Genomic DNA, 54,157 nt, shown 5'->3' with positions numbered 1-54,157 from the left:
CGCGGGGCCTTGCGCCCGCCCGCCCGTGGACGCAGGTCAGTGGCGCGATCCGGTGCGCGCCGCGGCACGGTGCCGCCGCACGCGGCGCACCACGAGCGCGAGCAGCAGCACGCCGAACGCGCTGTAGATGATCGCGTCGAGCACGCCCGCGTACTGGTCGACGAGCTCGTACTGCGTACCCAGGGCTGCGCCGAGGCCGATCAGCAGGCCGTTCCAGACGCCGGAGCCGAGGATCGTCAGTCCCGAGAACAGCAGCAGGTTCATCCGCTCGGCCCCCGCGGGGAGCGAGATGAGGCTGCGCACGCCCGGGATGAGGCGACCGAAGAGGACCGCCCAGGTGCCGTGCCGGCGGAACCAGCCGACCGCCTTCTCGAAGTCCTCGCGGTCGACCAGCGGGAGCTTGGAGAGCAGGCGGATCGAGCGCTCCGTGCCGATGCGGTGGCCGAGCGCGTAGAGGATCAGGCCGCCGAGGTAGGCGCCGAGGGTCGCCGTGATCACGACCAGCACCAGGTTCATCCGGCCCTGCTGGGCGAGGAAGCCGGCCAGCGGCAGCACGAGCTCGCTCGGGATCGGTGGGAACACCGTCTCGATCAGCGTCAGCAGGCCGACGCCCGCCTCTCCGAGCGCGGCGATCACCCGCGCGGCGACGCCGACGAGCCCGGAGAGCTCGTCGATGCTGTCGGAGGAGGAGGCGGTCGCCACGGAGGCGGGGGCGAGGGCGAGGGTCGCGATCGTCATGACTGAGAAGCTACTCAGTCCGCGGAGCGCGCACCTGGGAATCCGGCGGCCCGCTCAGGGGCGGCCGGTGAGCACGACGGTGTCCGATCCCTGCAGCCGCACCTCGACCGAGGCGATCTCGGAGAGCGGGAGCCCGGTGGCGAGGCTGGGCTCCATCGTCGTCCCTGGCGCGCTCGTCCACGATCCGACGGCCTCGGTGCCGCCCGAGGTGTCCGTGACGTAGAGGACGTAGCCGGCCGAGCCCGCGTACTGCTCGGCCGTGTCGGCCCAGCTGCAGTCCATGTCGATCCGCGTGCCCCACTGCTGCGGCACGAACCGCACGGAGGCCTCGACGGGGACGCCCGGAGCCGCGGCGAGCGAGACGGTCGAGCCGACGGTCTCGACGGGGGCGAGGGACGGGCCGATCGCGAGCGGCAGGGCGACGGCGGCGGCGGCCGAGACGCCCGCGGCGGCGAGCACCAGGCCCGCGATGCGCAGCCGCGTCCGGCGGCGGACGGAGTCGGTGGCCGCGGCGAGGCGGGTCAGCAGTGCCGCCGGAGCCGGATCGCCGGCCGCCTCCGGCTCCTCGACCAGGCGCATCGCCTCGTCCTGGGGCAGGTGGGCCAGCAGGCCCGGCAGCGGGACGAACTCGGCGAGGGACTCGCGGCAGCCGGGGCAGGCGCGCAGGTGCAGCTCGTACTCGCGGCGGTCGGCGGCGGTCATGGATCCGAGGAGGTACGCGGCGTCCCAGTCGCGGAAGGGGTCGTCGTGCCGGTCGTCGGAGGAGGGGTCGCGGTTCACAGCTCCGTCACCCCCCGCTCCTGCAGTGCGAGCTTGAGGGCCCGCATCCCGTAGTGCATCCGCGACTTGACGGTGCCCGGGGCGATCCCCAGCAGCGCGGCGATCTCGGTGACCGTGCGGCCGCCGTAGTAGGCGTGCACGATGACGGCGCGGTGGTCGTGGCTCAGTCCGCTGAGCGCGTCCGAGAGCAGCCAGGCGTCGAGCACCTGGTCGGTGCGGTCGGCGGTCGGGCGCTCGGGGACCTCGTCCGTGCCCAGCTCCCGGGCGTAGCGGGCGCTGCGGCGGTCGTCGATGACGAGGTTCCGGGCCACGGTGTAGAGCCAGGAGCGGGCGGCGGCCTCGCCCTGGGCGAGGATCTCGGGGTGCTTCCAGGCGCGCAGCAGCGCCTCCTGCACGACGTCCTCCGCCATCTGGCGGTCGCCGGTCAGGCGCAGCACGAACCGCCAGAGCGCGCTGGCGTGCTCGTCGTGCAGCGCACGCAGCATCTGGGCCTGATCCTCGGACATCTCCACCTCTTCCTGCACCAACGTAACGGGGGCCCGAACGGTTCAGCCGGTTCGCGCGAGCGGCCGCACTCTGGTACTCCGGAGTCGATGACCTTCCCCGATGCCGACGACGCCGCCCGCGTGCGCTCCTTCCTCCGCGACAACCGCTCGCGGATGCTCGACGACGTCCGGCACCTCGTGATGATCGAGAGCCCCAGCGACTCCCTCGAGGCGCTCGGCGAGCTGCACGCCTTCCTGGTGCACTGGGTGGGAGAGCGGCTCGGGCACGACGCCGACGTGCAGCACCGGCGTGCGCAGGACGCGCCGACCGCGACCAGCTGGACCGTCCCGGCGAGCGGCGGCGCGAGACCGCACCGGGGCACGCGTCCGTTCGTGGCGCTGCTCGGCCACTACGACACGGTGTGGCCCCTGGGCACGACCCGCTCCTGGCCCTTCGCCGTCGACGGCGACCGCCTGAGCGGACCGGGCAGCTACGACATGAAGGCCGGGCTGGTGCAGATGGTGTGGCTGGTGGCCGCGCTCCGCCACGCCGGCGTCCCGCATCCGGCCGTCCGCCTGGTGATGAGCGGGGACGAGGAGATCGGCAGCGCCGCCTCCCGCCCGTTCCTGGAGCGGCAGTGCGCGGGCGCCGACGCGGTCCTGGTGTTCGAGGGCGCGATCGGCGACGCGGTCAAGACGGCGCGCAAGGGCATCGGGCGCTTCGTGATCGACGTGGTCGGGGTCGAGGCGCACGCCGGGGTCGAGCCGGAGAAGGGGGCGAGCGCGATCCACGAGCTCGGCTCGCTGATCCCGCGGGTGCTGGCGATCGCGCGGGAGGAGGAGGGCACCTCGGTCAACATCGGAGTGGTCTCCGGCGGCTCGCGGGTCAACGTGACGACGGCCCGCGTGCGCCTGGAGCTGGAGGCGCGGATCCGCGGATCCGCCGAGGCCGCCCGCGTCGAGGCCGAGCTCGACGCGCTCGCCGCCGCCGACCCGCGCATCCGGCTGGAGGTGCGCGGCTCCTGGGAGCGGCCCGTCTTCGAGCGGACCGCCTCCGTCGCCGCGCTCTACCGCAGGGCCGAGCGGGTCGCGAAGCGGATCGACGTCCCCCTCCGCGAGATCGCGGTCGGCGGGGCGAGCGACGGCAACCTCGTCGCCGCGCTGGGCCTGCCGGTCCTCGACGGGCTCGGCGCCCCGGGCGAGGGTGCGCACGCGCGCAGCGAGGCGATCGGCATCGAGGGCATGCTGGAGCGGACGGCGCTCGCCGCGCTGCTGGTCGCCAGCTTCGGCGACGAGCACTGACCGGCTGCAGAGGAAGGACGAGCGGATGACCCTGTACGAATCGCGCCCCGTAGGCGTCGTGATCGAGGCTCCGGCCGCGGAGGTGTACGCCTTCGTCTCCGACCCGGCGAACCTCCCGCGGTGGGCCGCGGGCCTCGCCTCCTCCGCGCTCGAGCAGGTCGACGGACGCTGGTTCGCCGACTCGCCGATGGGCCGGGTCGAGGTGCGCTTCGCCCCGCAGAACCCGTTCGGCGTCGCGGACCACGAGGTCACGCTCCCCGACGGGACGGTGGTGGACAATCCGCTCCGGGTGCTCGTGAACGGGGACGGCGCCGAGGTGGCCTTCACCGTGCGGCGGCGCCCCGGGATGAGCCTCGACGACTGGGACGAGGACTGCGCGCGGGTCGCGGACGACCTCGAATCGCTCCGGCTGCTGTTCGAGCGCGGGGCGCTGTAGGTTCGTCACAGCTCCGGCGCAGGGCCGGCACCCGTGAGAACGAGGACGCGATGACCTCCCCCGATCGTCCGAGCACCCGCCCCGCAAGCGGCATCGAGCTCAACGGCCTCGACACGATCCAGGAGTCGGAGCGGCACGGCCGCCCTCGCGACCTGTTCTGGCCGTGGTTCGCCGCGAACGTGTCCGTGCTCGGGCTGAGCTACGGCTCCTTCCTCCTCGGCTTCGGCCTCTCCTTCGGGCAGGCGACGCTCGTCAGCGTGATCGGGATCGTCGTCTCGTTCCTCTTCTGCGGTCTGGTCGCCGTCGCCGGCAAGCGCGGCTCCGCCCCCACGATGGTGCTCAGCCGGGCGGCCTTCGGGGTCGACGGCAACCGCCTCATCTCGGTGATCTCCTGGCTGCTCACGGTGGGCTGGGAGACGGTGCTGGCCTCCCTCGCGGTGCTCGCGACGGCGACGGTGTTCGAGGAGTTCGGCTGGGACGGGGGCGTGCTCACCAAGGTGGTCGCGCTGATCGTGGTCGCCGCGCTCATCGTGATCGCCGGGATCGCGGGCTTCCGCCTGATCATGCGGCTCCAGCTCGCGATCACCGTCGCGACCGCCGTGCTGACCGTGGTCTACGTCGTGCTCGTCCTCGACCGGATCGACCTCGCCGCCGTCGGCGCCCTGCCCGCGGGCTCGGCCGCCGCGGTCATCGGCGGGCTCGTGTTCATGATGACCGGCTTCGGGCTGGGCTGGGTGAACGCCGCGGCCGACTACTCCCGCTACCTCCCCCGCGGTGCCCGCACGAGCGGAGTGATCGCGTGGACGACGATCGGCGGAGCGGTCGCGCCCGTCGTGCTGGTGGTCGTCGGCCTGCTGCTGGCCGGCTCCTCGCAGGAGCTCTCGGACGCGATCGCCGCGGACCCGATCGGAGCGCTCGCCGGGATCCTGCCGACCTGGTTCCTGCTCCCCTTCATCGTCGTCGCGCTGCTCGGCCTGATAGGCGGGGCCGTGATGGACATCTACTCCTCGGGCCTGGCGCTGCTCAGCACGGGGCTCAAGGTCTCGCGGCCGGTGGCCGCCGGGATCGACGGCGTGCTGATGGTCCTCGGAGCGGTCTACGTCGTGTTCGTCGCGGGCGACTTCCTCGGCCCGTTCCAGGGCTTCCTGATCACCCTCGGCGTGCCGATCGCGGCCTGGCTCGGCGTGTTCCTCGCCGACCTCCTCCTCCGCCGGCGCGACTACGACCAGGAAGCCCTGTACGACTCCCGCGGCCGCTACGGCAGCGTCTCGGCGGTCCCCGTGGCCCTCGTGCTGATCGGCGCCGTCGTCGGCTGGGGCCTGGTGGTCAACTACTCCCCCGGGTTCGAGTGGGAGGGCTACCTCCTCGGCCCGCTCGGCGGCCGCGACGGCGACTGGGCCGGCGCCAACCTCGGCGTCCTCGTGGCGCTCGTGATCGGCTTCGCGGGAACGCTCGCCCTCTCGCGCGGGGCCGTCCGCCGCCAGGAGGCCTCGGCGTGAGCCTGCTCGTCGCGATCGACCTGCAGCACGTCTTCGCCGACGCCGAGTCGCCGTGGGGATCCGGCGGGTTCGAGCGCGCGGCCGACGGGACCCGCCGGCTCCTCCCGGCGTTCGGCGAGCGGGTCGTGACCACCCGCTTCGTCGCCCCGGAGCGGCCCGCCGGCGCGTGGATCCCCTACTACCGCGAGTGGCCGTTCGCGCTCGTCCCCGAGAGCGACCGGCTCTACGAGCTCGTGGCCGGGTTCGAGGGCCACCGCACGATCACCGCGACGACCTTCGGCAAGTGGGGGCCCGAGCTCGAGGCCGAGCTCGACGACTCCCGCGAGCTCGTGCTCACCGGCGTCTCGACCGACTGCTGCGTGCTCTCGACGGCGCTGGCGGCCGCGGACGCCGGAGTGCGGGTCAGGGTCGCCGCGGACGCCTGCGCGGGCGCCTCCGAGGCCGACCATCAGCGCGCGCTCGACGCCATGTCCCTGTACGCGCCGCTGATCGAGATCACGAGCGTGGACGCGGTGCTGGCGGACCTGCGCGACCGGGGCTGAGACCGCGGTCGGGACGCGAGCCGCTTGCGCCGGTCGGCCCCGCGCGTCGCGGGGCGACCCCGTCACCCGGCATGATGTCGGCATGTCCTCCACCGACGAGCGCGTCAGCCCGGCTTCCCGCACCCTGGTCATCGGCGAGGCGCTGATCGACATCGTCGAGCGCGACGGCAGCGCCACGGAGCACGTCGGCGGCTCCCCGGCCAACGTCGCCCTCACGCTCGCCCGACTCGGGCGGCCCGCGACCCTCGTCACCGACATCGCCGACGACGAGCGCGGCCGCCGCATCAGCGCCCACCTCGAGGCCTCCGGCGTGGAGGTCCGGCACGGCGACTCGGAGCGCACCAGCACCGCTCGGGCGGTCCTCGCCGCGGACGGGTCGGCCCGCTACGTCTTCGACCTCTCCTGGAACCCGCCGGCGGCGGACCCGGAGGGCGCCTCCCACGTCCACACCGGTTCCATCGCGATCTTCCTCGAGCCGGGCGGATCCGCCGTGCTCGAGCTCCTCGAGGCACTGCCCGCCGGAGTGACGGCGAGCGTCGACGCGAACATCCGCCCGGCTCTGGTCGGCGCGCACGCCGAGGCGCTCGCGCGCTTCGAGCGGATCGCCGCCGCGTGCGAGGTCGTGAAGCTCAGCGACGAGGACGCGGAGTGGCTCTACCCGACGATGCAGCTCGACGAGGTCCTCAGCCGGCTGCTCTCCCTCGGGTCGCAGCTCGCGGTCGTCACCCGCGGCGCGGAGGGACTGCTGCTGGCCTCGGCCATGACGCGGGTGACCGTGCCCGCCGCCCGGATCGTGGTGGCGGACACGATCGGCGCCGGCGACTCCGCGATGGGCGCGATCCTCGACGAGGCGTTCCGCCAGGGCCTCGGCGCCGCGAACGGGATGCTCCTCGACGGCCCCGCCCTGCACGCGATCGGCCGCCACGCCGCGCACGTCGCCGGCATCACGACCTCCCGCTCCGGCGCGAACCCGCCCACCCGCGACGAGCTCTGAGGACCGGGGGCGGACCTTCTGCAGGACGCCCCTGGTGCTCGCGTCGGGACGCGGAGATACTGGGCGCACCTCGACGGAAAGGTGTGCCGTGCCCACTTCACTGAGCCCCTACATCGGCTTCGACGGCTCCGCGCAGGAGGCGATGGAGTTCTACCGGGACGTCCTCGGCGGCGAGCTCAGCTCCAGCCGCTTCGGCGACTTCGGGATGAGCGCGGATCCGGCCGACCAGGACCGGATCATGCACGCCCAGCTCGTCACGCCGAGCGGGATGATCCTGATGGGCTCCGACTCCCCCTCCTCGAGCCCGGCCGAGAGCGGCGCCCGCATCACGATCGCGCTCTTCGGCGACGACGACGCCGAGCTGAGCGGCTACTGGGACGGCCTGGCCGAGGGCGGCACGGTCGTCGAGCCGCTGGTCGCCTCACCCTGGGGCGACCGCTTCGGGATGCTGGTCGACCGCTACGGCGTCGGCTGGATGGTGAACATCGCCGGTCCGCCGGCCTGAGGCTCCTCCCCAGCACGGGATCGGGGCACGCCTCCCCCGGGTGCGTCCACCCGTCCCGCCGGACGCCGCGGCGGGCGCAGAATGGAGGGGCCGCTCCCGCTCCGGGGGCCGTCCCACCTCTCACGAAGGCTGCAGATGACGATCACGCTCGGGTACAAGGCATCGGCGGAGCAGTTCGGCGCCCGGGAGCTCGTCGAGCTCGCGGTCGGCGCCGAGCGGCACGGCTTCGAGACCGCGGTCGTCTCGGACCACTTCCAGCCGTGGCGGCACACGGGCGGGCACGCGCCGTTCTCCCTCGCCTGGCTCGCCGCGGCCGGTGAGCGCACCTCCACCATCACCCTCGGCACCTCCGTGATGACCCCGCACTACCGCTACAACCCCGCCGTCATCGCCCAGGCGTTCGGCACGCTCGGCGTGCTCTACCCCGAGCGGATCATGCTCGGCGTCGGCACCGGCGAGGCGCTGAACGAGGTCGCCACCGGCTACCAGGGCGCGGGCGAGCAGACCTGGCCCGAATTCAAGGAGCGCTTCGCCCGCCTGCGCGAGGCCGTGCGGCTCATGCGCGCGCTCTGGGCGGGCGACCGCGTCACCTTCGACGGCGAGTACTACTCCACGCACGAGGCGTCGATCTACGACAAGCCCGAGAGCGGCGTGCCGGTCTACATCGCGGCGGGCGGCCCCGTCGTCGCGAAGTACGCCGGCCGCGCGGGCGACGGCTTCATCTGCACGTCGGGCAAGGGCATGGAGCTCTACACCGAGAAGCTGCTCCCCGCCGTCGAGGAGGGCGCCGCGGCGGCCGATCGCGACTCCTCGACCATCGACCGCATGATCGAGATCAAGCTCTCCTACGATCCCGATCCGGCGCTCGCGCTCGAGAACACGCGCTTCTGGGCGCCGCTCTCGCTGTCGCCGGAGCAGAAGCACTCGCTGACCGATCCGGTCGACATGGAGCGCGCCGCCGACGAGCTGCCGATCGAGCAGGTCGCGAAGCGCTGGATCGTCGGCTCCGACCCCGAGGAGACGGTCGCGCAGATCAAGCCCTACGTCGACGCGGGCTTCACCCACCTGGTCTTCCACGCCCCGGGCGACGACCAGCAGCGCTTCTTCGACGCCTTCGAGCGCGACCTCGCGCCGCGGCTGCGCGCGCTCTGACCTCCGCCTCCGCCACGACCCCCTTCGGAAGGGCCGCTCCCGCATGACCACGGCCACCCTGCTCGCCCGGCTCGACCGCGGCGAGGCGCTGACGCGCGAGACCGCCGAGGAGCTCCTCGGCGCGCGCGGCGACGACCTCGACCTGCTGCTGGAGGCCGCCGGCCGCCTGCGCGACGACGGACTCGCCCGCCGCGGACGGCCCGGCGTCGTCACCTACTCGCGGAAGGTCTTCGTCCCGCTGACCAAGCTCTGCCGCGACCGGTGCCACTACTGCGTCTTCGTGGAGACACCGGGCGGGCTCGCGGCCAAGCGCGAGTCGACCTTCATGGAGCCGGAGGAGATCCTCGAGGTCGCCCGCGCCGGTGCCGCGCTCGGCTGCAAGGAGGCCCTGTTCACGCTCGGCGACCGCCCGGAGGACCGGTGGCCGGTCGCCCGCGCCTGGCTCGCCGAGCACGGCTACGCCTCGACGCTCGAGTACGTGCGCGCGATGGCCGTCCTGGTCATGAGCGAGACGGGCATGGTCACGCACCTGAACCCCGGCGTGATGTCGTGGGCCGAGCTGCAGCGGCTCCGCCCGGTCGCGCCCTCGATGGGCATGATGCTCGAGACGACCGCCGAGCGCCTCTGGTCCGAGAAGGGCGGCGTGCACTACGGCTCCCCGGACAAGGACCCGGCGCTGCGCCTGCGCGTGCTCGAGGACGCGGGCCGCAGCCGCATCCCCTTCACCACCGGCGTGCTGCTGGGCATCGGCGAGAACGCGGCGGAGCGGGCGGACGCCCTCTTCGCGATCCGCGAGTCCCACGAGCGGTGGGGCCACGTGCAGGAGTGCATCGTCCAGAACTTCCGCGCGAAGCCGCGGACGGCCATGCAGAACGAGGTCGACCTCGAGCTGCAGGAGTACGTGGCCAACGTCGCGGTCGCGCGCCTCGTGCTGGGCGCCGAGGCGACGATCCAAGCGCCGCCGAACCTCACCGACGAGCAGGAGCTCGGGCTGCTGCTGCGCGCCGGGGTCGACGACTGGGGCGGTGTCAGCCCGCTCACGGCGGATCACGTGAATCCGGAGCGCCCCTGGCCGAACATCGACGACCTCGCGCGGCTCACCGCGGCGGCCGGCTACCGGCTGCACGAGCGGCTGACCGCCCACCCGCAGTACCTCCGCGACTCGGCCACCTGGATCGATCCGCGCGTCGCTCCCTACGTCGAGGCGCTCGCCGACCGCGGGACCTGGCTCGCCGACGAGGCGGCAGCGGTCCTCCCCCGGCCCTACCGCGACTCGCTCGACGCCCTGCCCCGACCGGTCGCGCCCGCCCTCGGCGCCGTGCTCGCCCGGGCGGAGACGGACCCCGCCGGTCTCGAGGACGCCGACTACCTCGCCCTGCTCGCAGCCGACGGCGACGACCTCGACGCCCTCTCCGCTCTGGCGGACGACCTGCGGCACGACGCCGCCGGCGACGAGGTCTCGGTCGTCGTCAACCGCAACATCGACACCTCCCTCTGGGGAGACGGCGGGCTGACCGTCGAGCGGCTGGAGGAGCTCGCCGACGAGGCGGTCGCGCTCGGCGCCACCGAGCTCTGCCTCCAGGGCGCGATCGGACCGGAGCACCCGGGCGACGATCTGCTGCTGATCGTCCGCACGCTGAAGCAGCGGCAGGCCTCGCTGCACCTGCACGCCTACCGGCCCGGCGAGATCCTCGAGGTCGCCCGGCGCACGGGCCGAACCCTGCCCGCGATGCTCGACGCTCTGCGCGAGGCCGGCGTGGACTCCGTCCCGGGGACCGCCGCCCGCATACTCGACGACGACGTCCGCGCCGTCCTGAGCGAGGGGACGGACCCGACCGTGGCCGAGTGGCGGGAGGCGATCACGGCCGCGCACCGCAGCGGCCTCCGCTCCACCTCGACCATGGTCTACGGACACGTCGAGACCCCCGAGCAGCAGCTCGCACACCTGCGCACGCTCGCGGCGATCCAGGACGAGACCGGCGGCTTCACCGAGTTCATCGCGATGCCCTTCGTCCCGGCGGAGGCGCCTCCGGCCGTGGTGCGCGCGAGCCGGGGCGGGCCGACCCTCCGCGAGACCCGCGCCGTGCACGCCGTCGCACGGCTCGTCCTCCACGGCCGGATCGCCCACGTGCAGACCGCCTGGACCAAGCTCGGACTGCACGCGGCGCAGGTCCTCCTGCGCGGCGGGGCGGACGACCTCGGCGGCCTGCTGCTCGACGGCGCCCTGCGGCCCGAGGCCGGAGCGGAGGCCTACCGCTCGCTCGACATCGCGACCGTCGCCCGGCTGAGCGGCGAGATCGGCCGCGGCTGGCGCCAGCGCACCACGACGTACGGCGTGGTCGCGCCGGAGAGGGCGCTGCGGGCGGAGCCCGTCGCAGCGGCGGGTCCTCAGCGGATGCGCCTCCCGGTCCGCGGGACCCGCCGGGCGTCATGACCCGCTCCGAGTACCTGCGGCGCCAGGCCGAGCTGGTCCGGGAGGAGCGGATCGAGTCGGACAGCGCCACCGTGCGGCTGCTGACCGCGGGCGCCGGGAGCCCGCGCGCGGTCCTGATGCTGACCGGCGTCGGCCGGGGCGCGCGGAGCGACACCGGGCTGCTGCTGCCGATGCTGGCGCGGCGCCACCGCGTCGCCGCGCTCGAGCTCGCCGATCTCGGCGACCCCTGGCTCGACGGACCCGCCGCGGTCCGCGCCTCCCTGGACGCGCTCGGCGCCGACGAGGCCGTCCTGATCGGCCACTCGCTCGGAGCCGCCGTGGCCCTCGCCGCGGGCGATCGGCGGGTGCGCGCCCTCGCCCTCGTGGCCGGATGGCTGCGGCCGACGGAGCGCCTCCTCCGCGCGGCGCGCCTCTGGCCGATGCTCCCGCCCGACGCGCAGGAGGAGGCCGCTCGGCTCCTCGCCGTCCGCTCGGCCACCGCCTCCTCCCCGTGGGGCGCCGACGTCGCCAGGATGCTCGCCGCCTCCGCCCGGGCCGACGTCGCTGCGGCCGCCTCGGACTGCCGGGTTCCCGCCCTCGTGGTCGGCTGCTCCGCCGACGCCGTCGCCGGCGTCGAGGGCGCCGAGGCCCTGCTCGGCGCCATCGACGACGCCCGCTACGCCGTCCTCGACTCCGGTCACGCCGTGCTCGCCGAGCGGCCCGCCGAGCTCCTCGCCGTCCTCGAGCACTTCCTCGCCGATCCGCACCGCGACCCGGCGGGCAGCGTCCTGGCGAGGACGACGGTCTGATGGACGTCGACGTCGTCGTGATCGGCGCCGGGTTCGCCGGGCTCGGAGCCGCGGTCCGCCTGGAGCGCCGCGGCGGGACCTCGTTCGTCGTGCTGGAGCGCGCCGAGCGGATCGGCGGGACCTGGCGGGACAACGTCTACCCCGGAGTCTCCTGCGACATCCCCTCGCACCTCTACTCCTACTCCTTCGCCCCCGAGGCCGACTGGTCGGCGTTCTACGCCCCCGGGGCCGAGATCCAGTCCTACCTCGAGCGCGTCGTCGAGAAGGAGGGCCTGGCGCCCCGGCTCCGGCTGGGGACCGAGGTGCTCGAGGCGGTCTTCGACGAGGAGGCGCACCGCTGGCGGGTGCGCACCTCCCGGGGCGACTACTCCGCCGCGGTCCTCCTCGTCTGCGCGGGGCGCCTCTCCGAGCCCCGCCTCCCGGCCGTCCCGGGCCTGGATTCGTTCGCGGGTCCCGCCTTCCATTCCGCCCGCTGGAGGGACGACGTCGACCTCAACGGGAAGCGCGTCGGCATCGTCGGCTCGGGAGCCTCCGCCGTGCAGATCGTGCCGCACCTCGCCGAGCGCGCCGCCGAGGTGGTGCTCTTCCAGCGCTCGGCCCCGTACGTCGTCCCCCGCCGGAACCGCCCGTACCCGCCGGAGGAGCGCCGAACCCTCTCCCGCGCGCCCGGGGCCCTCGCGAGGCTCCGCGAGGAGCTGTTCTGGCGCGCCGAGCTCGGCTTCGCCGGCCGCGTCGCCGTGCCCGAGGCCATCGATCGGCTGCGGGCGGAGGCGCTCGGCCACCTCGAGGCGCAGATCATCGATCCCGCGCTCCGCGCCGTGCTGACTCCGGACTACGAGATCGGCTGCAAGCGCGTGCTCCTCTCGGACGACTACTACCCCGCTCTCGCGCAGCCGCACGTCCGCGTCGTCCCCGGTCCGCTCCGGCGCATCGAGGAGGGCGCCGCGCTCGGCGACGACGGCGTCCCGCACAGGGTCGACGTGCTCGTCTTCGCGACCGGCTTCCACTCCACGCGGCCGCCCTTCGCCCGGCGCATCCGCGGCCGCGGCGGCGTCCTCCTCGCCGACCGCTGGGCCGACGGCATGGTCGCCTACGAGTCGACCGCGGTCCACGGGTTCCCGAGCCTCTTCGTCGTCAACGGCCCCAACGCGAGCCTCGGCCACAACTCCGCGGTGCACATGATCGAGACGCAGATCGCCTACGTGCTCGCCGCGCTCGACCACCTCGCGGTCTCCGGCGCCGACCGGCTCGAGGTCACCGCCGAGGCCGAGGCCGCCTCCGTCGCCCGCCTCGACGCCCTCAGCGCCGACACCGTCTGGACCAACGGCGGCTGCGAGAGCTGGTACCTGGACGACAACCGGCGACTCACGCTGCTCTGGCCCGACTTCGCCTTCGCCTTCCGCGAGGAGCTCGGCCGGTTCGACCCCTCGGCCTACACGACCTGACCGCGGCTCGCTATCGTGACCGCATGACCGACCGCGTGCTCGCTCCCGAACCGCCCGCCGACGGTGCGAAGCCGAAGGGACCGGCCTCGTACTTCCCGAGCATCGAGAAGACCTACGGCCGTCCCGTCCAGGACTGGCTCGACCTCGCCGACGAGCGTCTGCGCTCCGAGCCGCACATGCAGGTCGTCACCTGGCTGAAGACCGAGCACGGCCTGGGCCACGGCCACGCCAACGCGATCGTCGCCTACGTCCGGGCCGCCCGCGCCTGACCGGCCCGCCCGTCGTCCGCACAGGCTAGGCCCGCCGGCCTCCCCGGACCACCCGTCGTCGGCGCCCGCGCCGTGCGGGGATAATCGGGGCATGCGCGAAGACGACGATGTCGATCTGGTGATCGACGCGTGGGCCGGGGCCCTGCCCGACCTCGATTTCGCGCCTCTGGACGTCGTCTCCCGCCTCCGCCGGCTCAGCCCGCGCGTGCAGGAGGTGCGGCGGCAGTCCTTCGCCGTCAGCGATCTCGCCCCGTGGGAGTTCGAGCTCCTCTCGCTGCTGCGGCAGCGCGGGGAGGGCGGGATGACGCCCTCGGCCCTGGCCACGCACCTCGCGCTGTCCAGCGGCAACCTCGCCAGCCGCGTCGACCGCCTCGGGGCCCGCGGGCTCGTGGTCCGCGAGCAGAACGCCGCCGACTCCCGCAGCAAGATCGTCTCGCTCACCCCGCGGGGCACGAAGCGGGTCGACGAGGCGATGCGCAATCTCGTCGCTGCCGAGGGCGAGGTGCTCGCCGACCTGGACGCCGCGCAGATGTCGGTCCTCATCGAGTGCCTGCGGCGGATCAGCGACACCCTCGACCGACTGCAGTGACGCGCTACGCCCGACGAGCCTGAGAGGTCAAGCCCGTTCGGAGAGACGGGCACCGGACGTAGCGTGAAGCGTGCACGGTCGAGGCGTCAGCCACCCGTGCGGATGATCGCGAAAGCGGAGAGCACCATGACACAGATTTCTTCTATCCAACCCGCGCGATGGAGCCGGAACGGAGTCAGGATCGTCGTCGTTCCCGGGGCGGAGCTGCCCCGGTTCCGACTCGAGATCGACGCCCGACTGACCACCGCGCCCTCCCTCGTCCCCACCGGACCCTTCTCGACCGTCGAGGAGGCCGAGCGGGCCGCCGAGGTCGCCGCCGGCCTGCTGGGGGCCAAGATCCCGGCCTGAGCGAACACCGGTCGAGACGGCCGGATCAGCCCGCGAGCTCCGCGAGCGATCCGGTCGGGACCGCGATCCACCCCTCGGCCTCCGCCGCCTCCTGCAGCTCAGGAGGAACAGGCAGGGTCGCGCCCAGAGCGTGGGCACGGGCGTTGAGAGCGGCGACGATGGCGTCGAACGCGTCGTCGGAGCGGCTCATCAGCGCGAGCGCGGGCGCCGGCACATCGAGCCAGGGTGCGGCCCGTCGCAGCGACTCCGCGGCGAGCGCCACGGCCTCCGGTCGCGACTTGTACCCCGTGGTGTCCACTCCCCAGAGCCGCAGCGCCGCCGCCGGGTACGCCTCGACGAGCCGTCCGCGCCCGGAGCGGTCGACGTCCTCCCCGCTCGCGGCGAAGGCGTCGAGCAGCTCCGCGCAGCGCATCGCGGTCATCCCGAGCCGGTCGGTCGAGACGCTGAGCGGCCAGCGGCCGGTGACCTCGCGCGCCACCCGGTCCGTCTCGCGGTACGCGAGGCGGCGGCGCCAGTCGCGTCCCGCGAGCGTCCGCGGCGAGACCTCCCGTCGCGTGTGCGCGGAGACGAACGCCGCGAACTCCACCGGCCAGCCGAACGCGCAGTCGATCCCGATGACCGCCGCGTCCCGTGACGCATCGACGATCGTCGCGTCCTCGGCGCCGAGGGCGAGCGAGCGGACGACGGCCCGGCCGCCGGAGAACTCGAGGGCGGCGAGAGCGGTGCGCACCGGCTCCGCAGCGAGGTCGACACCGATCGTGAGCACGGGGACAGGGTAGGCGCTCCGGCGCTACGCTCGAGCGATGACGCCGCCCGCTCCCTCCTCCCGGGCGGAGTCGGCCCGCGTGCCGGTCGCGCTCCTCCGCCTCCTCGTGGCCGCCGCCGTTCTGGTGGCCGTGATCGCGACGGCCGTCGACACCGCCTCTCGGACGCCGCTGAACCCGTTCAACTTCTTCGGCTTCTTCACCATCCAGAGCAACATCGTGCTGGCCGTCGTGCTCGGAGCCACCGCCGTGCTCGCGCTCCGCCGCCGTCCCGCGCCCAGCGGGCTCCTACTGGTGCGGGGTGCCTTCACCGGGTACATCATCGTCGTCGGCCTCGTGTACAACACCCTCCTCACCGATGTGGCGGGCGGAGTGGCGCTGCCGTGGGCCAACACCGTCATGCACGTGCTGTTCCCCGTCTACGGACTGCTCGACTGGCTGCTGCTCGCGGATCGCCCTCCGCTGCCGTGGCGCAGGATATGGCTGGTCGTGGTCTACCCGATCGTCTGGCTCGTCGTGGTGCTGATCCGCGGAGCGACGGACGGCTGGGTGCCCTATCCGTTCCTGGATCCCGCGACCGGGTACGGGCAGGTGTCGGTGTTCGTCGTCGGGATCGCGGTCGCGTTCCTCGCGTCGGGGGCGCTGGTCTGGGCGATGAGCCGGCTGCGGATCGTGCCGGTGGCAGGCGGCTGAGAGGACGCTCGCCTTCCAGACGGTTCCGCCCGCCGGACGACCGGATCCGCTGCCGTCGCGCACATCCGGCCCGTTCTGGGGTCACCCGTTCGGGGTCATCCGGGGCGCCGCTCCCCTAGCGTCAGCACCGACGGCTCCCCCACCGTCCTCCCCCTCGAGAACGGTCCCCCATGAGCCTCTCCCTCTCCCGCCCGCCGACCCCGAGCCGCCGCGTCCGCGCCCTCGCCGTCGGAGCCGCGCTCGCCCTCGCCGCCGCGCTGCTCCCGGCGCAGGCCGCCGCCGCCGCCACTCCCGCCACCCTCTCGGTGCTGAGCCTCGGCGACTCCATCACCCAGGCCTACGGGACCTGCGGCTCCTTCGCGGACTGCCCCCGCAACAACTGGTCCACCGGCACCAGCTCCTCCGTGAACTCCTTCGCCTCCCGCTTGCGGACCGCGCTCCCCGGCACCACCGTCACGACCGCGAACTTCGCCACCACCGGCGACGTCGTCGCGCAGGTCCCCTCGCGGATCGACGCCGCGGTCGCCGCCGGCGTGCGGCCGGACGTCGTCACCCTGCTCATCGGCGGCAACGACCTCTGCTCGCCCGACAACCGCGTCGCCTCCGACGGCTACACGATGACCCCGGCGAGCACGTTCCGCACCGGAGCCTCCGCCGCGATCACGAAGATCCGCACCACGTGGCCCTCCGCCCGCATCGATGCCGAACGTGGCCTCCGAGTGGTCGGTCGTCAAGACCGGAGTCGGCGCGCTCGTCTGGGCGGGCGGCGACCTCTGCCGGACCACGCGCGGCGTCAGCTCCACCGGCCGCAGGCTCAGCAGCACCGCCGCGGCCGCCTCCGCCGCTGCCGCGAAGACGCGGACGACGCAGTACAACACCGCGCTGCAGACGGCGTGCAGCGCCGCCGGTCAGCTCTGCGACTGGGACGGAGGAGCGCTCACCGCGACCCCCGTCACCAAGGGCCTGATCGGGACCACCGACTACTTCCACCCGAGCGTCGCGGGTCAGGCGAAGATCGCCTCGATCCAGTGGACGGCGTCGAACTTCTCGAAGTAGCGGCCTCCGGAGCGGCCGCTCACGCGTCGAGCGGCCGCTCCCCCTCGCGGCGGCGACGCTGCTCCTCCGCGAGCCGCGCGTAGTGCGCCTCCTCGCGCTCGAGTTCGGCGAGCTGCTCCTCGGTGCTCTTCGGAGCGGGCCGCACCACCATCGGCGGCGGCGCCTGCTTCCGGCGGCGGGGCACTCGGCCGCCCGGCACGAAGGATCCGCCGTCGCCGCGCTTCCAGTCGTGCCCGAGCAGGAACCACAGCGAGACGCCGATGAGCGGGAGGAAGAAGATCAGCAGGATCCACACGATCTTGGGCAGGTTCTTGATGACGTTGTCCGGCTGCCGTACGACGTCGACCAGCGCGAGCACGGTCAGGACGATGATCACCAGCGAGAAGACGAACCCCATGCAGTCGAGGGTACGACGCCGAGGGCTCCCCGTCGCCGCTGTGCCGGCCGACGTCCGTGGCGCCTGCGGTCGAGGAGCGGCTCCGACGCATCCGCCCCGTGCCTCCGCGCTGTTCGGCGCCGATCCCGGGCACACGCCTGCTCCCCACGAACGCGTGCCACCATCGGACGATGACCGAGACGCCGCCCGCCCCCGCCTCGACGCCGGCGAGGAAGCGCCTGACCGCCGCGCGTCTCGCCCTGCTCGCCGGCCTAGTCCTCGCCGTCGCCGGACTCGCGGCCCTCGCGCTCGTGCCGCTGCAGTACGCGAACATCGACCGTCAGGGCTTCGACGACGTCTGCAGCGTCAGCCTGGGCGGCGTCCCGCCCGAGGCCGGCGAGCTGGTCCGCGGCTTCTGGTCGTGGTGGCCGCTGGGCGCGGCGTGCGAATGGACGCTGCTCGACGGCAGGACGGTGGTCGACCTCCCCGACTGGTCTACGACCGCCGTCGCGATCGTGGGGGCCGTGCTGCTCGTCGTCGGCGCGGCGATCGCGATCGCGTCGCCGCTCCTCCGCCGGCGCGGTCCGGTCCCGTCCGTCTAGCGGTCGAAGAGGTTCCCGAGGTCGCCGAGCCCCGGCAGCTGGAAGTCGGAGCCGAACTCCGACACCTGCTCCCCCAGCCCGGACACGTGCTCACCCGCACCGGAGACGAACTCTCCCGCGCCGCCCGTGATGTCGCCGAAGTCGCCCAGGTCGCCGAACCCGCCGGCGAGGTTCTCGAAGTCCACGCCGAGGCCGGACGCCTGCGCGAGCAGCGGACCGGCGACGCTGCTGATCACGGCGCCGCCCGCGACCGCCGCGAGCAGTCCGCCCGCCGCGCCGAGCCCGACGCCCGCCGCCGCTCCGACGCCAGCACCCGCGAGGGCACCGCGGGTGCCCGGCTTCGAGAACATCTTCTTGAGGAACCCCGGGGCGTTCGCCTCGCCACGCGTCGCCGCTCGCGCGAGGTCGTCCGGGGCGGAGGACCGCGGCTGCTCGTTCGCGGGCAGCTCGTCGCGGAGCCGCGCCTCGACCTGGGCTCGCTGAGCCGGCGACAGCTTCGTGAACGCGTCGCGGTGCACCTGCTCGAGCTGCTCCGGGTCGGCGGTCCGGAGGAGGTAGTCGTAGCGCGCGATCGCCGCGCGGTCCTCCTGCGTGACCACCGGCTGCTGCCCGGGCCGGGCGTCCTGCGGTCGCGCGGAGGGTCGCTGCGGCGAGCCGTACTGCTGAGGCGGCTGGACCTGCCCGCTCCGCGAGTCGCCCGTCACCTTGTCGGCGGCGGTGCGCACGAGATCGCGCCAATCGGTCGTCCCGCTCGAGGACGACCCCGGGCCGCTCTTCGAATCGAGCGCCTTCGACGCCATGCCGAGAACGCGCTTGAACATGCTCACAGAGAACCTTCCGTCGAGTACCAGCCTCGATCATGGCGGCGCCGCCTGAGCGAAGGCCCGCGAGACGCCCTCAGAAGGCCGTGAGCGCTGGGCCGAAGGCCGTCCGGAGTCTTTCCCGGAGGGCGTCGTCGCAGACGTACACGTACGTGCCGAGCATCCCGCGGGTCAGGAGCACCGCGTAGATGTTGACGATGTACTGCAGGAGCTCGTCGTCGGTGTAGTCGCGGCCCATCCGTCCCGGGTTGTTCTCCTTGCCCTTCTTGTCGTGGTAATCCGAGCGGGAGACCCTCAGCCGGCCCTTCTCGCTGTCCCACCTCAGGTCCGGGCCGATGACAACTCCCGCGTAGTTCAGGTCGTACCCCTGCACGGTGTGGATCGAGCCCATCTCGTCGGCGGAGCCGGGCGACGCGATCCAGTCGACCTGCGTGCTGTTCCAGCGGAGCCGCTCTCCCTGGATCTCGATGTCGGCGGCTGACGGATCCTTCCGCGACGTCCAGCTCCACGCGTAGCCGGCGACCAGCCGCGCCAGACCGCTCTCCTCCTCCCGCTGCCGCAGGTCGCGCCGCAGGGCTCCGAAGTCGTCGTAGAAGCGGAGGTCGTACTCCCCGAGGTCCGGTCGCCGGGGGAGGTCTGCTGCCGTCGGATCGAGGACGGCGCGCACCCAGCCGACGTAGTCCGTTCCGGCGCGCACCCGCATCTGCGAGGTCAGACGGTGCAGGCGGCCGTCCTCCTGAGCGGATCGGATCAACGCGTCGATCGCGGGCCGCGGAAGGTCTGCCGGTCGGACCGACTGCGCCGCGTCGAGAAGGAGGATCTGGTGATCGCTCTTCGCGCGGATCCAGTCGAGCTGAGTCCGGGCGTGATCGTCGGAGCCGAACAGCGCAGTGGTGATGTCCGTGAACTTCTTGTTGAGGGAGCCCGACGGCTGGTTGGCCCGCTGATTGAGGCGGTGCGACTCGTCGACGACGAGGAGGTCCCAGCGTCCCGGGTCCTCACCGACCTGGAAGGGAGTGAGCACCATCTTCTCGTCGAGCCCTGTGGTCTTGGCGAAGACCTTCTTGATCGAGGAGCGCAGAGACTGCTGCGGCACGACGATCCCAATGCGCAGCCCGCGCAGCAGTTCGCGGGTGTCGGCGAAGAAGAAGTCCGAGAAGACGGAGTCGCCCTCGACGAGGTCGTCCAGCCGGTCCTCGCCGGGAGCCTCCTCGGCTCTGTCGATCCTCTCCGCGAACAGCCGGACGTCCGCGAGGAGCTTGAGGAGGTAGACGGCGACGATCGTCTTGCCCGTCCCCGGCTCCCCCTGAACGATCGACGTGGACCGCGTCTGCTTCCCGAGGTCCTCGACGAGCGCGTCAACGATTCCGACGACCGCCGCCGCCTGCTCGGAGGTGAGCGTCTTGAAGGGTGAAAGTTTGAACAGGTCGCTGTTCTCGATCTCGGCGATGCTCCGAGTGAACAGGCCTTCCAGGCGCAGCTGCTCGAAGATCTCGGCGAAACGGTCCTGGTAGGCCGCCCGGTCGTAGTAGTCGGAGTCGACGATTCCCTCATTGCGATTGAGGACGGCGAATCGACCTTCCGCGAAGAGCAGCTTGATCAGGAAGGACTCGAGATCGAGGCAGACCGACTTGTTGAACCTCGGATCGACGATCACGCGCGCCGTCTGGAGGTCGACCTTGTCGATCGAGCCCAGGTGCTGCCGCAGCCGGCTCGCCGCGCTCCTCGTCTCTCCGACGTAAACCCGCGGAAGACGCCTCGCGCGGCGCTTGCTCTCGTCCAGGACGTAGACGACCGGCCAGTTCGAGCGGCGGTCGTCCGTCATCGCCCAGACCTTGACGGACGGCCCGTCGAAGACGATCCGCTCGATGTCAGAGGGCGTCATACCGGGCGCTGCTTCCCCGAGCCTTGTCCACCGGGTACTTCTCGCGCGTCCGCACGAGCTTCGACCGCACCAGGTCCTCGGGGTCGGCGCCGATCCTGTCCGCGAGCAGCAGGCAATAGGTGAGGACGTCCGCCAGCTCGGATCGGACGGCATCCCGGTCGGCGTCGGGGCCCCACTGGAAGCATTCGAGTAGTTCCCCCGCCTCGATGGCGATGCTCTTCGCCAGGTTCTCCTCCGAGTGGAACTGCGCCCACTCCCGCTCGGCGACGAACGCGGCGAGTTCGTCGCGCAACTCACGTGTGGTCATGGAGCGACGCTAGCGCAGGCCCTGCTTCCCGACACGGGCGGCAGCAAGGGCCAGCGGCCCGGGGCACCGAAGCTGCCGCGCGCAGGACCAGCCACTATCAGGGCCGTTCGCCCGGCGTGCGTCGACCGCGGAGTGTGCCAGCGCTTACGGCGGGGCACCCGACCACGTGAAGAAGCTCGTCAATCAGGTCTTCCTGGCGCGTGTTCTCGTTCACGCGAACGAGACCATCACCGTCGAGTTGAACGAACCCTTCGCCACGACCGTCTCAACCGCCGTTCAGCTCGCAGCACACGAAAAGAGCACCACTCGAAAGAGTGGTGCTCGGAGCCTCAGCAGCTCGTTCCGGTGCGTCAGGTCGTGCTGACCGATCGTCAGCTGGAGGATGCGGCGTCGCTGAAGACGCGGGGTTGGTCATTGAATCAGCTCGGCGCGCTGTACGGCGTCGATCCGAAGACGATGAAGAAGCGGCTGCAGCAAGTCGATGGGCATGAGAAGAGCCCGCTACCGCCGACAAGTGACACATCGGCAGCATAGGGCTGGCGGGTCTTCTCATCCCGGGCTACGGGCTCATGGGAACGTTCACGACAGAGCGTGATCCGAGCGACCTCGCCTCCATGCAGTCGTCGAGGTGACGGTTGATCGCTTTGAACAGCAGCTTCTCCGGCGAGGACTGCACCCTCCTGACCATGGCCAGGAGCTGGAACTGCCGGTAGTGGTGCACTTCCATCTGGAAGGAGAGCTCAGCCACCATCATCTGGCTGAATCCCTTACCCACACCCCGAGGCGCCTCACCACCGAGCGTCTTGTCGTCCCACTCGGCGTAGTCCAGCGAGTTGAGCGCAGTCAGCGCATCGCGGTTGACAGGAAGTTCCTCCTTGAGGTACTTCGTGTACGCATCCCGGACGACGCGACCTTCACCTTCCCGCAGAAACTGCGAGACCTCGGCGAGCCGATCTGACGTCGTGGTCCACACTTGCAGATCGATCGTGATCAATGTTGACACTGTGCTTCACCTTCATTCGTTCTCAACAGGCGTACCTGTCCTGCTCACCAGGAACGGTGCAGGAGACTGGGCTCGAGAGAGCACAAACTTCCACACCGGAAAACGCGCGGCCACTAAACATTGTTATACCCGGCGATAAGCTCTATTGCAAGCATAAGTGGCTAAACGCACATATACATGCATTTACTCAAGCAGCCTTCGATGATTCGCCTTTTGTATCCTTACGCATTTGGGACGGCTCAAGAATCGGAGTAGAGACAACGGCCGCCTTGCTGTTGTCCCGCACGTAGTCCGGATTCTCCATCTGCCAGCGCACAAGGGCGAGAATCGCGCGGACGAGCTTCTTCTTGTCGATGCGCTGCGCGATAGGCACGATCGTCACGTTGCTCGACGCTCCCCCGCCGCGCTTCGAGTCGTGCTGCTTCGCTTCCGAGACGGAGGCGTAGGCCGGCGGCGGGCTTCGGTGTCGGCGAACGATCTCCTCGCGTTGCTCGTCCGTGACGCCGTGGGCGCGGGAGGCTGTGATGAAGGCACCCTCGATCAGCTTGAAGCTCTTACCTACTTCGTTTCGCATCGAGGGATGCTTCACGTCGAGTTCCTTGCGATGCTCGAGGAACTCCTGCTCGCCGTAGTCACGGTCCGTGGCGTAGTACTCATGGATATCGAACTGCTTCGTGAGGTCGAGCAGGGCGAAGAAGATCTGCAGGCTTTGGTCTTGGAAGACCAGACGGAGGAACTGGTGGCGGCGGAAGTGCTCAGCTGAATCAACTCGCGGCACCTACTTGAACTCGGCCAGCGCGGTGGCAGCGTCTTTCAACAGTTGAGGCAAGTCTGCCAAATCTGCATCAAGAACTGCATTGCGATAAGCATAAAGATCCTTTTTTGAGCGTGAAACCACATCTCCGCCATTTGCGGTGAGCTCAGTGACAAACGAAGGCCAAGCAGCGAGCTCACCCTCCAGATCATCGTGCCAGAAAATGTACTTATCCGAGACAGTTGTTTGAGCACCAAATACGTGAGGGGTCGCTCCCGCTCGGGCAGTAGCGCTAGGCAACCAAGCGACTATGTCTTCCGTAGATTTCTTGTGAGATGCGTGCGCGCCTGCCTCCTTCACAGCATCGGTCGAGTGTTTGCGCGCTGCACCCTCGAAGTCTCCGTCAGCTACTACAAATACCGGGATGCCCAAAGCCGTCAGAATCTCCCGAGGAATCCGGATTGCTTCCTTACTTGAGACTTCCAGGACAGAGAGACCTCGAGCATCTAGATCTAAGCCGAGACGTGCACAAATCGCTTCAAGAACCGCGCGGTCCGTTTCACCTTCCACCAAAGCAACGGCATCTGCAAAAAAACCCTCTGAGAATTCAGTAGGCACTCGCTTTTCAACAACCTTACTAATCTTTGAAGACGCAATGCCTGTCGCCGTGGCAATTGCTACTGCGCTCGTACTTGCAACCGCGCTAATCCCCGCAGACATCGTGAAGCGCCGGAGTGATTCAAAGTAGTCAGGGCGCACGAAGTACGGACTGTGAGTTGCGACAATTACTTGAACGTTGGCCTGCTTGCTTAGCTCAGTTAAGGTGCGGGCGAACGCCCGTGCGCGAATTGGGTGTTGGTAGATCTCAGGCTCTTCTATGCAGACGACCAAAACCGGCAAGTTCGCGAGTTCCTTTAATAAGCGTTCAGCAGTAGCCGCTTCGTCCTCTCCCTCAAGTGGCTCATGATTCTTCCGAGTTAACGCGTCATCTGGAACAAGCGCTTGGAACATCGAGATCATTACGGCTCTCTGTACGCCATGACCTTGTCGTCCGATATCGTTGGTCACGCCATCAATAGTTACGTCTGTACTAACAACCGCCTCCGACTTTGGCGTCCAGTCTGGCACCCTTGGAGTCAGATCGATCTTCGCATTAGGTATAAGAGCATTTAGACGCTCGTTGACCCGTTCCGCCTGGGTTCGGGTTGAACCTTCAACGCTGGAGGTAATTTTTTGCTTCAGCTCTTCAATGGCAACCTCATTCTCCACAAACCATTCTGCTTGCGCGCGTGCTCCAGCCTCAGCCATCAAGGCACCAATCAACTCATTCAGCGTTGATCCCTTGCCGGCTGAGCCCACGTCGGACGAGATATTGGTCGCAGCGGGAACAAGTACGAGACGAACGCATTCACGCATCACATTTGCGCCATTGATTCCAAACATATGATTTGCGTCGTCATCAGCCACCGCTTCAAGCTGATTACTGTTTCCGGGATCTGATTCCCAGCGCGCAAGCTCCTCAGTAATCTGCACTTTTGTCGGAGAAGAGCCAAGATCCGCTAGTTCATCCAAGCTCTCACGCAACTTTGCATAAGCAGGGCGCAGCTCCGTCACCTTCGTCATTCCACGAACTTCTGCAAACCCAGGCCCCTGCATCGCGTTACCTACAATTTTCTCTTTTTCCCCAGCTCGCCAAGTTCGCCTGAAGGTGGCCGACTCTCCCCGACCGTATTCCTTTAAGCGCTTGCGATCGGCATCCGTTAGACCGGTAAATGTAACCGATACTTCAACGAAGCACTCCTCCGGTGATGTCTGTCCGTCGATATACCCGCAAACGTCCGACGCCGAGATGCCCCCGCCATTAAAGAACCAATCAAGCGCGTACAGCACGGAGGACTTGCCTGACCCGTTTGCACCAACAAGCGCAATATAATCATCGAAGTCGATTGAGACATCTTTGAGGCTACGATAATTCTTGATTTGCACCTTGCTGATTTGCATGTAACTCATCTCCCGCTTAATGCATTGATTATGCCATAATATGAGCGATATTTATGACACCGGTACACCTGTGGATAACTTAACAGAGGTCACTGATTCGTGATGTACGCAAAGTATTTGTACCGGAACGCACCCTGGGCCGCACAATTCATCATGGCTGACAGGGGTGGAATTGGTCGCGTGTTAAGTGTGCAGTTTTACCTATGTACCGACCGCAACAAAAGGCCGCTCGCTGGTGCGAACGGCCTCTGTTACGATATGCATGCTAATGATAACCATAATCGTTATGGTGCCCCTGGAGGGACTCGAACCCCCAACCTGCTCCTTAGGACGGAGTCGCTCTTCCATTGAGCTACAGAGGCTGGCCGAGCCAGTGTACCCGCCGTGCCCGGCCCCCCGCGAAGCGACGACAGGGCCCCACCACAACGCCAGCGAAGCACGCCACGGCCCTCGTCGCGGCGACTGCGCGGCACACCCCTCTTGACACGAAGGCCTCCCGCCTCCATGGTTAGTTACAACACCAACTAACCACTTAACCCAGCACCGAAGGAGCCCGCGTGGACGACTCCCGCCCGCTCTTCCTGCAGATCGCCGAGCAGATCGAGAACGACATCATCGACGGCGCCCTGCCGGAGGAGTCGCAGGTCCCGTCGACCAACGAGTTCGCCGCGTTCCACCGCATCAATCCGGCCACCGCCGGCAAGGGCGTGAACCTGCTCGTCGACGACGGGGTGCTCTACAAGAAGAGGGGGATCGGCATGTTCGTCGCCGAGGGGGCGCGCGACCGACTGGTCGAGAAGCGCCGCACGCAGTTCCGCGACCAGTTCGTCACTCCGCTGCTCGCCGAGGCCGCCAAGCTCGGCCTCAGCACCGAGCAGCTCGCCGACATGATCACAGAAGGGGGATCGCGATGAGCGCGGTCATCGAGGTCCACGACCTCACCAAGCACTACGGACGCATGCGCGCCGTCGACGGCATCGGCTTCGCGCTGGAGGAGAACCGCATCCACGGCCTCCTCGGCCGCAACGGCGCGGGCAAGACGACGCTGATGTCGCTGCTCACCGGCCAGGAGTTCGCCAGCTCGGGCGAGATCCGCGTCTTCGGGCAGTCACCTGTGGAGAACGCCGCCGTCCTCTCCCGCACCTGCTTCATCAAGGAGAGCCAGAAGTACCCCGACGACTTCAAGGTGAAGCACGTCCTGCGCAGCGCCCCCTGGTTCTTCGACGGCTGGGACGAGGCGTTCGCCCGCGAGCTCGTCGAGGACTTCCGCCTCCCGGTCGACCGCAAGATCAAGAAGCTCTCCCGCGGACAGCTCTCGGCGATCGGAGTGATCGTCGGTCTCGCCTCCCGCGCCCCGCTCACGTTTTTCGACGAGCCGTACCTGGGGCTGGACGCCGTCGCCCGGCAGCTGTTCTACGACCGCCTCCTCCAGGACTTCGCCGAGCACCCGCGCACGGTCGTCCTCTCCACCCACCTCATCGACGAGGTCAGCAGCCTGCTCGAGCACGTCCTCGTCATCGATCAGGGCCGCCTCGTCGTCGACAGTGACGCGGAGGAGCTGCGGGGTGCTGCGGCAACGGTCATCGGACCCCGGCAGGCCGTCGAGTCGTTCACCGCCGGACGCGAGGTCATCGCCCGCTCCGCTCTCGGCAGCCGCGCCTCGGCCACGCTCCCCCGGCTCGACGACGCCGGCCGCGCCTCCGCCGCCCGCCACGGGCTCGAGCTCGAGTCCGTCCCCCTCCAGCAGCTCGTCGTCCAGCTCACCACCGGGAAGGCCTCGGAATGACCGCCCTCACCGGCGCCCCCGCGCGCCACGACACCGCCGCCGGCCGCCTCGGCAGCATCGTCCGCCTGCACTTCGCGAACCCCGCCACCATCCTTTACACGCCGCTGATCATCACGGCCGTCATCCTGTCGGGCAACCTGGTCGTCTGGTGGCTGATCCTCCGCGGGCTCGACTCCGGCGAGCGCCTCGAGGCGCAGGAGGGGATGACCTACTCCGGTGCGTCCTTCTTCCTCTTCGTCTACATGATGGTCGTGGCCGTCCAGTCGGTGAACGTCACCTTCGGCCTCGCCCTCGGCTACGGCGCCACCCGCCGCGACTTCTCCCTCGGCACGGCCCTCACCTTCGTCGCCCTCTCGGTCTTCTACACCGGCGTCTTCGTGGTCCTCGGGATCGTGGAGCGGGCGACCGACGGCTGGGGCTTCGGCGGCAGCTTCTTCCGCTCGATCTACTTCGGCGGGGACTCCGTGGGCGAGCAGGCCGTCGCGGTGCTCTGCGCCCTGCTCTTCTTCTTCTTCATCGGAGCGGCGACGGCGGCGGTCTACGTGCGCTGGCGCCAGCGCGGGATGCTGCTCTTCTTCGGGATCCTCGGCGCCCTCCTGCTGGCCGTGATCACCCTCCTCACGCTCACCGAGAACTGGCCCGCCGTCGGCTCCTTCTTCGGAAGCGTCGGATACGCGGGCGGCTACTCCCTCTCGCTCATCCCGACCGCGATCGCCGGAGTCGCGGGCTGGGCGATCCTCCGCCGCGCCACCCCGCGCAGCAGCTGACACCACCGCCCCCGATCCGGAAGGACCGACCATGACCGCCGCCGCCCGCCGCTTTGCCTCCCCGCGGAGGATCCTCTCCGTTCTGAGGCTCCACCTCGCCCACCCCGGGACGGTCCTCGGCTGGCCGCTGCTCGTCCTGCTCGCCGTCCTCGCCGGCAACCTCGTGATCTGGTGGCTCGTCCTCCGCGGGATCGGGGCCGAGCGGGGCGGCGGCGACTCGGGCATCCTCCTCGTGGGGCCGGGGATGCTGATCGTCGTCTTCCTCTTCATCGGCTCCATCCAGGCCACGACCGCCACCTTCGGGCTGGCGCTGAGCTACGGAGCGACCCGACGCGACCACGTCCTCGGCAGCGCCCTCGCCTTCGCGGCACTGTCCGTGCTCTGGTCCGCGATCGTCGTGGCCCTCGGGGCGATCGAGGAGGCGACCGGGGGCTGGTGGCTGGGCGGCGCGCTCTTCCTAGCCTCTCCCCTCGACGGCCCGTGGCTCGAGCGCTTCGTCGTCCTGCTCTGCTCGCTCCTCACCGCCTTCGCCCTCGGCGGAGCAGCGGGCGCGGTCTTCCTCCGCTGGCGGGAGCGCGGAGTGACGGCCTTCCTCCTCGTCCTCGGAGCGGCGGCACTCGCGGTGGTCGTCGTCGTCACTCTCGCCGGCGGTCGGCCGGTCGTCACGGACGTCCTCGAGAGCGCGGGCACCGCCGCAGCCGCCGCTCTGCTCCTCGTCCCCGCCGCCCTGCTGACGGCGGTCGGCTCGCTGGTCCTCCGCCGGGCGACGCCGCGCGGCTGACCCCCTCCGGAGCCGGGCCTGCAAGGCCCTTCCGCCCCGGGCGTCCGGATGCCAGCGTGGGCACATGGCCGACTCCCCCGCTCCGTCCCTCCTGCCCGTCCCCGAGCACAGCTGGATCGCGCGACCCGCCGACGCCGAGCTGACCCAGGACACTCTCGACACGGTCGACGCCTGGTGGCGCGCCGCGAACTACCTCGCGGTCGGACAGATCTACCTGCTCGCGAACCCGCTCCTGAAGACCCCGTTGAGCCGCGAGGACATCAAGCCCCGCCTGCTCGGCCACTGGGGCACCACCCCCGGCCTCAACCTGATCTACGCGCACCTGAACCGCGCGATCCGCGAGCGCCGCCAGCCGACCCTCTACATCACCGGTCCCGGCCACGGCGGACCGGGCATGGTCGCCAACGCCTACCTCGACGGCACCTACAGCGAGATCTACTCCCACATCGACGAGTCGGAGGAGGGGCTGCGCCGCCTCTTCCGCCAGTTCAGCTTCCCCGGGGGCATCCCCAGCCACGCCGCCCCCGAGACTCCGGGCAGCATCCACGAGGGCGGAGAGCTCGGGTACGCGCTGAGCCACGCGTACGGAGCGGCGTTCGACAACCCGGACCTCCTGGTCGCGGCGGTCGTCGGCGACGGCGAGGCCGAGACCGGCCCGCTCGCCACCAGCTGGCACTCCAACAAGTTCGTGAACCCGCTCACCGACGGCGTCGTCCTGCCGATCCTGCACCTCAACGGCTGGAAGATCGCGAACCCGACCGTCCTCGCCCGCATCCCGCAGGAGGAGCTCGACAGCCTCCTCCGCGGGTACGGCCACGAGCCGTTCCTCGTCGAGGGCGGCTTCGACGGCGAGGACCCGATGCGCGTGCACGAGCGGTTCGCCGACGTCCTGGACACGGTGCTCGACCGCATCGCGGCGATCAAGGAGCGCGCCGCCGCCGGCGACCTCTCACGCCCGGCCTGGCCGATGATCGTGCTGAAGACCCCGAAGGGCTGGACCTGTCCGACCGAGATCGACGGCGTCCAGGTGGAGGGCACCTACCGCTCGCACCAGGTCCCGCTGCCCAACGCGCGCGACACGGAGGCGCACACCCGGCTCCTCGAGGACTGGCTCCGCTCCTACCGGCCCGAGGAGCTCTTCACCGAGGAGGGCGGCGTGGTCGACCGCGTCCGCTCGCTGGCCCCCGAGGGCGAGCTGCGGATGAGCGCGACCCCGCACGCGAACGGCGGGCTGCTGCGGCAGACCCTCGACCTGCCCGACTTCCGCCGCTACGAGGTCGTCGTGGAGCAGCCGGGTGGCACCGTCGCGGAGGCGACGAAGGTGCTCGGCGAATGGCTCGCCGACGTCATCCGCGCCAACCCGACCAACTTCCGCCTCTTCGGGCCGGACGAGGTCGCGAGCAACCGGCTGCAGTCCGTCTACGCCGCCACCGACAAGCAGTGGGACGCCGAGCTCAGCCCCCTCGACGACCACCTGGCTCGCGCCGGGCGGGTCATGGAGGTGCTCTCGGAGCACCAGTGCCAGGGCTGGCTGGAGGGCTACCTGCTCACCGGCCGCCACGGGCTCTTCACCTGCTATGAGGCGTTCATCCACATCATCGACTCGATGTTCAACCAGCACGCGAAGTGGCTGGACGGCACCCGCGACATCGAGTGGCGCCGCCCGATCGCGAGCCTCAACTACCTGCTCTCGAGCCACGTCTGGCGCCAGGACCACAACGGCTTCAGCCACCAGGACCCGGGCTTCATCGACCACGTCGTCAACAAGAAGCCCGAGGTCGTGCGCGTCTACCTGCCCTTCGACGCGAACACGCTCCTCTCGACCTACGACCACTGCCTCCGGAGCGTGGACTACGTCAACGTGGTCGTCGCCGGGAAGCAGCCCTCGCCCCAGTGGCTCACGATGGCGGAGGCGGTCGCCCACTGCACGCGCGGACTCGGCATCCTGGAGTGGGCGAGCAGCGAGCGGCAGGGCGAGTCCCCGGACGTCGTGCTCGCCTGCGCGGGCGACGTGCCGACCCTCGAGACCCTCGCGGCGGTGAGCATCCTCCGCGAGAAGCTGCCGGACCTCGCGATCCGCACGGTCAACGTGGTCGATCTGATGCGTCTGATGTCGGAGTCGGAGCACCCGCACGGCCTCTCCGACCGCGAGTTCGATGCGGTCTTCACCCCCGACCGCCCGATCGTGTTCGCGTACCACGGCTATCCGTGGCTCATCCACCGCCTGACCTACAAGCGGACCGGCCACGGCAACCTGCACGTGCGCGGGTACAAGGAGAACGGCACCACCACCACTCCGTTCGACATGGTGATGCTCAACGACCTCGACCGCTACTCGCTGGTGATCGACGTAATCGACCGGACCCCCGGCCTCGGCGCCCGCGCCGCCGGTCTCCGCCAGGAGATGCAGGACGCCCGCATCCGCGCCCGCGCCTACACCCGCGAGCACGGCGAGGACATCCCCGAGGTCGCGAACTGGACCTGGGCCGGCGAGCGCTCCGGCAACGCCAGCGCCAACACCGGCAACGACAACGAATGACGCGGCGTGAGGGACGACCTCAGCGGCGTTGTCGTCAGGCGCGATACCGCCGGTATCGCTTCCTCCTCCGCCTTGCCGAGCCCGCCCCTCGCACCGCGTCCACTCGAACGGCGGAACGTCGTCATCGGATATCCGCGGGGGCGATGCCGACTCCGCAGCGTCAGGCTGCGGGAGCCAGGTAGTCGTCCCAGTCGGGCTGCGTCCGCTCCGCGCCGCGCACGAGCCAGGAGCCGGCGCGCGGCATCCGGGGGACGGTGCGCAGACGCCATCCCATCTCGTGCGGGGTTCGGTCGCTCTTGACGTTGTTGCAGCGCTGGCAGCAGGCGACGAGGTTCTCCCACGTGTCCCGGCCCCCGCGCGACTTGGGCTGGATGTGGTCGATCGTCGCCGCGTGCTGACCGCAGTATCCGCAGCGGTGGTTGTCCCGGCGGAGCACGCCCCGGCGCGATACCGGCACACTCCGGCCGCTCGGGATGCGCACGTACCGGGTCAGCACGATCACCGAGGGCCGCACGTGGTCGCCGTGCGCGCTGTGCACCGGATTGCCCTCGTCCGCGGCGATCACGGTCGCCTTCTCCGTCATCAGCAGGACCAGGGCCCGCTTGAACGACACCACCGCGAGCGGCTCGTAGCCGGCGTTGAGAACCAGAGTGCGCATCAGTGACCTCCGTGCTGTCGCACGCCGTCACGCGAAGGCGCCGCGACCACGAGCAAGGGCGCCGTCGTGATGACGGCGCCCTGCGAGGCCGCGGCGGAGTGCCGCGCGATGACGTGGAGTCGTATCCGCGTGTCGGAGGAGTGCACCGCCGCGGTGAGGACCCGCGCGCGTATCGAATCGGCCGGCCGCACGCACGAGCGCAGCCCCACGCTGTGGCGCCCGCTCCGCTCGGCCATCCCGGCACTCCGTCCCTCGACGAATCGATCCGCTCGCCACGCGAGCGGACTGGGGTTCAGGTTAACCCTTCACGCCCGGAACACCAGGGGTCGGTCCGGATTCGTCACGCGGCGTTCACACGGCGGGACGACGAGAGCCCGCCCCCTCCAGGAGGGGACGGGCTCTCGAGCGGATCGACCGGATCAGCCGTTGATGCGCACGATCCGGTAGTCGGAGGTCCACAGCGGCTGCACGCGGACGCTCGCGCCCTCGTAGGGTGCGTGCAGGATGTTGCCGTTGCCGGCGTAGAAGCCGTCGTGGCCGTCCATGATGACGAGGTCGCCGGGCTGCGCGTCGGCGAGCGAGACGGGGGTGCCCATGGCGCCCTGGCCCGCGGCCGAGTGCGGCATCGAGATGCCGTACTGCGCGAAGACGTACATCACGAAGCCGGAGCAGTCGAAGCCGCTCGGGTCGGCTCCGCCGAAGACGTAGGGCACGCCCTGGTACTGCATCGCCGTGTCGAACACCGCCGAGAGGCTGTAGCTGGTGGTCGGGGCGGCAGCCGCGATCTCGCTGGCCGAGGCGCCGGAGTAGGAGTTGAACTCCTCGGCGGTCTCGGCGCGCGCCTCGGCGACGTCGCTCGTGTCGACAACGGGCTCGGCGACCACGACGGGCTCGGGCTCCGGTGCGGGCGGCGGGGGCGCCGCCTCGGCCGAGAAGCCGTCTCGGGCGATCGCGGCCTGCACCACTCCGCCGTCGACGGCGACGGTCTGCGCGGAGCCCTGGCGGAGGAGGTCGGCTCGCGATGCCGCGAACAGGCCGTCGTCCTGGCTGCCCGGAGTGAAGGCGTAGGCGGGGAGCGCCATCGTCGCGACCAGCGCGCCGGCGAAGCCGACCATCGCGACCTTGCCGACGACACGGCCCCTGCGCTTGCGCGGGGTCCCGGCCGGCGACGGCACGAAGTCGGTGATGTCCGCGCGGCGGGCAGGAGCTGCGGGAACGGCGCGACGGGAGACGGGTGCGTCCCCGTGGATCCGGGCGCGGATGACCGGGGGCCGGTTCTCGAAGGTCGCGTCGCCGGAGCGGTCGGGGTGGTTGGAGCGGAACCGGTCGGGTGAGCCGGCGTCCTCGTTCGGGGTGAGGGGGTTCTGGGGCAAGGGGGAGATCCTCCGACGTCCCCTCAGCCCAGGCAGCTGTCCCGTCTCATGCACGAAGCATCGGTGTGCACAGGATCCGAGACGGGTGTGGGGGCGTCGGATCCCGCGCCCTGGGACCGAGGCTCGGCCGCAGGGCTCCACAGAGCGTAAGCGACCGTTACCGATTTGTCACCTTCTCGGCGGGAAGAGACCGCTCTCCCGTTCGCCTCCGGTCACCGGATGCGGTAGGAGCCCGTACGGGCCGCTCCCAGGGAGACGCGGATCAGACGACGAGGAAGATGTGCGCCGCGACCTCGTTCGGCAGCTCGATGCCCGCCTCGGCGCCGTCGATGCGAGCGAGCACGTAGCCGTTGAGGGCCGAGAACTCGCCCTTGGCACCGGGGACGACCCCGGCCTGCTTGAGCTGGAGGAGGAGCTCCGGATCGACCTGCGCCGGCTCGCCGAGGCGCCGGACGACGCCGCGGCGGGGCTCGCTCGACCCCGCGACGAAGCGCGGCAGGCTGATGACGCCGTCGGCGAAGCGGGAGGCGGGGGTGTCGCCGAGCTCGTCCAGGCCCGGGATCGGATTGCCGTAGGGCGACTCCGTCGGGTGGTCGAGCATCTCGAGGAGACGGCGCTCGACCTGCTCGCTCATCACGTGCTCCCAGCGGCAGGCCTCCTCGTGCACGAACTCCCAGTCGAGCTTGATGACGTCGTGGAGGAGCCGCTCGGCGAGGCGGTGCTTGCGCATGACGTGGATCGCCTTGCGGCGGCCGTCGGAGGTGAGCTCGAGGTGGCGGTCGCCCGAGACGACGACGAGGCCGTCGCGCTCCATGCGACCGACGGTCTGCGACACGGTCGGCCCGGAGTGGCTGAGCCGCTCCGAGATGCGCGCGCGCAGCGGGATGATGTTCTCCTCCTCGAGCTCGAGGATGGTGCGCAGGTACATCTCGGTGGTGTCGATCAGATCCGTCATCTCAGCCTTCCCGTCTCGGCGCGCTCCACCCTAGTGGTCGCCACGACGCAGCATCGGCGCTGCGGCGCGACTCAGGCCTCCGTCGCTCGGAGGAGGGGTGCGGGCCGGGAACCCTAGTATTAACGCATGCCGGACCTCATCATTCCTCGCGAGCTTCTCCCCCACGACGGACGGTTCGGCTGCGGCCCGTCCAAGGTGCGGCACGACCAGCTCGCCCACCTCGCGACGCAGGGCGCGCACCTCCTCGGGACCTCGCACCGCCAGGCGCCCGTCAAGGACCTCGTCGGGCGCGTGCGCGAGCACCTCGCCACGCTGTTCCGCATCCCCGACGGCTACGAGGTCCTGTTGGGCAACGGCGGCTCGACCGCCTTCTGGGACGCCGCGGCCTTCTCCCTCATCGAGCGCCGCGCCGAGAACCTCACGTTCGGCGAGTTCGGCCAGAAGTTCGCGGCCGCCGCCTCCGCGCCGTTCCTCGAGCCGGCCCACGTCGTCTCCGCCCCCGCGGGGTCCCGGAGCGAGGTCGAGATCGTCGAGGGGATCGACGTGTACGCGTGGCCCCACAACGAGACGAGCACCGGAGTGATGGCCCCGGTCCGCCGGGTCCGCGGCGACGAGGGCGCGCTCACCGTCATCGACGCCACCAGCGCGGCGGGCGGCATCGACGTCGACATCGCCGAGGCCGACGTCTACTACTTCGCCCCGCAGAAGAACTTCGCCTCCGACGGCGGACTCTGGTTCGGCCTCTTCTCCCCCGCCGCGATCGAGCGGATCGAGCGCATCGCGGCGAGCGGCCGCTACATCCCCGAGTTCCTCAGCCTCAAGAACGCCGTCGACAACTCGCGCCTGAACCAGACGCTGAACACTCCGGCGCTCTCGACCCTCCTGCTGATGGAGTCGCAGCTCGAGTGGATGAACGCCTCGGGCGGCCTGGCCTGGGCGTCGGCGCGCACGGCCGAGTCCTCCTCCGCGATCTACGACTGGGCCGAGGCCTCGAGCCTCGCCACCCCGTTCGTCGAGGTGCCCGAGCACCGCTCCCAGGTCGTCGCGACCGTCGACTTCGACGCCTCCGTCGATGCCGCTCTCGTCGCGAGGATCCTCCGCGCGAACGGGATCGTCGACACGGAGCCGTACCGCAAGCTCGGCCGCAACCAGCTGCGCGTGGCGACGTTCGTCGCGATCGAGCCGGACGACGTCCGCTCGCTGCTCGGCTGCATCGACCACGTCCTCGAGCGCCTGGCGGTCTGAGGCACGCCATGCGGCTGTGGCTGCGCGAGGAGGAGCGGCGGCCCGCGCCGCCGCCCTACGCGAGCGACGACGCGACGGCTCTGCTGGTCGGGTGCGTCGTCTGGGCGGTCGCGCTCGTGGCCGTGCTCGTGGCGACGGCCGTCGGAGCCGTCATCGAGCCGGTCGTCCTGTCGACCGTCGTGATCGGACTGGTCCTCGGCACGATCGGGCTGTTCTACAGCCGCAACCGACGCTAGACCGCGTCGGTCTCCATCCGGAGTCCGGTGCCGTCGGCCTCGGGCTCGAGACGGACGCGCAGGCCGGTGAACTCGCCGAGGCGCTCGACGTGGGTGCCGCCGCACGCGATCGCGGCGTCCCCCGCGGGGAGGGTACAGCGCCATGTCCGCCGCGTGCTGAGGAGGTCGTCGTCGCGCTCGATGCGCACCTCCGCGTCGGAGGCGATCCACTCGGCGAGGAGGGCGTCCACCCGCTCCTGCACCTCGAGGATCTCCGCCAGCAGGCGGGCGGTGTCCATCCCGCTGCGTCGGAGGGACTTGCCGAGGCGGTAGACGTCGGTGGAGCCGGACTCGCGGATCCGCGAGGTCTGGATCGCCGCCTGGTCGAAGTCCGGGTTCCCGAGAGCGTCGGTGCGCGCCGGCTTCGACCAGAACGAGGCCAGAGCGGCGTTCAGGGCGAGGGAGGCGAGGTGGCAGGCGGTGTGCCCACGGGAGAGCTCGTGCCGGTGCTCCGCGTCGACCTCGACGTCGACCTCGTCGTCCACGTGGAGTGAGGAGGCGTCGTCGACGATGTGGACGACGACGAAGCTCCACTCCGGAGTGCCGAGCCGCGCCGGGAGCCGCTCGCCGACGTGCAGCTCGCCGCCCTGCCACGCCCCGATGCGGCAGTCGATGAGGGGATGCCGCTCCCCCGCCACGACCAGCGCGCCGCGGTCGGGCCCCTGGTCGGGCCAGGTCGGGTCGACGGGGTGAGCGGCGGTCGCATCGAGGACGACCGCCCAGCGGCCGTCCTCCAGCGGGCCCACGTGCTGCACGCGCCCGGAGGAGCGCACGGCGCCGTCGGGATAAGCGATGCGGGTGTCGGAGTCGATGCTCATCGGGCGGCGCCGGACCGGATCAGCGGCGACGTCGACGGCGACGGGTCGTCGGGGCGGGAGCGGGCTCGGGCTCGACGTCGTCGGAGTCCTCGTCGTCGGAGTCGTCGTCCGGGTCGTCGGAGTCGTCCTCGTCCGAGTCCTCGTCGTCCGAGTCGTCGTCGTCGGAATCGTCCTCCGAGTCGTCGTCGTCGACCGGATCGTCGTCGTCGTCCGAGTCGACCTCGTCCTCGTCGGAGTCGTCGTCCGACTCGTCGTCGAGGTCGTTTTCCTCGGCGTCCTCGAGCTCGTCGTCGTCCGCGTCCTCGACCTCCTCGCCGAGCGCGTCCTGCGCGGTCTGGTAGTCGGCCAGACGCACGGACCACGGCACCCAGTCCGGAGCGAGGACCGCGCCCTCACCCGGCAGCAGCTCGACCTCCAGGACGTTCACGTCCTCGTTCTCGTCGATCCGGGAGAGCGTCGCCGTCCACAGCCAACCCGGGTACCCGCGCATGAGGTTCGCGAACTGCAGCGACACGACGTGCTCGCCCTGCGCCAGAGTCGTGACCAGCTCGCCGATCGTCCCCTCGGGGGCGATCTCGGCGAGCGCGGCACGAGCGACATCGAGAGACCCCGCGAGCACGGCGTCCGCCTCGTAGACGGGCTCGGGAGCCTCGTCCGCGGCGGCCTCGTCCGCCTCCCCCGTGAAAGCGTCGTCGTCGGCCTCGGAACGGTCGTCGGCGACGGGGCCGGAATCCTCAGCAGGAGCCGCATCCTCAGCAGGGGCCGAGTCGTCAGCAGGAGCCATGTCCTGAGCAGGAGCCATGTCCTGAGCAGGAGCCGAGTCCTCAGATGTTCCCGCATCGTCAGCAGGAACCGCATCGTCAGCAGTGGCCGCGTCCTCAGCAGGAGTCGGCACTGCAGCAGAAGCCGTGCCCGAGCCGGAGACTCCCGCCTCCGCGGCGACGTCGTCGGCCGGAGGAGTCTCCTCCGCAGAGGCGGAGTCCTCGCCAGAAGCCTCGGTCACCGGAAGGGCCGCGTCGCTCTCACCCTCGCCGGAGGGAGCCTCGTCGACAGGAGCCGCCTGGTCAGCGTCGGTCTCCTCGTCGGCTCCGCGCGTGTCCTCAGCGGAGGAGTCAGAATCGGCGGGAGTCGCGTCCGGCTCGGCGCCGGAGTCACCCTCTTCCGGGGACTGCTCCACGCGAGCGTCCTCCGTGGTCGGAGCGGCGACGGTCTCCTCGACCGGGCCCTGCTCGTCGGTCGTGCCGTCGGCGTCAGGCATCCAGCTCGTCCGCAACCCGGCGCAGGAGCGCCGCGATCGTGCGCCCGTGCGCCTTGTCGGGGTAGCGGCCGCGCTTGAGCCCGGCGCCGATCCCGTCGAGCAGCTTGACCGTGTCCTCCACGATCACGGACATGTCGTCCGCGGACTTCCGGTTGAGCTTCACCAGGCTCGGCGGAGCGTCGAGGACGCGCGCCGAGAGCGCCTGCGCCCCGCGCTTGCCGTCGGCGATGCCGAACTCGAGGCGGGTGCCGGCCTTGACCGCGGTCCCGGAGGGCAGCGCGGAAGCGTGCAGGAAGACCTCCTGGCCGTCATCAGTGCTGATGAAGCCGAAGCCCTTCTCCTCGTCGTAGAACTTGACCTTGCCGGTAGGCATGCAGACCCCTCCTGGAAATGAAGCAGCCATCAGTTTAGTCGACCGGGGCCGCCCTATCCTTGACGGGTGAAGCCACAGGAGCCGGCGGGCGTCGGACGCGCGGAGCGCACGCTCGCCTACATGTTCATCGCGATCATCGTCGTGACGGTCCTCGCGTTCCTCGCGATCCTGGTCGCCCCCGCGCTCGGGATCCGCGAGTACGCCGGCCCGTTCTGGCAGTTCGTCTTCGCTGTGCCGCTGGTGGGCCTGCCCATCGCGTTCCTCATGATGATCGCGATGCTCATCGTGGGGGTCCGGCGCCGCCGCGCGCAGTCCTGATCGGACGCGCTCTCCTCCTGCCGCACCGCCTCCGATCAGGCGTTCCCCGCCGCCGAGCCGACACCGAGCGCCCGGACAACCGACTCCCAGACTCCGTACAGCCGACGGCCAGATACTGTCCTGCATGGACGGACCCCGCATTCTCATCGTCGACGACGAGCCCAACATCAGAGACCTGCTCACCACGAGCCTCCGCTTCGCCGGCTTCGCCGTGCGTGCGGTCGGCAACGGGGCCCAGGCGATCTCGGCGGTCCTCGAGGAGGAGCCGGACCTGATCATCCTCGACGTGATGCTCCCGGACATGAACGGATTCGGCGTGACCAAGCGCCTCCGCTCGGCCGGATACACCTCCCCCATCCTCTTCCTCACGGCGAAGGACGACACCGAGGACAAGATCACGGGCCTCACCGTCGGCGGTGACGACTACGTCACGAAGCCGTTCAGCCTCGACGAGATCGTCGCGCGCATCAAGGCGATCCTCCGCCGCACCATGCACGCCGAGGAGGACGCGGTCATCCGGGCCGGCGAGCTGACGATGGACCAGGACACGCACGAGGTCCTCGTCGGCGACGAGCCGGTGGAGCTCAGCCCCACCGAGTTCAAGCTGCTCCGCTACCTGATGCTCAACCCGAACCGGGTGCTCAGCAAGGCGCAGATCCTCGACCACGTGTGGGAGTACGACTTCAACGGCGATGCGGGCATCGTCGAGTCCTACATCTCGTACCTGCGACGTAAGCTCGACACGCATTCGGAGGAATCGCTCATCCAGACCAAGCGAGGATTCGGATACATGCTGAAGGTCGCGAAGGCCTAGCCTCCGCCACCTCGGCGCCACCTCCCGCCGGAGGCGCGGCGCCCGCCGATCCCGAGGGAGTTCCACCGCCATGCACCAGGGTCTGGCCGAGCGGTGGAACTCCATCTCGTTGCGCACCAAGATCACCGCGGTCACGGTCCTCCTGCTCACGCTGGGACTCCTCGTCTCCGGGATCGGGACGATGACGATGCTGAAGCCGCAGCTCGTCGCCCAGCTCGACGCGCAGCTGGCCGACCAGGTCCAGCGGACGGCGAGCGACCTCTCCGTCAACGACTTGGCCGCGATCGACGAGTCCAAGGCCGATTTCGGCGCCGTCTACGACCAGTACGGCACGCTCGACAACACGAACGCGTCCGGCGCGGCCGACCCCGCCTTCCCGCAGACCTTCACCCTCGAGCAGGCGCTGCAGGGCGGCGACAAGCCGATGGAGATCTGGAGCTCGAACGGCAAGGTCGAGTACCACGTCATGTCGACGGTGTTCACGAGGGGCACCGAGTACCAGACGCTCCTGCTCGCGGTGTCGACCCGCAGCGTCGACGTCATCATGACGACGTACCTCACGATCTTCCTGGGCTTCGGAGTCGCGATCGTCGTGATCGGCGCACTCCTCACCCGCCTGCTGGTCACCACCACCTTCGCCCCGCTGCGCGAGGTCGAGCAGACCGCTGCCGCCATCGCGGACGGCGACTTCAGCCAGCGTCTGGACGGCACGACGCCCAACACCGAGGTCGGGCGCCTCAACCGCTCCCTGAACGCGATGCTCGGGCGGATCGACTCCGCCTTCCGCGACCGCGCCCGCACGATCGACCAGATGCGCCGCTTCGTCGGCGACGCCAGCCACGAGCTGCGCACGCCGCTGGTCTCCGTCCGCGGCTACGCCGAGCTGTACCGGATGGGCGCTCTTCAGACGCCCGAGGCCGTCGGCCAGGCGATGGAGCGCATCGAGAAGGAGGCGATCCGGATGGGCGGCCTGGTCGAGGACCTCCTCGAACTCGCCCGCCTCGACGAGACGAAGCCTCTCGCACTCGCGCCCGTCGATCTGATGCCGCTCGCCCGCGACGCCGCGATGGACGCGATGGCCTCCTGGCCCGACCGCGACTTCGGCGTCGAGACCCGCGACGACACCCCCATGGAGACGCCCGCGCTCGAGCCCGACGAGGCCGGCGCCTCCGCCACGCAGACCATGGAGCTGACGAACCCCGGGCTCACCGGCCCGATCGCCGCGGCAGGAGCGAGGCTCGCCCGATTCCGCCGGCGTCCGCGCCGGGTCAACGCCGAGGAGATCGCCGCCGGCACCGCCACCGCCCCCGAGGAGCCGGGCGTGCCGGCGATGGTGATGGCGGAGGAGAACAAGATCCGCCAGGTCCTGACGAACCTGATCGGCAACGCCGTCCGCTACACGCCCGAGGACACTCCGATCGAGATCGGCGTCGCCGTCGACCGCTCCCGCCGCCTCGCCCTGCTGGAGGTCATCGATCACGGCGAGGGCATCCCGCCGCAGATCCGCGAGAAGATCTTCCAGCGCTTCTGGCGCGCGGACACGTCGCGGACCCGCGAGACCGGCGGCAGCGGCCTCGGACTGGCGATCGTGTCCTCGATCGTCGCCGCGCACAAGGGCCGCGTGGACGTCGTCGAGACGCCGGGCGGAGGCGCGACCTTCCGCGTCGCGCTGCCGCTGTTGACGGTCGGCCAGAACGGCGAGACCTCCCCCGCCTCGGTCTGATCCGCACCGCGGTCCGTCCCTCGTCGGGGGCCCCTTCGGTCCGGGCTCTCCCGTCGACGTCCGCGAGCGGCACGGATCGATCGGCCCGGGGCGACCGTGACCTCGCGCACCCGGCGCGCACGGCCGCGCACGGCTCACTCTCTCCTCTTGGGGACCAACGGGCGGCGAGCCCGCCCGGACCGCTGGAGATGACACCCGACGCTCGACGGATGCCGCGTCGCCGACTCTTGCAGATTCGCCGTCCGCATCCGTTCGGCCGACGACATCTCCGCCCCGACCCCGTACGTCGCGACCCGCACCGGCGCACCACACGCGCTTCTGGTGCCGGTGTCCGCAGAGGAGACCGAGGCGGCGCGGAGGGCGGTGCCACCGCAGGAGGACCGCCGTTGTGGTCGCGGAGCGGATTCAGAACCACCTGCCGGTTCGGTCGCCTGCTGCTCGCTCAGATGCCTCCGGAAACGCCGAAGGCGGCTCCCCCGGAGGGGAACCGCCTTCTGCGTGGTGGGGGGACGGACTAGAAGTCCATGCCTCCGGTGGGGTCGCCGCCCGCGGCGACCGGGTTCTTCTCGGGCTTGTCGGCGACGACGGCCTCCGTGGTGAGGAAGAGACCGGCGATCGACGCCGCGTTCTGCAGAGCGGAGCGCGTGACCTTGACCGGGTCGATGATGCCCGCGGCGATGAGGTCGACGTACTCGCCGGTCGCGGCGTTGAGGCCGTGTCCGGTGGGCAGCTCGCGGACCTTCGCAGCGACGACGCCGGGCTCCATGCCCGCGTTGAGGGCGATCTGCTTGAGCGGGGCGTCGATGGCGACCTTGACGATGTTCGCGCCGGTCGCCTCGTCTCCGACGAGCTCGAGCTTCTCGAAGGCGAGCTTGCCGGCCTGGATGAGGGCGACGCCACCACCGGCGACGATGCCCTCCTCGACGGCGGCCTTCGCGTTGCGGACGGCGTCCTCGATGCGGTGCTTGCGCTCCTTGAGCTCGACCTCGGTCGCCGCTCCGGCCTTGATGACCGCGACGCCGCCGGCGAGCTTCGCGAGGCGCTCCTGGAGCTTCTCGCGGTCGTAGTCGCTGTCGGTGTTCTCGATCTCGCCGCGGATCTGCGCGACGCGGCCGGCGATGGCCTCGGCGTCGCCGGCACCCTCGACGATCGTGGTCTCGTCCTTGGTGATGACGACCTTGCGGGCCGAGCCGAGCAGGTCGAGGGTGACGTTCTCGAGCTTGAGTCCGACCTCCTCGGAGATGACCTGGCCGCCGGTGAGGATCGCGATGTCCTGGAGCTGCGCCTTGCGACGGTCGCCGAAGCCGGGGGCCTTGACCGCGACCGACTTGAAGATGCCGCGGATCTTGTTGACGACCAGGGTCGCCAGCGCCTCGCCGTCGACGTCCTCGGCGATGATCAGCAGCTGCTTGCCCGCCTGGATCACCTTGTCGACGACCGGGAGCAGGTCCTTGATGTTCGAGACCTTGGAGTTGACGATGAGGATGTAGGGGTCCTCGAACACCGCCTCCTGGCGGTCGGGGTCGGTCACGAAGTACTGCGACAGGTAGCCCTTGTCGAAGCGCATGCCCTCGGTGAGCTCGAGCTCGGTGCCGAAGGTGTTCGACTCCTCGACGGTGACGACGCCCTCCTTGCCGACCTTGTCGATCGCCTCGGCGATGATCGCGCCGATCTCGGGGTCCGCGGCGGAGATGGAGGCGGTCGCCGCGATCTCCTCCTTGGTCTCGATCGCCTTCGCGCCGGCGATGAGCTCGGCGGTGACGGCCTTGACGGCCTTCTCAATGCCCTTCTTGAGGCTGATCGGGTCGGCGCCGGCCGCGACGTTGCGCAGGCCCTCGCGGACGAGCGCCTGAGCGAGGACGGTCGCGGTGGTGGTTCCGTCGCCGGCGACGTCGTCGGTCTTCTTGGCGACCTCCTTGACGAGCTCGGCGCCGATCTTCTCGTACGGCTCGTCGAGCTCGATCTCCTTGGCGATGGAGACGCCGTCGTTCGTGATGGTGGGAGCGCCCCACTTCTTCTCGAGGACGACGTTGCGGCCGCGCGGGCCGAGGGTCACCTTGACCGCGTCGGCCAGAGTGTTGAGTCCACGCTCGAGGCCGCGGCGGGCTTCTTCGTCAAAAGCAATGATCTTGGCCATGTGTGTTTCTCGTCCCTCCCGGACGTCGTGAAATGTCTGTGCTGGCACTCGACCGGAGCGAGTGCCAAGGTCGATTCTGGCACTCGCGGTGGACGAGTGCAAGCGACCGGCACGCGCTCCGACACGAAGGAGCCGCCGCCCGCACGAGGCGGACGACGGCTCCCGGGAGGCTCGGCGGTTAGGCCGGGCGGACCGATTCGGCCTGGGGGCCCTTCGACCCCGTGCCGACCTCGAACGCGACCTGCTGCCCCTCCTCGAGGACCTTGTACCCCGACATGTCGATCGCGGAGTAGTGGACGAAGACGTCCTGTCCGCCGCCGTCGACCGTGATGAAGCCGTAGCCCTTCTCAGCGTTGAACCACTTGACGGTTCCGTTCGCCATCTCTGTACTCCCCAGTGCTGTGATGCCCGCGGCACGAGCGATGTGCTGGTGCCTGGTCAGGAATACTAATCCGGCTATCGGCCCCGGGAGGGGCTGGAAAGGGCCTCGCGGGGAAGAGTTGCCCGGGATTCAACACGGAGGAAACGTGCCCGTAACAGAGGGCCCCGATCAGCCCTGCTCGGAGGCGTAATCGGCCCCCAGGACCACGACGACGGAGCCCGTCTCGACGAAGTCCTGCGAGAACAGGACGGTCCCCGTTCCGAGCGAGTCGACGAGACCGAGGGCCGCTCCCTCGAGCGCCGGGTCGGTGAAGTAGACGGTCGTGGCGGCGATGTCCTCGGTGTTCGCGTTCGCGACGGTCGGGACGCTCCATCCGGCCGTCGTCAGGGCGTCGCCGGCGCTGGCGGCGAGTCCGACGGTGGCGGTGCCGTTGAGGACGGCGACGGCGAGATCGGGATCGAGCGTCGCGGCGGCGGTCGGGGTCGCCTCCGCGGTCGCGGTCGGCGGAGTGAAGACGTCCGTGAACTGCACCCGGTCGTCGATGACCAGCAGCCCGATGAAGCCGAGCAGGACGATGACTCCGGTGGCGAGCGCGGCCCAGGCGAGGGCGACCGCGCGGGCGTGAGGGGCCGGCGGCCGGCGGTGGGCGCCGACGCGCGCCTCCGTCGCCGGGACCTCGTCGAAGCGGTCTCTCGGGTGCGTGTTCGACATCGGGGGTACGGCCGGCCTTCCGTTGGTGGACTCGAGCAGCTCGTCTACTCGAGGCGCCCGAGGCGTCGCGAGGCGCGGGCGCCGGCGCGCTGGTCGCGGATGCGCTGCAGCCGCGTGACGAGCATCGGGTCGTGCGCGAGGGCGGCCGGAGAGGCGAGCACCGCGCTGAGCACCTGATAGTAGCGGGCGGCCGACAGTCCGAACTGGGAGCGGATCGCGTCGTCCTTGTCCCCGGAGCGGGCCGTCCACTCGCGCTCGAAGGCGAGCACCCGCAGCTCGCGCTCGGACAGACCGGTGCCCGGTCTCGGGTCCGTCGTCCTGCTCATCCCTCCAGGGTAGGCAGGCCCACGGCCGCCGCCGGGGAGGCGCTCCGAACACCTCGTGACCGCGTCGCGGCATGGAGGCGGGGAGTCTCCTCCACAGCCCGCGGAGGCGGAATGGAGCCGTCGTCCCGGGGGTTGGACCAGGTGGAGGGGCGCGACCGCCCCCGTACACTGACGAGGATTCCGAGGGAGACCCATGTCGTCGTATTCCGTGAACAAGTCCGACGCCGAGTGGCGCGAGGAGCTCGACCGCGACCAGTACGCGGTCCTGCGCGAAGCGGCCACCGAGCGCCCGTGGACCGGCGAGCTGCTCGACGAGCACCGCTCCGGCCTCTACACCTGTGCCGCCTGCAACGCCGAGCTCTTCAAGAGCGGCACCAAGTTCGACTCCGGCTGCGGCTGGCCGAGCTTCTACGAGTCCGTGAACCCGGACGCGGTCCAGCTGATCGAGGACAGCACCCTCGGCATGGTCCGCACCGAGGTCCGCTGCGCGAACTGCGGATCCCACCTGGGACACGTCTTCCCGGACGGCTTCGGCACGCCCACCGGCGACCGCTACTGCATGAACTCGATCGCCCTGAACTTCCAGGCCGAGGGCGAGTGACCGTGTCCTCCTCCCCCGTGCTCGAGGCCGTCCTCGCGCGCCGATCGCGCTCGAAGGTGACGCCGGAGGCTCCGGGGCACGACGAGATCGCGGCGTTCGTCTCGGCGGCGTCGCGTCTCGCCGATCACAGCTCGCTGCGCCCGTGGCGGGTCATCGAGATCCGCGGCGCCGCCCGCGACCGGGTCGGCCGCAGCTTCGCGGTCGCCTCGGGGGCGAAGAAGGACCCGCGGAAGTACATCGAGAAGACGCACCGCGCCTCCCTGCTGCTGGCCGTCGTGGTCAGCGTCAAGAAGTCGAAGGTGCCGGCCTGGGAGCAGGAGGCCGTCGCCTCGGGCGTCGCCCACCTCCTGAGCCTGCTGCTCGACGAGGCGGGCTGGGGCGTCTTCTGGCGCACCGGCTCCTACACGCGCGACAAGGCCGTGCGGAAGGCGCATCGCCTCGAGAAGGGCGAGGAGCTGCTCGGCTGGCTCTACGTCGGCCGTCCCGACGGGAAGATCGGCGGCCCCAAGCGTCCCGCTCCCGCCGAGCGGCACCTCAGCATCCTCGAGCCGTGAGACGCGGCGGGCCCGGATCCGGCCGGATCCGGGCCCGCGATAGGGTGGCCGGGCGCGCGAGCGCACCTGCCGACGTGGCGCAATTGGTAGCGCACCCGACTTGTAATCGGGCGGTTACGGGTTCAAGTCCCGTCGTCGGCTCAGGAGAGGAGAAGGCCCCGACCGCTGCGTGCGGTCGGGGCCTTCTTCATGCGCGGGGCTCCTGCGCGTCCGCGGCTCAGCCCGCGGCGGCCGGAGTCGGCTCGGAGGAGGCCGGAGCCTCGGTGGAGACCGGGGCGTCGCCGGGAGCCGGGGTCTCGGTCGACGCGGGGGTCTCGGTCGACGCGGGGGCCTCGGTCGAGGCGGGCGTGTCGCTCGGCGCCGGAGTCTCGGAGGAGGTGGGCGCGGGAGTCGCCGACGAGTAGGAGTCGGCGGCGGCCGAGAGCACGAAGGAGCTGAAGGCGTCCGGGTCGGTCAGCGAGCCCGAGTACGCCTCGCCGTTGACCAGGACGGTCGGGGTGCCCGTGACAGCGGGCACGTCCGTGCCGGGCAGCGGACCCGAGGTGGCGCGCTCGGTCGCGGCGCGGACCCAGCTCACGAAGCTCTGGTCGTCGATGCAGGTGTTCACGGCCGCCGTGTCCTCGACGCCGGCCTGCGAGGCGTAGTCCTTCAACTGGTCGTCCGAGAGTCCGTCGGTCCCCTCCGCCGGCTGGTTGGCGAACAGCAGGGAGTTGAAGTCGAAGAACGAGTCGGGCGAGCGGTCCGCGACGCACGCGGCGGCGTTGGCCGAGCGCTCCGAGTACTTGGTTCCGTTGGAGCGGGTCGTGAGGATGGCGATCGGGTGGATCTCGACCGTCGCGGCACCGCTGGTCACCCACTCCTTGATCTGGTCGCCGTTGGTCTTCTCGAACTGGCCGCAGTAGGGGCAGAGGTAGTCGAGGTAGACCCGGATGTCGACCGTGCCGGCCGAGGTGTCGAGCGCGCTGGGGGTGGGCGTCCCGTCGGCCGCGACGGCGCCGCTCGTCTGCGCGACCATGTTCTCGCCGATGACGACACCGTCGCTCGCCATGTTCGCCGGGCCCGGGCCCGCGGGGCGGATGCTCGAGGTGACGGCGAAGACCACGATCACGACGACCGCGATCACGACGGCGGCGAGCCCGCCCTGCAGGGCGAAGCGGCTCACGCGGTCGCGGCGCTTCTGCTGCTCGCGCAGGCGGCGCGCCTTCTCTCGGGCGGCCTCTCGTCGCTGGTTCTTCGAGAGACGGTCGTTGGCTCCGCCGGTGGTCATGACAAGAACGCTCCGAATGAGAGAGGGGGAAGAAGGGGGTCGCCGGGCGCGACTCGCCGGAATCCTACGCGCGAGCCCTGGGAAACCTCCAAACGACGGATACGCGGTGCCCGACCGACGACTGTCGGCCCCGTGGCATACTGTGACGGTTGGTCGGAGTCGCCCACGCGATGATGACCATCACTTCCATTCACTCGGATCGTCCGGCACGTACCTGCCGGTGAAGGAGCAAGAACAATGGCGTCCGTAACTTTCGACCACGCGTCCCGCGTCTACCCCGGGGCCACTCGCGCCTCCGTCGACAAGCTCAACCTCGAGGTGGGCGACGGCGAGTTCCTCGTCCTCGTCGGCCCCTCCGGCTGCGGCAAGTCCACCTCCCTGCGCATGCTCGCCGGCCTCGAAGAGGTCAACGAGGGCCGCATCCTCATCGGCGACCGCAACGTCACGGACGTTCCGCCGAAGGACCGCGACATCGCGATGGTCTTCCAGAACTACGCGCTGTACCCGCACATGTCGGTCGCCGAGAACATGGGCTTCGCGCTCAAGATCGCCGGCGTCAACAAGGACGAGCGCGCCGCGCGGGTCCTCGAGGCCGCGAAGATGCTCGACCTCGAGCCCTACCTGAACCGCAAGCCGAAGGCGCTCTCCGGTGGCCAGCGCCAGCGCGTCGCGATGGGCCGCGCCATCGTCCGCAAGCCCCAGGTGTTCCTCATGGACGAGCCGCTGTCGAACCTCGACGCCAAGCTCCGCGTGTCCACCCGCACCCAGATCGGCACGCTGCAGCGCCGCCTGGGCATCACCACGGTCTACGTCACCCACGACCAGACCGAGGCGCTCACCATGGGCGACCGCATCGCGGTCCTCAAGGACGGCCTCCTCCAGCAGGTCGGCTCGCCCCGCGACCTGTACGAGAACCCGAACAACGTCTTCGTGGCCGGCTTCATCGGCTCGCCCGCGATGAACCTGTTCCACGCGGACGTCACCGACGGCGGCGTCAAGTTCGGCGACACCGTCCTCCCGATCGCCCGCGAGGCGCTCGCGAAGACGAGCCAGAAGGTCGTCACGCTCGGCGTGCGCCCCGAGGACGTCACCGTCTCGACCCAGCCCGGCGGACTGCCGATCGAGGTCGACCTCATCGAGGAGCTCGGCTCGGACGGCTACCTCTACGGCCACACCGAGGTCGAGGGCCGCCGCACCGACATCGTCGCGCGCGTCGACGGCCGCGTGCACCCGACCGCGGGCGACCGCGTGTACGTGACCGCGAACCACCGCGTGCACATCTTCGACGCGGAGTCGGGCGAGCGCCTCTCCTGAGCCTCCTCCTGCACCGCACGCTGCCGCCGTCCCCTCCAGGGCGGCGGCAGCGTCGTCTGCGGCTCCCCCACCGTCCGACACGCGACACGAACGGCGCACCATGTCCGGCTCCCTGAACATCACCTCGGCCACCGTCGACCCGGCCCTGCTCGACCTGCCGTGGAACCTGCGGCTCGACGACTGGCCCGACGAGTACATCGCCGCCCTGCCGAAGGGCATCTCGCGGCACACGGTCCGCTTCGCCCACCTCTCCGGACACGTCGTCGCCGTCAAGGAGACGACCGCCGAGATGTCGCGGCGCGAGTACGAGATGCTGAAGACGCTGCAGCGCCTCGACGTGCCGTGCGTGGTTCCGGGCGCGGTGATCACGAACCGCACCGACGACGAGGGCGAGGCCCTGCCCGCCGTGCTCGTCACCCGTCACCTCAAGTTCTCGCTCCCCTACCGGGCGCTCTTCTCGCAGACGCTGCGGCCGGACACGGCGACCCGTCTGGTCGACGCGCTGGCGCTCCTCCTGGTCCGCCTGCACGTGATCGGCTTCTTCTGGGGCGACGTCTCGCTCTCGAACACTCTCTTCCGGCGCGATGCCGGCGCCTTCGCCGCCTACCTGGTCGATGCGGAGACGGGGCAGCTCTACTCGGGCGGCCTCTCGAACGGCCAGCGCGAGAACGATCTGGAGATCGCCCGCGTCAACATCGCCGGCGAGCTGCTCGACCTCGAGGCCGGCGGTCGCGTCGACGACGACCTCGACCCGATCACGGTCTCCGACGGCATCGTCGCGGCGTACCGCAGCCTCTGGAAGGAGCTGACCGGTGCCGAGTCGTTCGCGACCTCGGAGCGCTGGCGGATCAACGACCGCGTGAACCGGCTGAACGAGCTGGGCTTCGACATCGAGGAGCTCGCGATCAAGACCGACGAGGCCGGGTCCACGGTGCGGATCCAGCCGAAGGTGGTCGACGCCGGCCACCACCAGCGGCGGCTGCTCCGTCTCACCGGGCTGGACGCGCAGGAGAACCAGGCGCGACGCCTGCTCAACGACCTCGACTCGTACACGGCGACCTACGACAAGCAGGGCCTGGACGAGGAGATGGTGGCGCACGAGTGGCTGGCGCAGGTGTTCGAGCCGGTCATCCGCTCGATCCCCCGTGATCTCAAGGGCCGCCTGGAGCCGGCCGAGATGTTCCACCAGCTGCTCGAGCACCGCTGGTTCATGTCGCAGCAGCAGGCGCGCGACGTCCCCCTGGCGGAGGCGGTCACCGCCTACGTGAACGACATCCTGCGTCACCGCCGCGACGAGGCGACGGTCATCGCTCCTCCCACCGAGGCGCTGACCCTCCCGAACCTCGTCCTCGACGAGTCCGGCGACGCCGAGCTCACCGACGAGGACGCCGACGTCGACTGGACCAAGAACGTCTGACTCCCCCACCGCAAGAGGGCCCCCGGCTCGCTCCCCGGAGGCGGCGCCTTCGGTCCGCTCGCCGCAGGCGGCGCCCCTGTCCGCTCGCCGAAGGCGGCGCCCCTGACATCCAGACCTGGAGCGCGGGTGCCGGCGCGGTGAGCTGCAAGGCGGAGGAGGAAGCGATACCGGCGGTATCGCGCCCGACGACAACGCCGCAGATCGCCGTGCCGGCGCTCGCGCTGTGAGCTGGAAGGCGGAGGAGGAAGCGATACCGGCGGTATCGCGCCCGACGACAACGCCGCAGATCGCCGTGCCGGCGCCCGCGCTACTCGGAGGCGGAGCGGAGTTTGGAGATCTCGTAGAGCGCGACCGACGCCGCGATCCCGGCGTTGAGGGATTCGGTGGCGGAGCTGATCGGGATGGAGACGACGGCGTCGCACTGCTCGGTGACGAGGCGGGAGAGGCCCTTGCCCTCGCTGCCGACGACGACGAGGAGCGGCCGGTCGGCGAGTTCGAGGCCGGGGAGCATCACGTCGCCGTCGCCGTCGAGTCCGATGACGAAGACGCCCGCGCGCTTGAAGTCCTTGATCATGGCGGTGAGGTTGGACGCCATCGCGACGGGGATGCGTGCGGCGGCTCCGGCGGAGGTCTTCCAGGCGGCGGAGTTGAGGCCCACGGAGCGGCGCTGCGGGACGATGACGCCCTGTCCGCCGAACGCGGCGACGGAGCGGATGATCGCTCCGAGGTTGCGCGGGTCGGTGATGCCGTCGAGGGCGACGAGGAGGGGGACCGCTCCGCGGGAGACGCTGCGCTCGAGCAGGTCGCTCGGGTGGGCGTACTCGTAGGGCGGCACCTTCAGCACGAGGCCCTGGTGCACGGAGTCGGGGCCGGCGAGGCGGTCGAGCTCCGGGCGCATGACCTCGAGCACGGGAAGGCCGCGGGCGGTGGCGATCTTGAGCGCCTCCTTGACCCGGTCGTCCATCTCGATGCGGGTCGCGAGGTAGAGGGTGGTGGCCGGGATGCTGGCGCGCAGCGCCTCGAGGACCGAGTTCCGGCCCGTCACCATCTCGAAGTCGTCGCCGCTCTTGGGCTTGCGCGACGGAGCGGGGCGCCCCTGTCCGCGGGCGGCCGCGGAGAGGGCTCCGCCGGGGCGGCCCTTGCCGCCTGCGGCGACGAAGCGCTCGCGCGCGAGCTTCGCCTTGCCTGCGGGGTGGTAGGGCCGGTCCTCGGCCTTGGGCGTGGGCTTCTTGCCCTCGAGGGCCTGACGGCCCTGACCGCCGGAACCGACGGCCTTGCCCTTGCTCTTCTTTCGGACCGCTCCGGGGCGGCCGGGCTTATTCGCCATCGAGACTCCAATGCGCACCCGTCTGGGTGTCTTCGATCGTGATTCCCGCCGCGGCGAGATCGGTTCGGATGCGGTCGGCGCTCGCCCAGTCGCGCTGCTCGCGCGCGGTCTGGCGTTCGGCGACCAGGCGGTCGACCAGCACGCTGAGCGCGCGGTACGAGGGTTCGTCGTCGGAGCGCGCCCACTCGGGCGCCTCCGGGTCGATGCCGAGCACGGCCGCCATCGCGAGCACCTGGGTGCGCAGGGCCGAGACGGAGCCGAGGTCCTCGGCGTCGAGGGCGGCGTTGCCGGCGCGCACGGTCTCGTGCAGGACGCCGATGGCCTGCGGGACGGACAGGTCGTCGTCCATCGCCTCGGCGAACTCCTCCGGAACCACCGGCTCGCCGAGCGCGGCGAACCGCGTGCCGTCGAGGCGGCGGCGGGAGCGCTCGAGGAAGCCCTCGATCCGCTCCAGCGCCGCTTCGGCCTCCTCGAGGGCCCCGTCGTGGAACTCGAGGGTGGAGCGGTAGTGGGCCGAGCCGAGGTAGTAGCGGACGACGAGCGGGCGGGCCGCTTCGAGCAGCTCGGAGGCGAACACCGAGTTGCCGAGCGACTTGCTCATCTTCTGGCCGGTGACGGACACGAGGCCGTTGTGCAGCCAGTAGCTGGCGAAGGCGTGGCCGGCGGCGCTGGACTGGGCGAGCTCGTTCTCGTGGTGGGGGAAGCGCAGGTCGAGCCCGCCGCCGTGGATGTCGAACTGGGTGCCGAGGTACTTCGTCGACATCGCGGAGCACTCGATGTGCCAGCCGGGGCGGCCGGCGCCCCACGGCGAGGCCCAGGCGGCCGACTCGGGCTCCTCCGGCTTGGCGCCCTTCCAGAGAGCGAAGTCGTGCGGGTCGCGCTTGCCGCGCGGGTCGGCGTCGGTCGCCGCCTCCATGCTCTCGAGGCGCTGGTGGGTGAGCGAGCCGTAGTCCGGCCAGGACCGCGTGTCGAAGTAGACGTCGCCGGAGTCGTCGGGCGCCGGGTAGGCGTGACCGCGCTCGATCAGGGTCTGGATGAGGGTGATCATCTCGGCGATGCTCGCGGTCGCGCGCGGCTCGTAGGTCGGCGGGAGGATGCCGAGGGCCGTGTACGCGGCGGTGAACTCGAGCTCGACGCGGTAGGCGAGCGCCCACCACTGCTCGACCGGCGCGCCCTCGGGCACCCGACGCCGCGCGTCCTCGGCGATGGCGAGGATCTTGTCGTCGATGTCGGTGACGTTGCGCACCAGGGTGACCTGGAAGCCGCGGTACGCCAGCCAGCGGCGCAGCTGGTCGTAGGCGAGGGCGGAGCGCAGGTGCCCGATGTGGGGGGAGGACTGCACGGTGGGTCCGCAGACGTACATCCCGACCTCGTTCTCGCGGAGGGGGACGAAATCGACGAGGGCCTGGGCCTTCGAGTCATGCAGTCGCAGAGTCACGCGGGCGAGTTTACCGGGCGGACCGCTCCCGGCCGGGTCGGCGGCTCCGCCCGGGGACTACCGGGTGACAGCGGGGGTGGGGAGGACGAGTGCCGTCGCGGTCGCGGCGACCCCCTCGCCCCGGCCGGTGAAGCCCAGCGCGTCCGAGGTGGTGGCGGCGACGCTGACCGGTGCGCCGAGCAGCTCCGAGAGCAGCCTCTGCGCCTCCTCGCGCCGCGGCGAGAACTTCGGGCGGTTGCCGATGAGCTGCACCGAGACGTTGCCGATGGCGAAGCCGGCGGCCTCCACCAGCTCGCGGGTCGCGCGGAGGAAGACCTCGCCGTGGGCGTCCGCGAAGCGCGGGTCGGCCGTGCCGAAGCGGGAGCCGATGTCGCCGAGACCCGCCGCCGCCAGGAGCGCGTCGCAGATCGCGTGGGCGACCGGGTCGCCGTCGCTGTGCCCGGACAGGCCCCGCTCCCCCGGCCAGTGCAGCCCGGCGAGCCAGAGCGGCGACGCGTCGTCGAAGGCGTGCACGTCCGTGCCGATGCCGACGCGCGGCACGACGACGACGGGCGGCGGTGCGAGCACCTGCTCGGCGCGGGCCAGGTCCCAGGGGGTGGTGATCTTGAAGGCGAGCGGATCGCCGGCGACGACGATCGAGGGGCCGCCGCGCGAGGCGAGGAGCGCCGCGTCGTCGGTGAAGTCCTCCTCCGCCGAGGCGTAGGCCTCGTCGAGGAGCGCGCGCGGGAAGCCCTGCGGCGTCTGCACCGCGGCGAGCTCGGAGCGGTCCACCGTGCCGAGGATCCCGCCGTCGGCGCGGATGCGCTTGATCGTGTCGGTGACCGGCAGACCCGGGATCACTCCACCGCGCGTCTCCCGGACCGCCGCGATCACCCGCTCGAACTGGTCGACGGGCGTGAGGGCGCGGGCGGCGTCGTGCACGAGCACCGTCTCCACGGCCGGGCCGAGCGCCCGGAGCCCCCGAGCGACCGACTCCTGGCGGCTGGCGCCTCCGGCGACGACGCTGACGGAGCCGTCCGGGGCTCCGGCGGCGTGCGTCAGAGCGGCCGTCTCCTCGAGGAGGGCGGCGGGAGCCACGACGACGATCTGGACCGGCTCCGCGAGCAGCAGCACCGTGCGCAGGCTGCGCTCGAGGATCGTCCGCCCCGCGCAGTCGACGTAGGCCTTGGGGCGCTCGCGGCCGAGCCTCGTGCCGCTGCCGGCGGCGACGACGACGACGGCCGCGGTCGGCGCGCCGGCCGGGCCGTTCAGGATGCGAGGACCTCGTCGAGGAGCGCGGAGGCGGCGTCCTCGTCGGTCTTCTCGGCCAGGGCGAGCTCGGAGACGAGGATCTGGCGGGCCTTGGCGAGCATGCTCTTCTCCCCCGCTGAGAGGCCGCGGTCGCGGTCGCGGCGGGTGAGGTCGCGGACGACCTCGGAGACCTTGACGACGTCGCCGGACCCGAGCTTCTCGAGGTTGGCCTTGTAGCGGCGCGACCAGTTGGTCGGCTCCTCGACGACCTCGGCGCGCAGGACCTCGAACACGCGCTCGACGCCCTCGCGGCCGATGACGTCGCGGACGCCGACCAGGTCGACGTTGTCGGCGGGCACCTCGATGACGAGGTCGCCCTGCGCGACGCGGAGCTTCAGGTACGTCTTCTCCTGGCCCTTGATCGTCCGGGTCTTCACCTCGGCGATCGTGGCGGCTCCGTGATGGGGGTAGACGACCGTCTCTCCGACCTCGAACTGCATGCGACGTCCTTTCAGCGGCGGAAAGATTACCATGCGCGCCGAGCGGGACGGGAGTCCGGACGGGCGGAGCCGCGGTGCTCGCTACGCTAGCCTGGTGTCGGCTCGTGCACAGTGAAGTCGCCCTGTCCGGGGCGAGCGGGGCCGACGATCTGGAGGTTCCTGTGAAGGCGCGTATCGCTGCATCCGTCGTTCTCGCGGTCGGCGTCGCCCTCGCTACCGCCGGCTGCAACCTCGTCGCCCCGCAGGCGACGCGCAAGATCTACGACCCGAGCGACGGAGTCGGCGCGACGATCGGCGATCTCGCCATCCGCAACGCGATGATCGTCTCGGACGACGGCGAGGCCGGCACCCTGATCGTGACGCTCGTGAACTCCACCGATGAGGCGCTGAGCGTCGAGGTGCAGTACGAGGGCTCCGCAGGCCGCACCAGCGACACCGTCGACGCCGTCCCCGGCCGTACCGAGGTCCGCCCCGACAGCACCGAGGCCGTCCAGATGGATGACATCGACACGATCCCCGGCGGCCTGCTCCCCGTCTACTTCCAGTACGGCTCCGAGCAGGGCAAGGAGCTCCTCGTCCCCGTCCTGACGAACGCCCTCGAGGCCTACTCCACCCGCGAACTGCTCGCCCGCATCCGCGCCGTCCTCCGACGCCGCACCGAGGAGCCCGGCGAGGAGCGGATCGTCGTCGCCGGCCCCGTCC

Annotated in this window: 58 protein-coding genes, 2 tRNA genes and 1 pseudogene; 34 read left to right on the top strand and 27 right to left on the bottom strand. The window is 70.7% G+C overall.

What is annotated here, in order from left to right; genetic code table 11:
- Window positions 1-36: 36 nt before the first annotated feature.
- Genes C5C63_RS07215 through C5C63_RS07205 form a run of 3 tightly spaced genes read right to left on the bottom strand, consistent with a single transcriptional unit; the run spans window position 37 to window position 2,024 of the window.
- Window positions 37-738 carry a DedA family protein gene (locus tag C5C63_RS07215; protein WP_104225072.1) on the bottom strand — a complete coding sequence of 234 codons (702 nt, stop codon included), beginning with the start codon at window positions 736-738 and terminating at the stop codon, window positions 37-39.
- 54 nt (window positions 739-792) lie between these two features.
- A complete protein-coding gene (locus C5C63_RS07210; protein WP_104325771.1) occupies window positions 793-1,518 on the bottom strand; it encodes an anti-sigma factor in 726 nt (241 codons plus the stop codon).
- Window positions 1,515-2,024 carry a sigma-70 family RNA polymerase sigma factor gene (locus C5C63_RS07205; RefSeq protein WP_104225070.1) on the bottom strand — a complete coding sequence of 170 codons (510 nt, stop codon included), beginning with the start codon at window positions 2,022-2,024 and terminating at the stop codon, window positions 1,515-1,517. The genes C5C63_RS07210 and C5C63_RS07205 overlap by 4 nt, the downstream gene beginning before the upstream one ends.
- An 87-nt stretch (window positions 2,025-2,111) precedes the next feature.
- Between C5C63_RS07205 and C5C63_RS07200 the strand changes: the two genes are divergently transcribed.
- From C5C63_RS07200 to C5C63_RS07140, 13 genes are all read left to right on the top strand, one after another.
- On the top strand, window positions 2,112-3,305 hold the full coding sequence (locus C5C63_RS07200) for a M20/M25/M40 family metallo-hydrolase (RefSeq protein WP_104225069.1): 1,194 nt from the start codon (window positions 2,112-2,114) through the stop codon (window positions 3,303-3,305).
- Between the two features lie 25 nt (window positions 3,306-3,330).
- Entirely contained in the window at window positions 3,331-3,741 is a 411-nt protein-coding gene (locus C5C63_RS07195; protein WP_104249452.1) for an SRPBCC family protein, read from the top strand.
- A gap of 50 nt (window positions 3,742-3,791) precedes the next feature.
- Complete coding sequence (locus tag C5C63_RS07190; RefSeq protein WP_104225067.1) at window positions 3,792-5,240, top strand: cytosine permease; 1,449 nt, start codon at window positions 3,792-3,794, stop codon at window positions 5,238-5,240.
- Window positions 5,237-5,782: a cysteine hydrolase family protein gene (locus tag C5C63_RS07185; RefSeq protein ID WP_104325770.1), complete on the top strand. Its 546-nt coding sequence runs from the start codon at window positions 5,237-5,239 to the stop codon at window positions 5,780-5,782. Before C5C63_RS07190 ends, C5C63_RS07185 begins: the two co-directional genes overlap by 4 nt.
- An 82-nt stretch (window positions 5,783-5,864) precedes the next feature.
- Window positions 5,865-6,776: a carbohydrate kinase gene (locus C5C63_RS07180; protein ID WP_104266866.1), complete on the top strand. Its 912-nt coding sequence runs from the start codon at window positions 5,865-5,867 to the stop codon at window positions 6,774-6,776.
- 88 nt (window positions 6,777-6,864) lie between these two features.
- A complete protein-coding gene (locus tag C5C63_RS07175) occupies window positions 6,865-7,281 on the top strand; it encodes a VOC family protein (RefSeq protein WP_104325769.1) in 417 nt (138 codons plus the stop codon).
- A gap of 135 nt (window positions 7,282-7,416) precedes the next feature.
- The gene (gene fgd / locus C5C63_RS07170) at window positions 7,417-8,433 is read left to right on the top strand and encodes a glucose-6-phosphate dehydrogenase (coenzyme-F420) (RefSeq protein WP_219814369.1); all 1,017 of its coding nucleotides are present in this window, start codon (window positions 7,417-7,419) and stop codon (window positions 8,431-8,433) included.
- 43 nt (window positions 8,434-8,476) lie between these two features.
- Window positions 8,477-10,867, top strand: a complete 2,391-nt coding sequence (gene cofG, locus C5C63_RS07165) for a 7,8-didemethyl-8-hydroxy-5-deazariboflavin synthase CofG (protein ID WP_104325768.1) — start codon at window positions 8,477-8,479, stop codon at window positions 10,865-10,867.
- Complete coding sequence (locus C5C63_RS07160; RefSeq protein ID WP_104261108.1) at window positions 10,864-11,655, top strand: alpha/beta fold hydrolase; 792 nt, start codon at window positions 10,864-10,866, stop codon at window positions 11,653-11,655. The genes cofG and C5C63_RS07160 overlap by 4 nt, the downstream gene beginning before the upstream one ends.
- A complete protein-coding gene (locus tag C5C63_RS07155) occupies window positions 11,655-13,100 on the top strand; it encodes an NAD(P)/FAD-dependent oxidoreductase (protein WP_104232871.1) in 1,446 nt (481 codons plus the stop codon). Before C5C63_RS07160 ends, C5C63_RS07155 begins: the two co-directional genes overlap by 1 nt.
- 23 nt (window positions 13,101-13,123) lie before the next feature.
- A complete protein-coding gene (locus tag C5C63_RS07150) occupies window positions 13,124-13,369 on the top strand; it encodes a DUF4287 domain-containing protein (protein WP_104225060.1) in 246 nt (81 codons plus the stop codon).
- 91 nt (window positions 13,370-13,460) lie between these two features.
- Entirely contained in the window at window positions 13,461-13,958 is a 498-nt protein-coding gene (locus tag C5C63_RS07145; RefSeq protein WP_104291641.1) for a MarR family winged helix-turn-helix transcriptional regulator, read from the top strand.
- A 126-nt stretch (window positions 13,959-14,084) separates the two neighbouring features.
- Window positions 14,085-14,306: a hypothetical protein gene (locus C5C63_RS07140; protein WP_146076606.1), complete on the top strand. Its 222-nt coding sequence runs from the start codon at window positions 14,085-14,087 to the stop codon at window positions 14,304-14,306.
- Between the two features lie 25 nt (window positions 14,307-14,331).
- Here the strand turns inward: C5C63_RS07140 and C5C63_RS07135 are convergent, their stop codons facing one another.
- On the bottom strand, window positions 14,332-15,072 hold the full coding sequence (locus C5C63_RS07135) for a DUF429 domain-containing protein (protein WP_104325767.1): 741 nt from the start codon (window positions 15,070-15,072) through the stop codon (window positions 14,332-14,334).
- A 37-nt stretch (window positions 15,073-15,109) separates the two neighbouring features.
- On the opposite strand from C5C63_RS07135, the gene C5C63_RS07130 reads away from it, so the two are divergent.
- From C5C63_RS07130 to C5C63_RS17365, 3 genes and pseudogenes are all read left to right on the top strand, one after another.
- Entirely contained in the window at window positions 15,110-15,763 is a 654-nt protein-coding gene (locus C5C63_RS07130; RefSeq protein WP_104325766.1) for a Pr6Pr family membrane protein, read from the top strand.
- A gap of 170 nt (window positions 15,764-15,933) precedes the next feature.
- Window positions 15,934-16,404: pseudogene (locus C5C63_RS17555) on the top strand (SGNH/GDSL hydrolase family protein); the annotation flags it as partial.
- Between the two features lie 67 nt (window positions 16,405-16,471).
- Complete coding sequence (locus C5C63_RS17365; RefSeq protein WP_258065405.1) at window positions 16,472-16,819, top strand: hypothetical protein; 348 nt, start codon at window positions 16,472-16,474, stop codon at window positions 16,817-16,819.
- Window positions 16,820-16,838: 19 nt separating this feature from the next.
- On the opposite strand, the gene C5C63_RS07120 is transcribed toward C5C63_RS17365, so the two are convergent.
- Entirely contained in the window at window positions 16,839-17,216 is a 378-nt protein-coding gene (locus C5C63_RS07120; RefSeq protein ID WP_104325764.1) for a PLD nuclease N-terminal domain-containing protein, read from the bottom strand.
- A 170-nt stretch (window positions 17,217-17,386) separates the two neighbouring features.
- On the opposite strand from C5C63_RS07120, the gene C5C63_RS07115 reads away from it, so the two are divergent.
- Complete coding sequence (locus tag C5C63_RS07115) at window positions 17,387-17,797, top strand: hypothetical protein (RefSeq protein WP_104325763.1); 411 nt, start codon at window positions 17,387-17,389, stop codon at window positions 17,795-17,797.
- Here the strand turns inward: C5C63_RS07115 and C5C63_RS07110 are convergent.
- The 3 genes from C5C63_RS07110 to C5C63_RS07100 all read right to left on the bottom strand — a co-directional run bounded on the left by C5C63_RS07110 (window position 17,794) and on the right by C5C63_RS07100 (window position 20,810).
- Window positions 17,794-18,618, bottom strand: a complete 825-nt coding sequence (locus C5C63_RS07110) for a hypothetical protein (protein ID WP_258065404.1) — start codon at window positions 18,616-18,618, stop codon at window positions 17,794-17,796. The genes C5C63_RS07115 and C5C63_RS07110 overlap by 4 nt on opposite strands.
- 76 nt (window positions 18,619-18,694) lie before the next feature.
- Window positions 18,695-20,503 carry a DUF2075 domain-containing protein gene (locus tag C5C63_RS07105; protein WP_104325761.1) on the bottom strand — a complete coding sequence of 603 codons (1,809 nt, stop codon included), beginning with the start codon at window positions 20,501-20,503 and terminating at the stop codon, window positions 18,695-18,697.
- Window positions 20,490-20,810, bottom strand: a complete 321-nt coding sequence (locus C5C63_RS07100; RefSeq protein ID WP_104325760.1) for a nucleotide pyrophosphohydrolase — start codon at window positions 20,808-20,810, stop codon at window positions 20,490-20,492. The genes C5C63_RS07105 and C5C63_RS07100 overlap by 14 nt, the downstream gene beginning before the upstream one ends.
- Window positions 20,811-21,167: 357 nt before the next feature.
- On the opposite strand from C5C63_RS07100, the gene C5C63_RS16705 reads away from it, so the two are divergent.
- Window positions 21,168-21,344 (top strand): hypothetical protein, encoded by a 177-nt coding sequence (locus C5C63_RS16705; RefSeq protein WP_181110572.1) that lies wholly within the window; start codon window positions 21,168-21,170, stop codon window positions 21,342-21,344.
- Between the two features lie 25 nt (window positions 21,345-21,369).
- On the opposite strand, the gene C5C63_RS07095 is transcribed toward C5C63_RS16705, so the two are convergent.
- The 4 genes from C5C63_RS07095 to C5C63_RS07075 form a co-directional block, all read right to left on the bottom strand.
- Window positions 21,370-21,813, bottom strand: a complete 444-nt coding sequence (locus C5C63_RS07095) for a hypothetical protein (RefSeq protein ID WP_104325759.1) — start codon at window positions 21,811-21,813, stop codon at window positions 21,370-21,372.
- Window positions 21,814-22,000: 187 nt separating this feature from the next.
- A complete protein-coding gene (locus tag C5C63_RS07090; RefSeq protein WP_104325758.1) occupies window positions 22,001-22,591 on the bottom strand; it encodes a hypothetical protein in 591 nt (196 codons plus the stop codon).
- Complete coding sequence (locus C5C63_RS07085; protein WP_181110571.1) at window positions 22,592-24,568, bottom strand: ATP-dependent endonuclease; 1,977 nt, start codon at window positions 24,566-24,568, stop codon at window positions 22,592-22,594.
- Between the two features lie 287 nt (window positions 24,569-24,855).
- A tRNA-Arg gene (locus C5C63_RS07075) sits at window positions 24,856-24,930 on the bottom strand.
- A gap of 195 nt (window positions 24,931-25,125) precedes the next feature.
- Here C5C63_RS07075 and C5C63_RS07070 point away from each other — a divergent pair.
- The 5 genes from C5C63_RS07070 (at window position 25,126) to C5C63_RS07050 (ending at window position 30,441) form a co-directional block, all read left to right on the top strand.
- Window positions 25,126-25,482 (top strand): GntR family transcriptional regulator, encoded by a 357-nt coding sequence (locus C5C63_RS07070; protein WP_104325757.1) that lies wholly within the window; start codon window positions 25,126-25,128, stop codon window positions 25,480-25,482.
- Complete coding sequence (locus C5C63_RS07065) at window positions 25,479-26,354, top strand: ABC transporter ATP-binding protein (protein WP_104224612.1); 876 nt, start codon at window positions 25,479-25,481, stop codon at window positions 26,352-26,354. Before C5C63_RS07070 ends, C5C63_RS07065 begins: the two co-directional genes overlap by 4 nt.
- On the top strand, window positions 26,351-27,121 hold the full coding sequence (locus C5C63_RS07060) for an ABC transporter permease (RefSeq protein ID WP_104255431.1): 771 nt from the start codon (window positions 26,351-26,353) through the stop codon (window positions 27,119-27,121). The genes C5C63_RS07065 and C5C63_RS07060 overlap by 4 nt, the downstream gene beginning before the upstream one ends.
- 31 nt (window positions 27,122-27,152) lie before the next feature.
- The gene (locus C5C63_RS07055) at window positions 27,153-27,902 is read left to right on the top strand and encodes a hypothetical protein (protein ID WP_104325756.1); all 750 of its coding nucleotides are present in this window, start codon (window positions 27,153-27,155) and stop codon (window positions 27,900-27,902) included.
- Between the two features lie 64 nt (window positions 27,903-27,966).
- On the top strand, window positions 27,967-30,441 hold the full coding sequence (locus tag C5C63_RS07050) for a phosphoketolase (RefSeq protein ID WP_104239076.1): 2,475 nt from the start codon (window positions 27,967-27,969) through the stop codon (window positions 30,439-30,441).
- A gap of 160 nt (window positions 30,442-30,601) precedes the next feature.
- Here C5C63_RS07050 and C5C63_RS07045 read toward each other — a convergent pair whose 3' ends face one another.
- From C5C63_RS07045 to C5C63_RS07030, 3 genes are all read right to left on the bottom strand, one after another.
- Complete coding sequence (locus tag C5C63_RS07045) at window positions 30,602-31,099, bottom strand: HNH endonuclease (protein WP_104224608.1); 498 nt, start codon at window positions 31,097-31,099, stop codon at window positions 30,602-30,604.
- A gap of 419 nt (window positions 31,100-31,518) precedes the next feature.
- A complete protein-coding gene (locus C5C63_RS07035; RefSeq protein ID WP_258060437.1) occupies window positions 31,519-32,472 on the bottom strand; it encodes a C40 family peptidase in 954 nt (317 codons plus the stop codon).
- A 262-nt stretch (window positions 32,473-32,734) separates the two neighbouring features.
- Window positions 32,735-33,427: a metal-dependent transcriptional regulator gene (locus tag C5C63_RS07030; RefSeq protein ID WP_104325755.1), complete on the bottom strand. Its 693-nt coding sequence runs from the start codon at window positions 33,425-33,427 to the stop codon at window positions 32,735-32,737.
- A 126-nt stretch (window positions 33,428-33,553) separates the two neighbouring features.
- On the opposite strand from C5C63_RS07030, the gene serC reads away from it, so the two are divergent.
- Complete coding sequence (gene serC / locus C5C63_RS07025; protein ID WP_104325754.1) at window positions 33,554-34,672, top strand: phosphoserine transaminase; 1,119 nt, start codon at window positions 33,554-33,556, stop codon at window positions 34,670-34,672.
- An 8-nt stretch (window positions 34,673-34,680) separates the two neighbouring features.
- The gene (locus C5C63_RS07020; RefSeq protein ID WP_104224604.1) at window positions 34,681-34,908 is read left to right on the top strand and encodes a DUF2530 domain-containing protein; all 228 of its coding nucleotides are present in this window, start codon (window positions 34,681-34,683) and stop codon (window positions 34,906-34,908) included.
- Here C5C63_RS07020 and C5C63_RS07015 read toward each other — a convergent pair.
- The 3 genes from C5C63_RS07015 to C5C63_RS07005 are packed head-to-tail and all read right to left on the bottom strand — an operon-like array spanning window position 34,905 to window position 37,396.
- Entirely contained in the window at window positions 34,905-35,765 is an 861-nt protein-coding gene (locus tag C5C63_RS07015; protein WP_104325753.1) for a metal-dependent hydrolase, read from the bottom strand. The genes C5C63_RS07020 and C5C63_RS07015 overlap by 4 nt on opposite strands.
- Window positions 35,766-35,784: 19 nt before the next feature.
- On the bottom strand, window positions 35,785-37,023 hold the full coding sequence (locus tag C5C63_RS17360) for a DUF3027 domain-containing protein (RefSeq protein WP_258065403.1): 1,239 nt from the start codon (window positions 37,021-37,023) through the stop codon (window positions 35,785-35,787).
- The gene (locus C5C63_RS07005) at window positions 37,016-37,396 is read right to left on the bottom strand and encodes a cold-shock protein (RefSeq protein WP_104224602.1); all 381 of its coding nucleotides are present in this window, start codon (window positions 37,394-37,396) and stop codon (window positions 37,016-37,018) included. Before C5C63_RS07005 ends, C5C63_RS17360 begins: the two co-directional genes overlap by 8 nt.
- 66 nt (window positions 37,397-37,462) lie before the next feature.
- On the opposite strand from C5C63_RS07005, the gene C5C63_RS07000 reads away from it, so the two are divergent.
- The 3 genes from C5C63_RS07000 (at window position 37,463) to C5C63_RS06990 (ending at window position 40,251) form a co-directional block, all read left to right on the top strand.
- Entirely contained in the window at window positions 37,463-37,714 is a 252-nt protein-coding gene (locus C5C63_RS07000) for a hypothetical protein (protein WP_244229474.1), read from the top strand.
- A gap of 124 nt (window positions 37,715-37,838) precedes the next feature.
- The gene (locus tag C5C63_RS06995) at window positions 37,839-38,528 is read left to right on the top strand and encodes a response regulator transcription factor (RefSeq protein ID WP_055787731.1); all 690 of its coding nucleotides are present in this window, start codon (window positions 37,839-37,841) and stop codon (window positions 38,526-38,528) included.
- 70 nt (window positions 38,529-38,598) lie between these two features.
- The gene (locus tag C5C63_RS06990) at window positions 38,599-40,251 is read left to right on the top strand and encodes a HAMP domain-containing sensor histidine kinase (RefSeq protein ID WP_104233887.1); all 1,653 of its coding nucleotides are present in this window, start codon (window positions 38,599-38,601) and stop codon (window positions 40,249-40,251) included.
- Between the two features lie 514 nt (window positions 40,252-40,765).
- On the opposite strand, the gene groL is transcribed toward C5C63_RS06990, so the two are convergent.
- The 4 genes from groL to C5C63_RS06970 form a co-directional block, all read right to left on the bottom strand.
- Entirely contained in the window at window positions 40,766-42,388 is a 1,623-nt protein-coding gene (groL, locus tag C5C63_RS06985; protein WP_104224600.1) for a chaperonin GroEL, read from the bottom strand.
- Window positions 42,389-42,566: 178 nt separating this feature from the next.
- Complete coding sequence (locus C5C63_RS06980; RefSeq protein ID WP_104224599.1) at window positions 42,567-42,770, bottom strand: cold-shock protein; 204 nt, start codon at window positions 42,768-42,770, stop codon at window positions 42,567-42,569.
- Window positions 42,771-42,938: 168 nt separating this feature from the next.
- Window positions 42,939-43,481 carry a LytR C-terminal domain-containing protein gene (locus C5C63_RS06975; protein ID WP_104233888.1) on the bottom strand — a complete coding sequence of 181 codons (543 nt, stop codon included), beginning with the start codon at window positions 43,479-43,481 and terminating at the stop codon, window positions 42,939-42,941.
- Between the two features lie 44 nt (window positions 43,482-43,525).
- On the bottom strand, window positions 43,526-43,807 hold the full coding sequence (locus C5C63_RS06970; protein ID WP_104224597.1) for a DUF3263 domain-containing protein: 282 nt from the start codon (window positions 43,805-43,807) through the stop codon (window positions 43,526-43,528).
- A gap of 193 nt (window positions 43,808-44,000) precedes the next feature.
- On the opposite strand from C5C63_RS06970, the gene msrB reads away from it, so the two are divergent.
- The 3 genes from msrB to C5C63_RS06955 all read left to right on the top strand — a co-directional run bounded on the left by msrB (window position 44,001) and on the right by C5C63_RS06955 (window position 45,103).
- Window positions 44,001-44,408: a peptide-methionine (R)-S-oxide reductase MsrB gene (msrB, locus tag C5C63_RS06965; protein ID WP_104255437.1), complete on the top strand. Its 408-nt coding sequence runs from the start codon at window positions 44,001-44,003 to the stop codon at window positions 44,406-44,408.
- On the top strand, window positions 44,405-44,962 hold the full coding sequence (locus C5C63_RS06960; protein ID WP_104226480.1) for a nitroreductase family protein: 558 nt from the start codon (window positions 44,405-44,407) through the stop codon (window positions 44,960-44,962). The genes msrB and C5C63_RS06960 overlap by 4 nt, the downstream gene beginning before the upstream one ends.
- Before the next feature lie 68 nt (window positions 44,963-45,030).
- A tRNA-Thr gene (locus tag C5C63_RS06955) sits at window positions 45,031-45,103 on the top strand.
- A gap of 76 nt (window positions 45,104-45,179) precedes the next feature.
- Here C5C63_RS06955 and C5C63_RS06950 read toward each other — a convergent pair.
- Window positions 45,180-46,229, bottom strand: a complete 1,050-nt coding sequence (locus tag C5C63_RS06950; protein WP_104314574.1) for a thioredoxin domain-containing protein — start codon at window positions 46,227-46,229, stop codon at window positions 45,180-45,182.
- 237 nt (window positions 46,230-46,466) lie between these two features.
- Here C5C63_RS06950 and C5C63_RS06945 point away from each other — a divergent pair, with 237 nt between their 5' ends.
- Complete coding sequence (locus C5C63_RS06945; RefSeq protein ID WP_104224593.1) at window positions 46,467-47,543, top strand: ABC transporter ATP-binding protein; 1,077 nt, start codon at window positions 46,467-46,469, stop codon at window positions 47,541-47,543.
- Window positions 47,544-47,643: 100 nt separating this feature from the next.
- On the top strand, window positions 47,644-48,960 hold the full coding sequence (locus C5C63_RS06940; protein WP_104226481.1) for a DUF4032 domain-containing protein: 1,317 nt from the start codon (window positions 47,644-47,646) through the stop codon (window positions 48,958-48,960).
- A gap of 307 nt (window positions 48,961-49,267) precedes the next feature.
- Here C5C63_RS06940 and rlmB read toward each other — a convergent pair whose 3' ends face one another.
- From rlmB to C5C63_RS06920, 4 genes are read right to left on the bottom strand one after another with little or no spacing between them, the layout of a single operon-like run.
- Window positions 49,268-50,287: a 23S rRNA (guanosine(2251)-2'-O)-methyltransferase RlmB gene (rlmB, locus tag C5C63_RS06935; RefSeq protein WP_104224591.1), complete on the bottom strand. Its 1,020-nt coding sequence runs from the start codon at window positions 50,285-50,287 to the stop codon at window positions 49,268-49,270.
- Window positions 50,277-51,725 (bottom strand): cysteine--tRNA ligase, encoded by a 1,449-nt coding sequence (gene cysS, locus C5C63_RS06930; RefSeq protein WP_104224590.1) that lies wholly within the window; start codon window positions 51,723-51,725, stop codon window positions 50,277-50,279. The genes rlmB and cysS overlap by 11 nt, the downstream gene beginning before the upstream one ends.
- Before the next feature lie 57 nt (window positions 51,726-51,782).
- The gene (gene ispD, locus C5C63_RS06925; protein WP_104325794.1) at window positions 51,783-52,979 is read right to left on the bottom strand and encodes a 2-C-methyl-D-erythritol 4-phosphate cytidylyltransferase; all 1,197 of its coding nucleotides are present in this window, start codon (window positions 52,977-52,979) and stop codon (window positions 51,783-51,785) included.
- Window positions 52,973-53,455: a CarD family transcriptional regulator gene (locus C5C63_RS06920; protein WP_104325752.1), complete on the bottom strand. Its 483-nt coding sequence runs from the start codon at window positions 53,453-53,455 to the stop codon at window positions 52,973-52,975. Before C5C63_RS06920 ends, ispD begins: the two co-directional genes overlap by 7 nt.
- 161 nt (window positions 53,456-53,616) lie before the next feature.
- Here C5C63_RS06920 and C5C63_RS16995 point away from each other — a divergent pair.
- Window positions 53,617-54,157: hypothetical protein (locus tag C5C63_RS16995; RefSeq protein WP_181110570.1), on the top strand; the 541-nt coding region annotated here is incomplete at its 3' end.

The organism is Rathayibacter sp. AY1B8 (genome assembly GCF_002932775.1).
Taxonomy (GTDB): domain Bacteria; phylum Actinomycetota; class Actinomycetes; order Actinomycetales; family Microbacteriaceae; genus Rathayibacter.
Note: the sequence above shows the minus strand (reverse complement) of the source record. Positions and strands in the feature narration are given on the sequence as shown.

Bases quoted from the DNA above. Each gene is read 5' to 3' on its own strand.
- C5C63_RS06950 (WP_104314574.1), bottom strand. From the start codon at position 46,229: ATGACCACCGGCGGAGCCAACGACCGTCTCTCGAAGAACCAGCGACGA.
- C5C63_RS07180 (WP_104266866.1), top strand. From the start codon at position 5,865: ATGTCCTCCACCGACGAGCGCGTCAGCCCGGCTTCCCGCACCCTGGTC.
- C5C63_RS06980 (WP_104224599.1), bottom strand. From the start codon at position 42,770: ATGGCGAACGGAACCGTCAAGTGGTTCAACGCTGAGAAGGGCTACGGC.
- C5C63_RS06945 (WP_104224593.1), top strand. From the start codon at position 46,467: ATGGCGTCCGTAACTTTCGACCACGCGTCCCGCGTCTACCCCGGGGCC.
- C5C63_RS07155 (WP_104232871.1), top strand. From the start codon at position 11,655: ATGGACGTCGACGTCGTCGTGATCGGCGCCGGGTTCGCCGGGCTCGGA.
- C5C63_RS07055 (WP_104325756.1), top strand. From the start codon at position 27,153: ATGACCGCCGCCGCCCGCCGCTTTGCCTCCCCGCGGAGGATCCTCTCC.
- C5C63_RS07150 (WP_104225060.1), top strand. From the start codon at position 13,124: ATGACCGACCGCGTGCTCGCTCCCGAACCGCCCGCCGACGGTGCGAAG.
- C5C63_RS07100 (WP_104325760.1), bottom strand. From the start codon at position 20,810: ATGACCACACGTGAGTTGCGCGACGAACTCGCCGCGTTCGTCGCCGAG.
- C5C63_RS07160 (WP_104261108.1), top strand. From the start codon at position 10,864: ATGACCCGCTCCGAGTACCTGCGGCGCCAGGCCGAGCTGGTCCGGGAG.
- C5C63_RS07110 (WP_258065404.1), bottom strand. From the start codon at position 18,618: ATGTTCAAGCGCGTTCTCGGCATGGCGTCGAAGGCGCTCGATTCGAAG.
- C5C63_RS07215 (WP_104225072.1), bottom strand. From the start codon at position 738: ATGACGATCGCGACCCTCGCCCTCGCCCCCGCCTCCGTGGCGACCGCC.
- C5C63_RS07105 (WP_104325761.1), bottom strand. From the start codon at position 20,503: ATGACGCCCTCTGACATCGAGCGGATCGTCTTCGACGGGCCGTCCGTC.
- C5C63_RS06975 (WP_104233888.1), bottom strand. From the start codon at position 43,481: ATGTCGAACACGCACCCGAGAGACCGCTTCGACGAGGTCCCGGCGACG.
- C5C63_RS07065 (WP_104224612.1), top strand. From the start codon at position 25,479: ATGAGCGCGGTCATCGAGGTCCACGACCTCACCAAGCACTACGGACGC.
- C5C63_RS07115 (WP_104325763.1), top strand. From the start codon at position 17,387: ATGACCGAGACGCCGCCCGCCCCCGCCTCGACGCCGGCGAGGAAGCGC.
- C5C63_RS06995 (WP_055787731.1), top strand. From the start codon at position 37,839: ATGGACGGACCCCGCATTCTCATCGTCGACGACGAGCCCAACATCAGA.
- C5C63_RS07050 (WP_104239076.1), top strand. From the start codon at position 27,967: ATGGCCGACTCCCCCGCTCCGTCCCTCCTGCCCGTCCCCGAGCACAGC.
- serC (WP_104325754.1), top strand. From the start codon at position 33,554: ATGCCGGACCTCATCATTCCTCGCGAGCTTCTCCCCCACGACGGACGG.
- groL (WP_104224600.1), bottom strand. From the start codon at position 42,388: ATGGCCAAGATCATTGCTTTTGACGAAGAAGCCCGCCGCGGCCTCGAG.
- C5C63_RS06920 (WP_104325752.1), bottom strand. From the start codon at position 53,455: ATGCAGTTCGAGGTCGGAGAGACGGTCGTCTACCCCCATCACGGAGCC.
- C5C63_RS07130 (WP_104325766.1), top strand. From the start codon at position 15,110: ATGACGCCGCCCGCTCCCTCCTCCCGGGCGGAGTCGGCCCGCGTGCCG.
- C5C63_RS17360 (WP_258065403.1), bottom strand. From the start codon at position 37,023: ATGCCTGACGCCGACGGCACGACCGACGAGCAGGGCCCGGTCGAGGAG.
- C5C63_RS07120 (WP_104325764.1), bottom strand. From the start codon at position 17,216: ATGGGGTTCGTCTTCTCGCTGGTGATCATCGTCCTGACCGTGCTCGCG.
- C5C63_RS07140 (WP_146076606.1), top strand. From the start codon at position 14,085: ATGACACAGATTTCTTCTATCCAACCCGCGCGATGGAGCCGGAACGGA.
- C5C63_RS07020 (WP_104224604.1), top strand. From the start codon at position 34,681: ATGCGGCTGTGGCTGCGCGAGGAGGAGCGGCGGCCCGCGCCGCCGCCC.
- fgd (WP_219814369.1), top strand. From the start codon at position 7,417: ATGACGATCACGCTCGGGTACAAGGCATCGGCGGAGCAGTTCGGCGCC.
- C5C63_RS07085 (WP_181110571.1), bottom strand. From the start codon at position 24,568: ATGCAAATCAGCAAGGTGCAAATCAAGAATTATCGTAGCCTCAAAGAT.
- C5C63_RS07200 (WP_104225069.1), top strand. From the start codon at position 2,112: ATGACCTTCCCCGATGCCGACGACGCCGCCCGCGTGCGCTCCTTCCTC.
- rlmB (WP_104224591.1), bottom strand. From the start codon at position 50,287: ATGGCGAATAAGCCCGGCCGCCCCGGAGCGGTCCGAAAGAAGAGCAAG.
- C5C63_RS07005 (WP_104224602.1), bottom strand. From the start codon at position 37,396: ATGCCTACCGGCAAGGTCAAGTTCTACGACGAGGAGAAGGGCTTCGGC.
- C5C63_RS06940 (WP_104226481.1), top strand. From the start codon at position 47,644: ATGTCCGGCTCCCTGAACATCACCTCGGCCACCGTCGACCCGGCCCTG.
- C5C63_RS07015 (WP_104325753.1), bottom strand. From the start codon at position 35,765: ATGAGCATCGACTCCGACACCCGCATCGCTTATCCCGACGGCGCCGTG.
- C5C63_RS07190 (WP_104225067.1), top strand. From the start codon at position 3,792: ATGACCTCCCCCGATCGTCCGAGCACCCGCCCCGCAAGCGGCATCGAG.
- C5C63_RS07060 (WP_104255431.1), top strand. From the start codon at position 26,351: ATGACCGCCCTCACCGGCGCCCCCGCGCGCCACGACACCGCCGCCGGC.
- C5C63_RS07205 (WP_104225070.1), bottom strand. From the start codon at position 2,024: ATGTCCGAGGATCAGGCCCAGATGCTGCGTGCGCTGCACGACGAGCAC.
- C5C63_RS07030 (WP_104325755.1), bottom strand. From the start codon at position 33,427: ATGACGGATCTGATCGACACCACCGAGATGTACCTGCGCACCATCCTC.
- cofG (WP_104325768.1), top strand. From the start codon at position 8,477: ATGACCACGGCCACCCTGCTCGCCCGGCTCGACCGCGGCGAGGCGCTG.
- msrB (WP_104255437.1), top strand. From the start codon at position 44,001: ATGTCGTCGTATTCCGTGAACAAGTCCGACGCCGAGTGGCGCGAGGAG.
- C5C63_RS07195 (WP_104249452.1), top strand. From the start codon at position 3,331: ATGACCCTGTACGAATCGCGCCCCGTAGGCGTCGTGATCGAGGCTCCG.
- C5C63_RS06990 (WP_104233887.1), top strand. From the start codon at position 38,599: ATGCACCAGGGTCTGGCCGAGCGGTGGAACTCCATCTCGTTGCGCACC.
- C5C63_RS07045 (WP_104224608.1), bottom strand. From the start codon at position 31,099: ATGCGCACTCTGGTTCTCAACGCCGGCTACGAGCCGCTCGCGGTGGTG.
- C5C63_RS07145 (WP_104291641.1), top strand. From the start codon at position 13,461: ATGCGCGAAGACGACGATGTCGATCTGGTGATCGACGCGTGGGCCGGG.
- C5C63_RS06970 (WP_104224597.1), bottom strand. From the start codon at position 43,807: ATGAGCAGGACGACGGACCCGAGACCGGGCACCGGTCTGTCCGAGCGC.